Annotated in this window: 52 protein-coding genes (1 of these 52 only partly in view); 22 read left to right on the top strand and 30 right to left on the bottom strand. The window is 64.9% G+C overall.

The window, feature by feature from the left end; all coding sequences use genetic code 11:
• The first annotated feature begins 206 nt into the window (after positions 1-206).
• Genes ACTIFF_RS05220 through ACTIFF_RS05205 form a run of 4 tightly spaced genes read left to right on the top strand, consistent with a single transcriptional unit; the run spans position 207 to position 4,581 of the window.
• Positions 207-1,898 (top strand): ATP-binding domain-containing protein, encoded by a 1,692-nt coding sequence (locus tag ACTIFF_RS05220; protein ID WP_439535880.1) that lies wholly within the window; start codon positions 207-209, stop codon positions 1,896-1,898.
• Between the two features lie 27 nt (positions 1,899-1,925).
• A complete protein-coding gene (locus tag ACTIFF_RS05215) occupies positions 1,926-2,927 on the top strand; it encodes a FecCD family ABC transporter permease (protein ID WP_439535879.1) in 1,002 nt (333 codons plus the stop codon).
• Complete coding sequence (locus ACTIFF_RS05210; RefSeq protein ID WP_439535878.1) at positions 2,924-3,703, top strand: ABC transporter ATP-binding protein; 780 nt, start codon at positions 2,924-2,926, stop codon at positions 3,701-3,703. Before ACTIFF_RS05215 ends, ACTIFF_RS05210 begins: the two co-directional genes overlap by 4 nt.
• Positions 3,700-4,581, top strand: coding sequence for a cobalamin-binding protein (locus ACTIFF_RS05205; RefSeq protein WP_439535877.1), 882 nt, complete (start codon positions 3,700-3,702; stop codon positions 4,579-4,581). The genes ACTIFF_RS05210 and ACTIFF_RS05205 overlap by 4 nt, the downstream gene beginning before the upstream one ends.
• 62 nt (positions 4,582-4,643) lie before the next feature.
• Here the strand turns inward: ACTIFF_RS05205 and ACTIFF_RS05200 are convergent, their stop codons facing one another.
• From ACTIFF_RS05200 to ACTIFF_RS05170, 7 genes are all read right to left on the bottom strand, one after another.
• On the bottom strand, positions 4,644-5,942 hold the full coding sequence (locus tag ACTIFF_RS05200; RefSeq protein ID WP_439536088.1) for an AmpG family muropeptide MFS transporter: 1,299 nt from the start codon (positions 5,940-5,942) through the stop codon (positions 4,644-4,646).
• Positions 5,943-6,105: 163 nt separating this feature from the next.
• Positions 6,106-6,963, bottom strand: a complete 858-nt coding sequence (locus ACTIFF_RS05195) for an HDOD domain-containing protein (protein ID WP_439535876.1) — start codon at positions 6,961-6,963, stop codon at positions 6,106-6,108.
• Positions 6,964-7,074: 111 nt separating this feature from the next.
• Complete coding sequence (locus ACTIFF_RS05190; protein ID WP_439535875.1) at positions 7,075-7,377, bottom strand: YqjK family protein; 303 nt, start codon at positions 7,375-7,377, stop codon at positions 7,075-7,077.
• Positions 7,374-7,754 carry a phage holin family protein gene (locus ACTIFF_RS05185; RefSeq protein WP_306476287.1) on the bottom strand — a complete coding sequence of 127 codons (381 nt, stop codon included), beginning with the start codon at positions 7,752-7,754 and terminating at the stop codon, positions 7,374-7,376. The genes ACTIFF_RS05190 and ACTIFF_RS05185 overlap by 4 nt, the downstream gene beginning before the upstream one ends.
• A gap of 5 nt (positions 7,755-7,759) precedes the next feature.
• Complete coding sequence (locus ACTIFF_RS05180) at positions 7,760-8,080, bottom strand: DUF883 family protein (protein WP_439535874.1); 321 nt, start codon at positions 8,078-8,080, stop codon at positions 7,760-7,762.
• A gap of 51 nt (positions 8,081-8,131) precedes the next feature.
• Entirely contained in the window at positions 8,132-9,166 is a 1,035-nt protein-coding gene (locus ACTIFF_RS05175; RefSeq protein WP_439535873.1) for an SGNH/GDSL hydrolase family protein, read from the bottom strand.
• A 49-nt stretch (positions 9,167-9,215) separates the two neighbouring features.
• A complete protein-coding gene (locus ACTIFF_RS05170; protein WP_439535872.1) occupies positions 9,216-10,010 on the bottom strand; it encodes an exodeoxyribonuclease III in 795 nt (264 codons plus the stop codon).
• A gap of 52 nt (positions 10,011-10,062) precedes the next feature.
• Between ACTIFF_RS05170 and pyrE the strand changes: the two genes are divergently transcribed.
• Together pyrE and ACTIFF_RS05160 are read left to right on the top strand one after the other, a co-directional pair.
• A complete protein-coding gene (gene pyrE / locus ACTIFF_RS05165; RefSeq protein ID WP_439535871.1) occupies positions 10,063-10,683 on the top strand; it encodes an orotate phosphoribosyltransferase in 621 nt (206 codons plus the stop codon).
• Between the two features lie 2 nt (positions 10,684-10,685).
• Positions 10,686-11,306 (top strand): hypothetical protein, encoded by a 621-nt coding sequence (locus tag ACTIFF_RS05160; RefSeq protein WP_439535870.1) that lies wholly within the window; start codon positions 10,686-10,688, stop codon positions 11,304-11,306.
• Positions 11,307-11,333: 27 nt separating this feature from the next.
• Here ACTIFF_RS05160 and ACTIFF_RS05155 read toward each other — a convergent pair whose 3' ends face one another.
• The 3 genes from ACTIFF_RS05155 to ACTIFF_RS05145 form a co-directional block, all read right to left on the bottom strand.
• Positions 11,334-12,845: a YifB family Mg chelatase-like AAA ATPase gene (locus tag ACTIFF_RS05155; RefSeq protein ID WP_439535869.1), complete on the bottom strand. Its 1,512-nt coding sequence runs from the start codon at positions 12,843-12,845 to the stop codon at positions 11,334-11,336.
• A gap of 64 nt (positions 12,846-12,909) precedes the next feature.
• Positions 12,910-13,302, bottom strand: coding sequence for a RidA family protein (locus ACTIFF_RS05150; protein WP_439535868.1), 393 nt, complete (start codon positions 13,300-13,302; stop codon positions 12,910-12,912).
• 28 nt (positions 13,303-13,330) lie between these two features.
• Positions 13,331-13,699 carry a YidH family protein gene (locus ACTIFF_RS05145; RefSeq protein WP_439535867.1) on the bottom strand — a complete coding sequence of 123 codons (369 nt, stop codon included), beginning with the start codon at positions 13,697-13,699 and terminating at the stop codon, positions 13,331-13,333.
• Positions 13,700-13,970: 271 nt separating this feature from the next.
• On the opposite strand from ACTIFF_RS05145, the gene ACTIFF_RS05140 reads away from it, so the two are divergent.
• The gene (locus ACTIFF_RS05140; RefSeq protein ID WP_439535866.1) at positions 13,971-15,098 is read left to right on the top strand and encodes an alanine--glyoxylate aminotransferase family protein; all 1,128 of its coding nucleotides are present in this window, start codon (positions 13,971-13,973) and stop codon (positions 15,096-15,098) included.
• Positions 15,099-15,168: 70 nt separating this feature from the next.
• Here the strand turns inward: ACTIFF_RS05140 and ACTIFF_RS05135 are convergent, their stop codons facing one another.
• The 4 genes from ACTIFF_RS05135 to ACTIFF_RS05120 all read right to left on the bottom strand — a co-directional run bounded on the left by ACTIFF_RS05135 (position 15,169) and on the right by ACTIFF_RS05120 (position 19,542).
• The gene (locus ACTIFF_RS05135) at positions 15,169-17,295 is read right to left on the bottom strand and encodes a TonB-dependent receptor (RefSeq protein ID WP_439535865.1); all 2,127 of its coding nucleotides are present in this window, start codon (positions 17,293-17,295) and stop codon (positions 15,169-15,171) included.
• Between the two features lie 150 nt (positions 17,296-17,445).
• Positions 17,446-17,946, bottom strand: coding sequence for a nickel-responsive transcriptional regulator NikR (gene nikR, locus ACTIFF_RS05130; protein ID WP_439535864.1), 501 nt, complete (start codon positions 17,944-17,946; stop codon positions 17,446-17,448).
• Positions 17,947-18,027: 81 nt separating this feature from the next.
• Positions 18,028-18,531, bottom strand: a complete 504-nt coding sequence (gene hybE / locus ACTIFF_RS05125) for a [NiFe]-hydrogenase assembly chaperone HybE (protein WP_439535863.1) — start codon at positions 18,529-18,531, stop codon at positions 18,028-18,030.
• Between the two features lie 81 nt (positions 18,532-18,612).
• Positions 18,613-19,542, bottom strand: a complete 930-nt coding sequence (locus ACTIFF_RS05120; protein ID WP_439535862.1) for a LysR family transcriptional regulator — start codon at positions 19,540-19,542, stop codon at positions 18,613-18,615.
• A gap of 323 nt (positions 19,543-19,865) precedes the next feature.
• Between ACTIFF_RS05120 and ACTIFF_RS05115 the strand changes: the two genes are divergently transcribed.
• From ACTIFF_RS05115 to ACTIFF_RS05085, 7 genes are all read left to right on the top strand, one after another.
• A complete protein-coding gene (locus tag ACTIFF_RS05115) occupies positions 19,866-21,332 on the top strand; it encodes a form I ribulose bisphosphate carboxylase large subunit (RefSeq protein ID WP_069038877.1) in 1,467 nt (488 codons plus the stop codon).
• Positions 21,333-21,508: 176 nt separating this feature from the next.
• Positions 21,509-21,928 (top strand): ribulose bisphosphate carboxylase small subunit, encoded by a 420-nt coding sequence (locus tag ACTIFF_RS05110; RefSeq protein WP_439535861.1) that lies wholly within the window; start codon positions 21,509-21,511, stop codon positions 21,926-21,928.
• A 14-nt stretch (positions 21,929-21,942) separates the two neighbouring features.
• Positions 21,943-22,845 carry a CbbX protein gene (gene cbbX, locus ACTIFF_RS05105; RefSeq protein ID WP_439535860.1) on the top strand — a complete coding sequence of 301 codons (903 nt, stop codon included), beginning with the start codon at positions 21,943-21,945 and terminating at the stop codon, positions 22,843-22,845.
• Position 22,846: 1 nt separating this feature from the next.
• The gene (gene gph, locus ACTIFF_RS05100; RefSeq protein WP_439535859.1) at positions 22,847-23,542 is read left to right on the top strand and encodes a phosphoglycolate phosphatase; all 696 of its coding nucleotides are present in this window, start codon (positions 22,847-22,849) and stop codon (positions 23,540-23,542) included.
• Between the two features lie 130 nt (positions 23,543-23,672).
• Positions 23,673-24,767 (top strand): class 1 fructose-bisphosphatase, encoded by a 1,095-nt coding sequence (locus ACTIFF_RS05095; RefSeq protein ID WP_439535858.1) that lies wholly within the window; start codon positions 23,673-23,675, stop codon positions 24,765-24,767.
• Between the two features lie 41 nt (positions 24,768-24,808).
• Positions 24,809-25,687: a phosphoribulokinase gene (locus ACTIFF_RS05090; RefSeq protein WP_439535857.1), complete on the top strand. Its 879-nt coding sequence runs from the start codon at positions 24,809-24,811 to the stop codon at positions 25,685-25,687.
• Positions 25,688-25,739: 52 nt separating this feature from the next.
• Positions 25,740-26,579: an aldehyde dehydrogenase gene (locus ACTIFF_RS05085; protein WP_439535856.1), complete on the top strand. Its 840-nt coding sequence runs from the start codon at positions 25,740-25,742 to the stop codon at positions 26,577-26,579.
• Between the two features lie 50 nt (positions 26,580-26,629).
• Here ACTIFF_RS05085 and ACTIFF_RS05080 read toward each other — a convergent pair whose 3' ends face one another.
• From ACTIFF_RS05080 to ACTIFF_RS05060, 5 genes are all read right to left on the bottom strand, one after another.
• Positions 26,630-27,397: an AraC family transcriptional regulator gene (locus tag ACTIFF_RS05080; RefSeq protein WP_439535855.1), complete on the bottom strand. Its 768-nt coding sequence runs from the start codon at positions 27,395-27,397 to the stop codon at positions 26,630-26,632.
• 10 nt (positions 27,398-27,407) lie between these two features.
• Positions 27,408-28,268 carry a DMT family transporter gene (locus ACTIFF_RS05075; protein WP_439535854.1) on the bottom strand — a complete coding sequence of 287 codons (861 nt, stop codon included), beginning with the start codon at positions 28,266-28,268 and terminating at the stop codon, positions 27,408-27,410.
• Positions 28,269-28,591: 323 nt separating this feature from the next.
• Entirely contained in the window at positions 28,592-30,079 is a 1,488-nt protein-coding gene (locus ACTIFF_RS05070) for an acetamidase/formamidase family protein (protein WP_439535853.1), read from the bottom strand.
• Between the two features lie 222 nt (positions 30,080-30,301).
• On the bottom strand, positions 30,302-31,336 hold the full coding sequence (locus ACTIFF_RS05065) for an NADP-dependent oxidoreductase (protein ID WP_439535852.1): 1,035 nt from the start codon (positions 31,334-31,336) through the stop codon (positions 30,302-30,304).
• Positions 31,337-31,364: 28 nt separating this feature from the next.
• Positions 31,365-32,942 (bottom strand): oleate hydratase, encoded by a 1,578-nt coding sequence (locus ACTIFF_RS05060; protein ID WP_439535851.1) that lies wholly within the window; start codon positions 32,940-32,942, stop codon positions 31,365-31,367.
• 251 nt (positions 32,943-33,193) lie between these two features.
• Here ACTIFF_RS05060 and ACTIFF_RS05055 point away from each other — a divergent pair, with 251 nt between their 5' ends.
• The 3 genes from ACTIFF_RS05055 to ACTIFF_RS05045 are packed head-to-tail and all read left to right on the top strand — an operon-like array spanning position 33,194 to position 36,499.
• Positions 33,194-34,576, top strand: coding sequence for an NAD-dependent succinate-semialdehyde dehydrogenase (locus ACTIFF_RS05055; protein WP_439535850.1), 1,383 nt, complete (start codon positions 33,194-33,196; stop codon positions 34,574-34,576).
• Positions 34,577-34,601: 25 nt separating this feature from the next.
• On the top strand, positions 34,602-35,471 hold the full coding sequence (locus ACTIFF_RS05050) for an oxidoreductase (RefSeq protein ID WP_439535849.1): 870 nt from the start codon (positions 34,602-34,604) through the stop codon (positions 35,469-35,471).
• Entirely contained in the window at positions 35,468-36,499 is a 1,032-nt protein-coding gene (locus ACTIFF_RS05045; protein WP_439535848.1) for a zinc-dependent alcohol dehydrogenase, read from the top strand. The genes ACTIFF_RS05050 and ACTIFF_RS05045 overlap by 4 nt, the downstream gene beginning before the upstream one ends.
• 125 nt (positions 36,500-36,624) lie before the next feature.
• Here the strand turns inward: ACTIFF_RS05045 and ACTIFF_RS05040 are convergent, their stop codons facing one another.
• The 11 genes from ACTIFF_RS05040 to dnaA all read right to left on the bottom strand — a co-directional run bounded on the left by ACTIFF_RS05040 (position 36,625) and on the right by dnaA (position 53,139).
• Positions 36,625-36,852 (bottom strand): helix-turn-helix domain-containing protein, encoded by a 228-nt coding sequence (locus ACTIFF_RS05040; protein ID WP_439536087.1) that lies wholly within the window; start codon positions 36,850-36,852, stop codon positions 36,625-36,627.
• Positions 36,853-36,946: 94 nt separating this feature from the next.
• Positions 36,947-37,948, bottom strand: a complete 1,002-nt coding sequence (locus tag ACTIFF_RS05035; protein WP_439535847.1) for a virulence RhuM family protein — start codon at positions 37,946-37,948, stop codon at positions 36,947-36,949.
• A gap of 262 nt (positions 37,949-38,210) precedes the next feature.
• Positions 38,211-39,008, bottom strand: a complete 798-nt coding sequence (locus tag ACTIFF_RS05030; RefSeq protein WP_439535846.1) for a Fic family protein — start codon at positions 39,006-39,008, stop codon at positions 38,211-38,213.
• Entirely contained in the window at positions 39,001-42,207 is a 3,207-nt protein-coding gene (locus ACTIFF_RS05025; RefSeq protein ID WP_439535845.1) for a type I restriction endonuclease subunit R, read from the bottom strand. Before ACTIFF_RS05025 ends, ACTIFF_RS05030 begins: the two co-directional genes overlap by 8 nt.
• Before the next feature lie 122 nt (positions 42,208-42,329).
• Positions 42,330-43,997 carry an RNA-binding domain-containing protein gene (locus ACTIFF_RS05020; protein WP_439535844.1) on the bottom strand — a complete coding sequence of 556 codons (1,668 nt, stop codon included), beginning with the start codon at positions 43,995-43,997 and terminating at the stop codon, positions 42,330-42,332.
• Positions 43,994-44,686, bottom strand: coding sequence for an abortive infection family protein (locus tag ACTIFF_RS05015; RefSeq protein WP_439535843.1), 693 nt, complete (start codon positions 44,684-44,686; stop codon positions 43,994-43,996). The genes ACTIFF_RS05020 and ACTIFF_RS05015 overlap by 4 nt, the downstream gene beginning before the upstream one ends.
• Positions 44,686-45,969, bottom strand: a complete 1,284-nt coding sequence (locus tag ACTIFF_RS05010) for a restriction endonuclease subunit S (RefSeq protein WP_439535842.1) — start codon at positions 45,967-45,969, stop codon at positions 44,686-44,688. Before ACTIFF_RS05010 ends, ACTIFF_RS05015 begins: the two co-directional genes overlap by 1 nt.
• Complete coding sequence (locus ACTIFF_RS05005) at positions 45,966-47,510, bottom strand: N-6 DNA methylase (protein ID WP_439535841.1); 1,545 nt, start codon at positions 47,508-47,510, stop codon at positions 45,966-45,968. Before ACTIFF_RS05005 ends, ACTIFF_RS05010 begins: the two co-directional genes overlap by 4 nt.
• 197 nt (positions 47,511-47,707) lie before the next feature.
• Positions 47,708-50,212 (bottom strand): DNA topoisomerase (ATP-hydrolyzing) subunit B, encoded by a 2,505-nt coding sequence (gyrB, locus tag ACTIFF_RS05000; RefSeq protein WP_439535840.1) that lies wholly within the window; start codon positions 50,210-50,212, stop codon positions 47,708-47,710.
• A gap of 93 nt (positions 50,213-50,305) precedes the next feature.
• Positions 50,306-51,406: a DNA polymerase III subunit beta gene (gene dnaN, locus ACTIFF_RS04995; protein ID WP_257097263.1), complete on the bottom strand. Its 1,101-nt coding sequence runs from the start codon at positions 51,404-51,406 to the stop codon at positions 50,306-50,308.
• A gap of 263 nt (positions 51,407-51,669) precedes the next feature.
• Complete coding sequence (gene dnaA, locus ACTIFF_RS04990) at positions 51,670-53,139, bottom strand: chromosomal replication initiator protein DnaA (RefSeq protein ID WP_439535839.1); 1,470 nt, start codon at positions 53,137-53,139, stop codon at positions 51,670-51,672.
• 287 nt (positions 53,140-53,426) lie between these two features.
• Between dnaA and rpmH the strand changes: the two genes are divergently transcribed.
• The 5 genes from rpmH to mnmE form a co-directional block, all read left to right on the top strand.
• Complete coding sequence (rpmH, locus tag ACTIFF_RS04985; protein WP_083223994.1) at positions 53,427-53,561, top strand: 50S ribosomal protein L34; 135 nt, start codon at positions 53,427-53,429, stop codon at positions 53,559-53,561.
• 94 nt (positions 53,562-53,655) lie between these two features.
• Complete coding sequence (gene rnpA / locus ACTIFF_RS04980; RefSeq protein ID WP_439535838.1) at positions 53,656-54,123, top strand: ribonuclease P protein component; 468 nt, start codon at positions 53,656-53,658, stop codon at positions 54,121-54,123.
• Positions 54,120-54,329, top strand: a complete 210-nt coding sequence (yidD, locus tag ACTIFF_RS04975) for a membrane protein insertion efficiency factor YidD (RefSeq protein WP_069038899.1) — start codon at positions 54,120-54,122, stop codon at positions 54,327-54,329. The genes rnpA and yidD overlap by 4 nt, the downstream gene beginning before the upstream one ends.
• A gap of 70 nt (positions 54,330-54,399) precedes the next feature.
• Positions 54,400-56,040, top strand: a complete 1,641-nt coding sequence (gene yidC / locus ACTIFF_RS04970) for a membrane protein insertase YidC (protein ID WP_439535837.1) — start codon at positions 54,400-54,402, stop codon at positions 56,038-56,040.
• Between the two features lie 103 nt (positions 56,041-56,143).
• Positions 56,144-56,721 carry the 5' end (the start) of a tRNA uridine-5-carboxymethylaminomethyl(34) synthesis GTPase MnmE gene (mnmE, locus tag ACTIFF_RS04965; protein ID WP_439535836.1) on the top strand. 787 nt of this gene lie beyond the right edge of the window, so 578 of the gene's 1,365 nt are visible here — the first part of the coding sequence; the start codon lies at positions 56,144-56,146; its stop codon lies beyond the right edge, outside the window.

Below are 56,721 nucleotides of genomic sequence, written 5' to 3'. Positions count from 1 at the left end.
CGGCGCGAGCGGCCGCATCAATTGTCCGCACTCTGCCTCATTAATGAGCAACCCTATTGACACCGTTGCGGCGTGCGGCGCTCCGGCCGGTGTTACCGCGTGATGACGCATCTTGTCCACAGATACTGTGGATAACCGGCGTGTGCCGCACGGTGATCGGCGCACGCCGTGTAAGCTCGCACCGATCTGACGACAGGACGCAACTCGTGGCAAAGGTGGTACCCGATGGCTGGCGCGAAATGGATGGCGGCAACGACGCCGGCGACGCCATCCGTCCGGGCGCCGCAGCAGAGCGCGAACGCGCCACGCTGGCGCTGCTCGAACGCGCACTGCCGGCGGCCTACACCGTCTATCACGGCGTGCACTGGACGCGTCTCGATCAGGGTTTCTCGATCTATGGCGACATCGACTTCGTGATCGTCAATGCCGCCGGCAACCTGCTCGCCATCGAACAGCGCAGCGGCTATCTGGAGGAAGGTCCGCACGGCCTGCTGACCCGTCACCGCGGACGAGACCGCAACGTCGCGGTCGGCATCGCGCGCTCGCGCCACGCCCTGCACACCCGTCTGGCATCCCGTCTGGGCGGCACCGATGCCGCACTGCCCAGTCTCGAATACCTGCTGTACTGCCCCGATCACTTCGTGCGTCAGGCACATACCGCCGGCATCGAGCCCGAACGCATTGTCGATGCGGCGCTGCGCGACACGCTGGCGGCGCGCATCCAGTCGATTCTTCCGCCGGGCGAACACGGCGCACGCGCGGCCGAAGTGCATCGTTTCCTGCGCGACGAAATCAAGCTCGAAGCCGACGTCAGCGCGCGCATGGGCATCGCGCGCGAGCGCGTGACCCGGGTTGCCGGCGGCCTGTCGCAGTGGGCGCGCGCGCTCGACTTCACACCCTACCGGCTGCGCGTCGTCGGCACAGCCGGCTCCGGCAAGACGCAACTTGCGCTCGCCGAGTACCGGGCGGCTGTCGAAACCGGCCTGCGCCCGCTGTATGTCTGCTTCAACCGGCCGCTGGCCGATCACCTCGCGCGCATCGCGCCCGAAGGCGGGCTGGCGTGCACCTTCCACCACCTGTGCGAGCGCGTACTGGCCGAGCACGGCGAGCGGCCCGACTACGCACGCCCCGACGCATTCGACGCGCTGATCGCGCGCGCCGGCGAACTCGACGTGCCGGACGCGCTGCGCTTCGACACGGTCATCGTCGACGAAGGTCAGGACTTTTCCGCCGACTGGGCGACCCGGCTGTGGCGCCATGCCGCCGACGAGGCACGCCTGATCTGGCTGGAAGATCCGATGCAGAACCTGTATGGCCGTACGCCGATCGATCTTCCCGGCTGGGTGACGCTGCGCGCGCGCAGCAATTTCCGCAGCCCGCGTCCGGTCGTGCACATGCTGCAGACGCTGCTGCAGGACGTGCTGCCCGAGGCCGCGCAGATCGAGGCGGCGTCGCCGTTCGATGCCGACGACGTCGAGCGGCTGGTGTATGACGCCGGGCATCCGCTGACCCAGCGCGTCAAGGAGGCGATCCGCCTGTGCTTCGCTGCCGGCTTTCGCGCCGAAGATGTCGCCATCGTCAGCTGGCGTGGCCGCGAACAGTCGGAACTGCTGCGCCACGACCGGCTCGGCGCCAACGCGCTGCGCAGCTTCACCGGCCAGTTCGACCTGCTCGGCCAGCCGGAGTATTCAGAAGGTGATGTGCTGATCGAATCGGTCTACCGGTTCAAGGGTCAGTCGGCGCCGGCGGTCATCCTCGCCGAAGTCGACTTCGATGCGCTGGACGAGCGCACGCTGCGCAAGCTGTTCGTCGGCGCCACACGCGCCATGATGAAGCTGGTACTGGTGGTCAGCGAACGTGCCGGGCGCACGCTCGACGAACGCCTTGGGCGGGGCTAGCGACACATGTCGATCCCTGCTGACGCCATGCAGCCCCCCGCGTCCGTGCGCACCCGCGCGCCGCGCCGCCGCACCCTGGCGCTGCCGCTGCTCGCCGTCGGCCTGTTGCTGTCAATCGCGCTGTCGCTGTCGCTCGGCAGCGTGCCGGTCAGCCTTGCGCAGCTGTGGCAGATCGCGACCGGCGGCGATGCCGGGGTGGCCGGCGACGTGGTGCTCGGCCTGCGACTGCCACGCGTGCTGGCGGCGGCCGCCTGCGGCGGACTGCTCGCGATGGCCGGCGCGCTGATGCAGGTGCTGCTGCGCAATCCGCTGGCCGACCCTTACGTGCTCGGCATTTCCGGCGGCGCCTCGGTCGGTGCGCTGCTGGCCATGACGGCCGGGCTGGCCGGTGCGCTGTTCGAACTGTCCGCCTTTGCCGGCGCGCTGGCTGCGATGGCGCTGGTGTTCGGGCTGGCCCATGGCGAGGGCGGGCGCACGCCGACCCGGCTCCTGCTGACCGGCGTCATCGTGTCGGCGGGTTGCGGCGCGGCGGTGTCCTTCATGCTCACCGTGGCGAACGAGCAGTCGCTGCGCGGCATGCTGTTCTGGCTGATGGGCGACGCCGGTGTGGCCGCGCCGCCCGCGGCTGCGCTGTGGGTGCTGGCCATCGGCGTGCTGGTGTGCCTGCCGCTGGCGCGTGACCTGAACCTGCTGGCACGCGGCGACCTCACCGCGCAGACGCTCGGCGTACCGGTGCTGCGCCTGCGCCTGGCGATCTATCTGATCGCGTCGGCGCTGACCGCCGTCGCGGTGACCACGGTCGGCGCGGTCGGCTTTGTCGGTCTGGTCGTGCCGCACCTGATGCGGCTGGCGCTCGGCAACGACCAGCGCCTGCTGCTGCCGACCAGTGCGCTGGCTGGCGCCCTGCTGCTGCTGCTGGCCGATACCGCGGCGCGCACCCTCATCGCGCCGGCGCAACTGCCGGTCGGCGTGCTGACGGCGCTGCTCGGCGTGCCGGTGTTCCTGTTCCTGCTGCATCGCCGTCAATGAGCACCGCCCCGCCCCTGCTCGTCGCGCGCGGTGTCAGCGTCGGCATCGACGGACGCACCTTGTGCGCCGCGCTTGACCTCGACATCCGGCCGGGTGAAATGCTCGCCGTCATCGGCCGCAACGGCATCGGCAAGTCCACCGTGCTGAGCACGCTGGCCGGGCTGCGCGCACCGCTTGCCGGCACGCTGACGCTCGACGGCGTACCGATCGCGTCGATGGCGCCGCGCGCGCTGGCGTGCCGGCGCGCGCTGCTGCCGCAGTCGCACGAAGACGCCTTCGCGTCGACCGTGCTCGACACCGTGCTGGTCGGCCGTCACCCGCACATCGGCCGCTGGTCGGACGACAGCGCCCACGACGTGCAGGTCGCGTTCGACGCGATGGGCCGCGTATCGCTCACCGGCTTCGAGGCACGCGATGTGCGCACGCTGTCCGGCGGCGAACGACAGCGTGTGGCCATCGCCGCACTGCTGGCGCAGGACGCGCCGCTGTGCCTGCTCGACGAGCCGGTCACCCATCTCGACCTCGACTACCAGATGGACACGCTGTCGCTGTTCGCCGGCATGGCGCACGACGAAGGACGCGCCGTGGTGGCCGTGCTGCACGATCTCAATCAGGTGCTGCGTTTCTGCGACCGCGTGCTGCTGCTGACCGGCGGCGGCGAGTGGGTGTGCGGAGCGGTCGACGCGGTGCTGCAGCCGGATACGCTGTCCCGCGCGTTCTGCCACCCGCTGCGCGAGCTGCGCGACGGTGAGCGTCGCTATTTCGTGCCGGCATGATGCGTCCGGCCTGGCTGCTGATCGGACTGATGCTTGCCGCAACGCCGGCACGCGCCGCCGTCAGCGTCACCGACGACGCCGGACGCCGCGTCGTGCTGCCGGCCCCCGCGCAGCGCATCGTCAGTCTCGCGCCGCACGTGACCGAACTGCTGTACGCCGCCGGCGCAGGTGCGAAGCTGGTCGGCGCGGTGGAGTACAGCGATTTTCCGCCGGCGGCGCAGGCGCTGCCACGGGTCGGCAGTTCCAGCGCCGTCGACATCGAGGCGGTCGCCGCGCTGAAGCCCGATCTGGTCATCGCCTGGCAGAGCAGCACCCGCGCCGCGCAATACGGTCAGCTCGACCGGCTGGGCATTCCGGTTTTCGTCAGCGAACCGCGCTCGCTGGATGACATCCCGCGCACGCTCGAACTGCTCGGCCGGCTCGCCGGTACGTCGCAGGTCGCGGAGGCCGCGGCGCTCGACTTCCGCACACGACGCGACAGGCTGGCCGCCCGCTACGCGTCCCGCCCGCCGGTCGGCGTGTTCTACCAGATCTGGGACCGGCCGCCGATGACGGTCAATGGCGAGCATCTGATCAGCGCCGTGATGGCGCTGTGCGGCGGACGCAATGTGTTTGCCGATCTGGCCATCCTCGCGCCAACGGTGACCGAAGAGGCGGTGCTGGCCGCCGCACCCGAGGTCATCGTCGCCAGCGGCATGGCCGATGGGCGCCCCGAGTGGCTGGACGCGTGGCGGCGCTGGCGCAGCCTGCCGGCCGTTGCCCGGGACAATCTGTATTTCATTCCGCCGGAACGGCTGCAGCGCAATACGCCGCGCGTTCTCGACGGCGCGGCGCAACTGTGCGAACAGCTGGAACAGGCGCGCGCGAAGCGACGCTGAACATCCGCAAGCGATCGCGCAAAGCGTCGGGCACCCGGAAACAGGCGCCGCCTTGACCCTTGCTACCTGCCCCGTTCCGCCCGCGCCGCCAGCCAGACCAGCGCCAGCACCGGCACGCCGAGCAGCGCGGTGCCGGTGAAGAAGAACTCGTAACCGCGCGCGTCCACCACCACGCCGGAAAAGCCGGCGATGAATTTGGGCAGCAGCAGCATCAGCGAACTGAACAACGCGTACTGCGTGGCCGAGTACGCCACATTGGTCAGCCCTGACAGATAGGCCACGAAGGCGGACGACGCAATGCCGGCCGACAGGTTGTCGGCCGAGATCGCGAAGATGAGGCCGCTCACGTCATGGCCGCGACCGGCCAGCCAGACGAACAGCAGATTGGTGACCGACGACAGCAGCGCACCCAGAAACAGCGTCTTCATGACGCCGATGCGGGCAGTCAGCACACCGCCGATCACCGCACCGGCGATGGTCATGCCCACGCCGTACACCTTGGCGACCGTCGCCACCTCATCCTTCGTGTAGCCCATGTCGACATAGAAAGCGTTGGCCATGATGCCCATGACCACGTCGGAAATGCGGTAGGTGCCGATCAGGGCCAGCAGCAGCACGGCCTGCCAGCGGTAGCGGCGGATGAAGTCGAGCAGTGGCGACAGCGCGGCGCCGTGCAGCCAAGCCGCCAGCCGCAGCAGCGGGCCGTGCAGGCCTTCGCGCACCAGCCAGTCGCGGGCGCGCGCCTCGCGCTGCACGGTTTCGGCCGACACCACCACCTCGGGCTCGCGGATCAGCAGCGTGGTCACCACGCCGACCGACATGCTGGCCGCCATCACCAGGTAGGCAAAGCGCCAGGGCGCGTGCTCATAGACCAGCTCGGTGGCATCGACCGAGGCCGCCAGCCACAGCACACCGGCGGAGGCGACGATCATCGCGATGCGGTAGCCGCCCTGGTAGGTCGCTGCCATCGCGCCCTGCAGCCGCTGCTCGACCGCCTCGATGCGGTAGGCATCGAGCGCGATGTCCTGCGTCGCCGACGCAAACGCAACGGCCAGCGCGCAGTACGCCATGCGGCTCAGGTTTTCCGCCGGATCGGTTGCCGCCATGCCGAGCAACGCCAGCGCAATGGTGAGCTGCGACGCCAGCAGCCAACTGCGACGACGACCGAGCAGACCGGTCAGCAGCGGCAGCGGCAGGCGGTCGACCAGCGGCGACCACATCCACTTGAAGGCATAGGCGAGGCCGATCCAGCTGAAATAGCCGATGGTCGAGCGATCGATGCCCGCCTCACGCAGCCAGTACGACAACGAGCCGAGCACCAGGATCAGCGGCAGACCGGCGGAAAAGCCGAGAAACAGCATGCCGGCGACGCGTGGGTGGGCATAGACCTTCAGACTGTCGAGCCAGCCGGCATCAGTGGAGTGCGGGGTCACGGGCGAGGCACAGGTGCGGGGCGGGAACAAGGCCGGAAGATACCAGCCCCACCGACCGACCGCGCGACTGCGCCGGTCCAACAGCCGCGGGTCAGGCGTATTCCGGGAAGAACAGGCCCATGACCGCCGCCATCGAACTGCCTGCCTCGGCGCATGCGCCTTCGAAGGCCTGCGGTTCCAGCCGGGTCATGTGCCACGCCTCGGGGACGACGGTGGCCACGATCCGGGCCGAATCGAGCAGTTCGGCGTCCTCACCCACCGCGCGGCGCGCAAAGTGCAGCAGGCAGGCTTCGAATTCATGCGGCGCACCGCGTGCCGGATCGATCTGCGCACCGATCGCCGTCGAAAAGCTGGTCGGCAGTTGCCATGCCCGCAGCAGTTCGGCACCGACGGCGGCGTAGTCGCATCCGATCAGCGCACGTTCAATCTGTTCGGGGGGTACCTCTGCCGCGCGGCTTTCCAGCAGCGCCGCCTCGGCCAGCTGCGGTACGTGCATGTACATCACCATGTGGCCGATGTCGGCCAGCAGACCGCCGACGAACAGACGTTCGGCATCGAGCAGCCCACAGCTCTTGGCGGCCGCGCGCGCCAGCAGCCCGCGCATCGCGGACGCGCGCCAGAAGCGTGCGACATCCATGCGCTCGGGGCGCATGCCGGAGAAGACTGCGGTGACCGTGGTGGCCAGAACGATGTCGTGCACCTGCTGCATGCCAAGGACGCTGACCGCGCGCGACATGGTTTCCACCTTGCCGGGAAAGCCGTAGAACACGCTGTTGACGACGCGCAGCACACGCATCGTGATGCCGGGATCCGCCACCACCACCTTCGCGAGGTCGAGTACCGAGCCTTCCGGGTCGTCGAACACCTGTTTCACGCGGTGGTAGATGGCCGGCAGGGTCACCAGCTCTGTCGTGCGCTGCGCCAGTTCCTGTGCGGTATGGGAGGACATGTCGGATGTCGGAACGATGGCAGTGAGCTGAATTCGGCAATCTTGCCGAAAACTTGAGTTACCGGCGCTGATCCGGGGCCCGCCGGCCGGCAATTCCGATCCGGGCGCGGATCACGATCGCCGGCTGCCGGACCCCAGCCTGTGCTGCACCTGCTGCAGCAGGCGCCAGCCACCCCACAGCCTCAGGCCCCAGCGCCAGACGCGACGCGGCCGCAGCAGGAAGATGCCGACCGCTGCCGCGGCGATGACCTCAGGATGTAGCCGCACCCACTGCACACCATCGCGCACCGAGTCGCCAAAGCGCAATGCCGGTGACAGCGCGGCCGATTGTTCCACCGCAATGCCGCGCAGCAGACGGGAACGCTCGAGCAGCCGCTCGCGCGCCAGAGCAAGGCGCATGCGTTGCGGGTTCATGGGCGCAGGCTGTCGCGGTCGCGTTTCAACTCGTCGAGCGACGACGCAAACAGACGCGTGCCCTCTGCCATGCGCGCCCGCGCGACGACCGCGGCAAGCACACCGAGCGTGATGAACAGTGTGGAAAACAGCGTCAGCGCCAGCAGGCGGTGACTGTCCCACAGAAGAACCGTCAGAAGCACCGCCACAAAGGCGATGCCGAAGGTCAGGAAGGCGATGGCCAGGGCGCCATACACCAGCAATTCGGTCAGACGCAGCGCTTCATCGCGCGCCTCGACCGTGATCAACTCCAGCCTGACATGAACAAGTTCGATCAGGCTGGAGAAGAAGCCCTTCAGCGATACCGCGAGACGCTCGGGCCGTTGCGATTCCGACATCGCGCTCAGCGACGACCGATCAGGAGCCCGATCAGCAAGCCGGCACCCGCCGCAACGCCGATCGCCTTCCACGGATGATCGTGCACGTAGTCATCGGTGACGCGTGCCACTTCGCGCGACTTTTCCTTCAGCGCGGCTTCGGCGTCGGCCAGCTTGTGGCGCGCGGCCGTCAGGTTCTCCTGCATGCGCACACGCAGTTCGCCGACTTTTTCGCCCGCCTGGTTGGCCGTCACCTTGAGCAGTTCTTCGGCGTCGGCGATCACCACCTTCAGGTCCGCGATCAGCTTTTCCTTGGTGACGGTTGATTGATCGATGAGTTCGGACATTGATGTTCTCCTTGTTGAATGGGGTGCCTCGAAAGACACGAAGTTAACCCCTTAAGTTGCCTCATGCAACGCGCCTGTGTGGGCCTGCACCCTTGAAGCACGTAGGCGACCGGCTACGCCGATCAGGCCAAGACCGGCCAGCAGCATGGCCCAGGTCTGCGCCTCGGGCACCGGCGCGAGCGCGGATGCGAAGGCGGACGCGACCTGCTGGTGAGCTGCCGTGGTGATGTGCACACCATCCCAGAACAGATATCCGGCACCGTTGCCGTCGACGCAGGACACGCTTTCGATGCAGGCGTCCGTCGCGTTCGTGAAGCCGAACGCTGCCGGATCGGCATTGGCCGCGGTGGTCAGTGCGAAGGTGTCGGCGGTGAAGAAGTTCGCGTCCGGCAGCGCAGCGTCGAGATCGGCCAGCAGATCGGCCAGTGCGGCATTGTGTCCAAGCGATATCTGCGTGGCCACCAGCGAAATGAAGGGATCGTCATCGGCCAGTTCGGGCACCAGCCCGAGATTGGGCAGGTTCGGGATCAGGAAATTCTTTGCACCTGCGGCATACAGCGTGGTGACCGAGCTGTAGAGATTGCCGATGGCGTTCGTCACGTAGTCCGCGGGATCGACCGAACCCGGTGTCGCTTCGGACAGCATGAAGTAATCGTTCGGGCCGGCCCAGATGAAGTACAAACCGCTCGCACTGGCGGTTCCGCCGCTGCCGCCCAGGTAGCCATTGACCTGCGCCACGACGCCGGTGCCGTTGAAGAAGTTCGGCGGAAACACCGACTCGTCGTCATCGATGAAATTGTCCGAACCGCCGCCGACCGGTGTGCCGGTACGGGCGCCCGCCACGGCAAAGTTCGACAGTCCGGCGCCGAGCGTGTCGGCCAGGTACTCGACCGCCGTGATGCCGTTCGACAACCGCCCCCCGAAGTAGGGAAGGGGCGGATAGAGGTTTCCGGTCAGTGCGTAGAGATTCCCGTCATCCGACAGACTGTCGCCGAAGGCGTAGATGCGGTCGTACGCCGAAGCCGGCAGCGGCAGGGCGAATGGTGCGGTCAGCAGGGCGAACAGCACGACACGGCTTGTCTTCATGAAGCACTCCTGTGATGAACGGAAATCCCGATGGCTCGAGGCAGAAAGGTCAGGGCAGACTGACATCGTAGTCGACAATCAACGGCGCATGATCGCTGAATCTATGGTCCTTGAAGACCCGCGCTGCGCGGGCCTTCGCGGCGATTCCCGGGGTCGCGATCTGGTAGTCGATGCGCCATCCGACATTGTTTGCGCGCGCCTGGCCGCGGTTGCTCCACCAGGTGTAGCAGTCCTCGGTGGCGTCGGGGTGCAGGCTGCGATAGACATCGACCCAGCCGCCCTGCCCGAGCAGGGCACTCATCCACGCCCGCTCCTCGGGCAGGAAGCCTGAATTCTTCAGATTCCCCTTCCAGTTCTTCAGGTCGATTTCCCGGTGCGCGATGTTCCAGTCGCCACAGATGACGATTTCCCGGCCGCTGGCGCGCAGCGCCGCCAGATGCGGCACAAAGGCGTCGAGGAAGCGGAATTTCGCCTCCTGCCGCTCCGGTGCGCTGGAGCCGGACGGCAGATAGAGCGAAATGACCGTCAGATCACCGAAGTCGGCTTCCACGTAGCGGCCTTCGTCGTCGAATTCCTGCACGCCGAAGCCGGTGATCACACGCGAAGGCGCGCGCCGCGAGTAAATCCCCACGCCGCTGTACCCCTTCTTCAGCGCGTAGTGGAAATGGCCGGGCAGACCGCCGAGGGCGGCGGGCGCGCGCATCGCATCGTCGAGATCGGCCGCCTGCGCCTTCAGCTCCTGTACCGCCAGCACGTCCGGCGATTCGCCCGCCAGCCAGGTCCACACACCCTTTGTCGTGGCCGAGCGGATACCGTTGAGGTTGAGCGACACGATACGTAACATGGCCGGTTTATCCGATTCGTTGGGAAATTCCGTGGATTCTAGACGTTCATTCGTGCAGTTCGCCTGTGACACCGGCGTGCTGCGCTTCGGCCGCTTCACCACCAAGGCGGGCCGCCAGTCACCGTATTTTTTCAACGCCGGATTGTTCAACAGCGGCGCGTCGGTGCTAAAGCTTTCCGAGTTCTATGCCGAAACCATCCTGAACCGTGCGCCTGCGTTCGACATGCTGTTCGGCCCGGCCTACAAGGGCATCGTGCTGGCCGCCGGCGCGGCGATGCAGATGGCGCAGCGGGGTCGCGACGTGCCATTCGCGTTCAATCGCAAGGAAGCGAAGGACCATGGCGAGGGCGGCACGTTGATCGGCGCGCCACTCAAGGGTCGCGTGCTGATCATCGATGACGTGATCAGCGCCGGCACGTCGGTGCGCGAGTCGGTCGAACTGATCCGTGCCGCCGGCGCGACCCCGGCCGGCGTGGCCATCGCGCTCGACCGCATGGAGCGCGGCAGCGGCGCCTTGTCAGCGGTTCAGGAAGTGGAACGTTTGTATGGCATACCGGTGGTGGCCTGCGCCAGTCTCGATGATCTGGTGGGCTATCTGCAGCTCACCCCCGGCATGGAGAGCAATCTGGCGGCGGTACAGGCGTATCGCACGCAATACGGAGTCGGCACCTGAAGATGATCACCCTGGAACTGCGTCACCTGCTGCCCGGCCTGGCCCTGATCGGCCTGGTGCACGCGCCGCTCGCCGAAGCGCGCGTCTATTGCTGCAAGGACGCGCGTGGACATCAGGTATGCGGCGACGTGCTGCCGGAATCCTGTGCCGACCGCAGTTATCGCGAGCTGAACAAGCAGGGCGCGACCGTGAAGCAGGTCGATGCGCCGATCAGCGCCGAACAGCGCGCAAAGCGCGACGCCGAAGCACTGAAGGCCAGCGAGGACGATCGCGCGCGCCAGGAGCAGCGCCGGCGCGACGCCACGCTGCTCAACACCTATTCCAGCGAGCGCGACATCGACATGGCGCGCAAGCGCCGCGTGACCGACATTGAGGAACTGCTGACGCAGTTGCGCGACCAGGCGCAGACGCTGAAGCAGCGTCACGTCAAGCTGGAAGCCGACGCCGCGCGCTTCGCCGGCAAGCCGGTGCCGCCGGTCATCAAGGACCGGCTCGAAACCAACGCGCAGGACATGCGCCTGCTGGCCGACAACATCGCCTCGAAAGAGCGCGATCTGGTCGAGACGCAGCAGCGCTTCCAGGACGACCTCGTGCGCTTCCGGCAGCTGGGCGGCCAGCACTGAAGCCGCGGCCGCAGGCCTGTCGATACGTCATCGCAGGTCCTGACGTACCGGTGCGTCGAGCGCGCGCCGGTACTGGATGGCTTCGGCCACATGCGCCGGGGCGATGCAATCCATGTCCGCCAGATCGGCGATCGTCCGCGCCACCTTGAGACAACGGTGATAGGCGCGCGCCGACAGGTTGAGCGCCGTCATCGCCTGACCGAGCAGCGCACGCGCCGGATCGGTCAGCGCACAGTGCAGATCGATGTCAGCCGCCTCCAGTGACTGGTTCGGCCGTGCCTGACGCACCCGCTGCCGGCTGCGTGCCGCCAGCACCCGCGCACGCACCACCGACGTCGGCTCGCCCGCACCGGCGCGCAATTCATGCTCGGCCAGCGGTGCAACGGTCACCAGCAGGTCGATACGGTCGAGCAGCGGGCCCGACAGGCGGTGCCGGTAACGCGCCACCTGATCCGGTGTGCAGCGGCAGCGCGCCGACGGATGGCCGAGATAGCCGCACGGGCAGGGGTTCATCGCCGCGACCAGCTGGAAGCGCGCCGGAAACTGTGCCCGGTGGGCCGCGCGCGCAATCGTCACATGGCCGGTTTCCAGCGGCTCGCGCAGCGCTTCGAGCACGCGGCGGTCGAATTCGGGCAGTTCGTCGAGAAACAGCACGCCGTGGTGCGCCAGCGAAATCTCGCCCGGCCGCGGCACGGCACCGCCGCCCACCAGCGCAGCTGCGCTGGCCGAATGGTGCGGCGCACGGAACGGCCGGTGCGTCAGGCGGGCGGCATCGAACAGGCCGGCGCCGGACAGCACGGCCGCTGTTTCCAGCGCCTCGGCTTCTTCAAGATCCGGCAGCAGGCCAGGCAGACGCGCCGCCAGCATCGATTTGCCGGTGCCGGGCGGTCCGCTCAGCAACAGAGAATGACCGCCCGCAGCAGCGATTTCCAGCGCACGGCGGGCCTGCAGCTGGCCTCGCACATCGGCCAGATCCGGCCAGACCGGTGCTGCGCGCTGCGAGGGCGCCTTCGCGCGGGGCAGCGCCTCGCGACCGCACAGGTGGGCGCACACGTCGAGCAGCGAGCGGGCGGCGCGCACATCGATGCCGGCGACCATCACCGCCTCGGCTGCCGATTCCGCCGGCAGCACGAAACAGCGACCGGCGTCGCGCGCGCCCAGGGCCATCGGCAGCGCCCCGCGCACCGGGCGCAGCGCGCCGGTCAAAGACAGCTCGCCGGCAAACTCATGATGGTCGAGCGTGGGCGCGGCGAGCGCACCGGACGCGATCAGAATGCCGAGCGCGATCGGCAGGTCGAATCGACCGGATTCCTTCGGCAGATCGGCCGGTGCCAGATTGACGGTGATGCGCCGGGCCGGAAACTCGAAGCCGGAACTCAGGATGGCTGCGCGCACGCGGTCGCGCGCTTCGCGCACTTCCGCATCGGGCAGGCCGACCAGCGAAAACGCGGGCAAACCGTTGGCGACGTGCACTTCGACCGCGACCTCCGGTGCGTGCAGGCCGGCCAGCGCGCGGCTGCGCAGGATGGCGAGTGACATGTGATCGTCATGGTATGCGATGGGCGCAGTCTAGCGCACACCCTGCCTCACCATGCCATGGGAATCAGTCGGTCGTTGTACTGCGGCGCCGGGCGGTCACTTCGATCTCGATCTTCATGCGCGGGTCGGCCAGGCCGGCGGACAGCATGGTGGCCGCCGGCCGCACGTCGCCGAAGTGCTTGCGCAGCACCGGCCAGCACTGCGGAAACGACGTCGCATCGGGCACGATGTAGGTCACGCGGACGACGTCCGCCAGCGTCGCACCGGCCTGTGCCAGCGCGGCTTCGATATTGCGGAAGCACTGTGCGGTCTGCGCGACGAGATCGTCGGCGATCGTCATGGTCGAATAGTCGAAGCCGGTGGTGCCGGACACGAAGATCCAGTCGCCGTCGACCACGGCGCGCGAGTAGGCCGCCTGCGCCTCGAAGGTGGAACCCGAATCGATCCGTCGACGCATCATGATCTCTCCCGCTCAGGCAGGGCGCTCAGGCCGCCCGGTACAGCATGACCGCCAGCCCGGCCGCCAGTGCCGCCACAACCATATTCACCCAGGCGCCCCAGCGCGCGCCATAGCCGGGTGGAAATTCGGCCGGTGTCAGCGTGCGGAGCAGGCGCAGGTACTGCCGCGACGACCACCCGGCCACCCATGCGCCGAGCACGATGAACGCCAGCCCGAACCACAGCGACGCGCCGGACAGGCCGGCCCCCTGCTGTGCCGGCGACACCAGCCGGATCAGGATGCCGGCGCGTTCGACGACGAAGCCGAAGGCGATCAGCGCCAGACTGGTGCGGTTCCACGCCAGCAGCGTCCGCTCGGCGGCAAACAGCACACGCGGGTCCTTCAGGTCAGACACGATGGTGGGTCCTCACGGGTGGTGACGCGGCATGCGCGCACGGTGCATGCCAGACCGGACGTTAGCAGACCCGACGAACGCTGCCCTGACGGGTTGCGCGGGCCGATCGAGCGAACCGGCGCGCGGTGATTTAGAATCGCGGGCCTTCGAGTACGCACGGCCCGGCCACCCGCCGACCGACGACCCGTCGAATCGTCACAGGCACTGCCCTGCCGCCGCCACGAGCGACGGCGCGGTCCTGTCACACCACCTCATCTATCCGGAGAACACCGTGCCCAGCCTGTTGCCCAATGTCGACCCCCAGGGGCTGCTCGAATATTCGGTCGTGTACACCGACCGCGCGCTGAACCACATGTCGCAGTCCTTCCAGGGCGTCATGAAGGACATTTCGCGCGTGCTCAAGCAGGTCTACAACGCGAAATCGGCGGTCGTCGTGCCGGGCAGCGGTACCTTCGGCATGGAAGCGGTGGCGCGCCAGTTCGCCACCGACAAGAAGGTGATGGTGATCCGCAATGGCTGGTTCAGCTTCCGCTGGACACAGATTTTCGACATGGGCCGCATCCCGTCCGAGTCCGTCGTACTGAAGGCGCGCCAGCCGGTGCCCGGGTCGCAGAAGGCGTTCGCGCCGCCGCCGATCAGTGAAGTGGTCGCCGCCATTCTCGAACACAAACCGGCCGTGGTATTCGCACCGCAGGTCGAAACGTCGGCCGGCCTGCAGCTGCCGGATGACTATCTGCGCGAAGTCGCCGCCGCGGTTCGCGAGGTCGATGGCCTGTTCGTGCTGGACGCCATCGCCGCCGGCACGCTGTGGGTGGACATGGGCGCACTGGGCATCGACGTCGTCGTCAGCGCGCCGCAGAAGGGCTGGAGCGGTTCGCCGTGCGCCGGCCTGGTCATGCTGGGCGAGCGCGCCCGCGCACGCATCGATTCGACCACCAGCACCAGCTACGCCGCCGACCTGAAGAAGTGGCTGCAGATCATGGAAACCTATGAAGGCGGCGGGCATGCCTATCACGCCACGCTGCCGACCGACGGTCTGACGCAGCTGCGCAAGGTCATGCTGGAAACCGAAAGCTTCGGTTTCGACAAGGTGAAAGCCAACCAGATCGAGCTGGGCCGCCAGATCCGTGCACTGATGGAAGCGCGCGGCTTCGAAAGCGTGGCCGCCGAAGGTTTCAAGGCGCCGTGCGTCGTGGTCAGCTACACCAGCGATCCGGATATGCAGAACGGCAAGAAGTTCATGGCGCAGGGTCTGCAGATCGCCGCCGGCGTGCCGCTGCAGGTCGATGAACCGGCCGACTTCCGCAGCTTCCGCATCGGCCTGTTCGGTCTGGACAAGCTGCAGAACGTCGAACGCACGGTGCAGAACTTCAAGGCGGCGCTGGACAGGATCGAGTAGTTCCCGCCGACTCGTCCGTCGGACACCGCTTCGGTTCGCCGTCCGACGGGTCGGCCAGTCACGCACTCCGTCAGAAGCGGGCGCTCAACGTGAGGCGCAGGCTGCGCGGCTCGACCGGATGGAAGTGGCGGTCGTCGACACCGCCAGCCGCCTCGCCGCGCAGGCGCGAGGTGTAGAAGTACTCGATGTCGTTGTCGCCGCTGTCGAACAGGTTGAACACGTCGAGCATCAGCCGCAGGTCGCGGCTGAGGCGGTGACCGACGCGTAGGTACGCCAGCGTGGTCGAGCCCGAACGGACCGAATTGTCTTCGACCAGCGGACGCGGGCCGACGTGGCGAAGTTGCAGGTGACCGAACCAGCCGCGGACCAGCGGGTTGTCGTCGGTCAGGCTGAGGCCGGCGGCGACCACGCGGTCGACCGCGCCCGGCACATGATTGCCGGCTGGATCGTCCTCCGTGAAGCGGGCGCGCGACGCGGCGATGTCGAGGTCGAACAGCAGCCACGGACGCATCGTCCAGCGGTTGTTCCATTCGATGCCGCTGCGCCGGCTGGCGCGGTTGGGCTCGGTTTCCCCGGCGTCGCCGACGAACAGCAGTTCCGAATCCAGCTTCAGCGTCCACACGGCCAGCGAGCTCTGCAGGCCGGGCACGAACTCGGTGCGCACGCCGACTTCGCTGCCTTTGCTACGCACCAGCGCGTCCACCGGATCGGCCGGCAGCCCGCCCCGGGCGGTGACGCGTGCCGTGGTGCCGCGGGCGTCGTTGCTGTGGAAGCCATGGCCGTAGTTCACGAAGTACTCGGTGCGCGCCCACGGCCCGAAGATGAACGACAGCTTGGGCGAGGCGATGTGGTCGTTCGCGTCGCCGCTGTTGGCGGCGATCGAACTTGCGACGTCGAAGTCGTGGTGGTCGAGCCGCAGCCCGGCCAGGCTGCGCAGCCAGGGCGTCCATTGCACGCTGTTTTCGCCGTACAGGCCGACACTGGTCTGGCGTACGTCGCTCTGCTGGGTGACGCCGGTGGTGCGGCGGGCGACCGTGGTGTAGAGCCCGACCGGGCTCAGGCGGTCGTGCCGCATCTGCACGCCCAGCGTGTGGGTCATCGGCCGGCCGGCGAGCTGGCCGTCCCAGCTGCGGCTCATCGCCATGCCGAGCACGGTTCGCCGTTCGGACTGACGGAACTGGTCGCCGTCAGCCGGGTTGTCGAGGAAGTAGGTGAAGTTGGACCACAGGTCCAGTTCGGACTGGATGGCGTAGGCGTTGAAGCGGAAGGCGCCGTCGTCCCAGGCGCGCTGGTGGTCGACCGACAGGCTGTAGCGCTGGGTCTTGCCGCCGTCGGTCGGGTCCACCGTGCCGTAGCGGCCGATCCGGCCGGACTGCACGGCGCGCAGCGGAATCTGGTCGGTCGAGTCCCAGCGCGCGGTGTACGCCATCGCGGTGACCGAGGTGCGGTCCGCGCCCTCGCCCAGCGTGTAGCGCAGCACGCCGTTGATGCGGCGGAAGTCTTCCGGATTGTCCCAGGGGCCGTCGCTGCGCGAGGTCTCCAGCGCGTAGAGCAGCGTGCCGGCGCCGAGCGCGTGCGAGTTCATCAGCAGACCGCGCCGGTGACCATCCTGGCCGATCGTCACTTCGGCGGTGCCGTAATCGAGGCGATCGACCAGCCGCAGCCGTGCCGAACCGGCCGACGCGAAGTCGCCCTCTTCGGCGTAGTACGGGCCCTTGCGGTAGTCGATGCGGCCGACCAGCTCCGGGATCAGCCAGTTCAGATCGGTGTAGCCGTGGCCGTGCGCGTGCGTCGGCATGTTGGCGGGCATGCCATCGATATAGGTGGCAAAGTCGGTACCGTGGTCGAGGTTGAAGCCGCGCAGGAAGTACTGGTTCGCCTTGCCGCCACCGCTATGCTGCGTGACGATGACGCCGGGCACGAATTCCAGCACCTCGGCCGGACGCAGCGTCGGCCGGTTCTCGATCAGCCGCGCGGTGACGCGGCCTTGGCTGGCCGCGTCCGAAGTGCCGACCGCATTGTCGTAGTGGCCCTCGACCGTCACCGTGTCGAGGTGGTGAGCGGACGGCGCCGCTTCGTGCGCCAGCGCGGTGCCCCATGCCCCGATGACGGGCACGCACAGCAGCGGCAGAAATCCCTGCACGGTCGCCGACGGCGCCCGCAACACCTTCCCGGAGAAGTCTTTTTTCCCGTTCATCTTTTTGTATGAAGATTTTGAGCAGTCTTCATACGCGAGAAACGTGCCAGTCACGGCATCGCGCCTGGCCAGCGTTTCACCGAGACAGCCGGAGGCGGAGCGGGTCAGTGCGCTGCCATTCCGATCGATGCGGCGGCAGCGGTGCTTGCGTCAGGTGCTGGGCTTGATGTGCACGTGGCCCTGCCCGCCGCGTTCGTGCCGCCGTGTGTAGCGGTGCCCGCCCGGCCCCGTGTGGTGGTGGCCGGCATCCAGTTCGACGCTGATCAGGTTGATCTTGCCGTGATGCACGCCGCGCTCTGCGCACACCGCGTCGGCGAACTGCCGCACCGCGGCGATCTCGCCCTTCAGGATGACGGTTTCAAGGCAGTAGTCGTGGTCGAGGTGGGCGTGCATCGACGACACCGTGAGGTCGTGGTGCGCATGCTGCAGGCTGATGATGCGTTCAGCCAGATCGCGTTCGTGGTGGTTGAACACGTACGACAGGCAGGCCACACAGTGCGTCGCGCTGCCGGTCTGCTGCGCCGTGCGGTCGAGTTCGGCACGAAACAGGTCGCGCACCGCCTCCGAGCGGTTGCCGTAGCCGCGCTGCGCGATCCAGTCGTCGAACTGGGCCGCCAGCTGGTCGTCGAGGGATATGGTGAAGCGCTGCATGTCATGACTCCGCTGACTTCATGTTGATCGATCCGCCCTGCCCGGCCGGGCGCGCGACCCGCTGAACGCCGCTGCGCGACATCACGGCGTGCCGCGCCGTCCGAACAGGAAGCCACGGCGCGCCGGGCGGGCCGGCAGTTCCGTCGGCCCCCTGGCCACTTCGGGCACGGGCTCCCGCAGCCTCGCCAGCACCGCCTCTGCCGTGGCAACGGCCGTCTCGTGGGAGGTGAACTCGAACATCAACGAAAACAGTGGACAGGTGTCGAAGGTCCCGATGGCGGCCTCGTGCGCGCCGGAGAAATCGAACTGCTCGCGCCCGAGCGCCAGCCGGCGGGTGAGGCCGACGCGGCCTGGATTGTCCTCGCGCGCCAGCGGCATACGCACCAGGTTCATGCACCATGGCGTCACCAGCACGCCGCTGGCCGCGGCCGGCAGATCAAGCTCCGGGGGGCACAGCTCGAACCCGACCGCCTCGACGCGCAACGCCGCGTTCGCCATCGGCGACCCGGCCATGCGGCCGTCGGCGATCTGTCGAAACAGCACCGCAAGGGCGCCAATACGGTAGACAAGCATCGGGTCGGTCATGTCATCAGGCTCAAGTCCCGCGCGCTGACCACGGGTTGTCCAGGCGGCCGAAGTGCGCCGACCGCCACGTGGCGATCCGCGTCAGACCGGCGCGCGCAGCAGCTGGTCCTGCACGTGCTTCTGGCCGTGTTCGATCAGGAACTGTTCGAAGGCAGCGGCCACCGGTGCGAGCGTGCGTGCGGCCAGATGGATGACGAACCACTCGCGCTCGATTGGGTTGCGTTCGACCGGCAGCAGCGCCAGTTCGCCCGATGCCAGTTCGTGCCGGCAAATGTGCTGCGACATGAAGGCGAGACCGAACCCGGCGGCGCACATCTGCTTGATCGCCTCGTTGCTCGACAGCTCGGAACCGACGCGCAGATTCAGCTCGGCGTCGCGGAACAGCTGTTCCAGCGTGGTGCGCGTACCCGAACCGCGTTCGCGCACCAGCAGGTCTTCCTGCGCCAGATCGCGCAGCAGCAGCGGGCCGCGCGACATCAGAGGATGCGACGGCGCGGCGATGAAGGCCATCGTGTGGCGCGCAAACGGCGTGGCCTGGGTTTTCAGCTCCTTGGGCGCGCGGCCCATGATGACCAGATCGACCTCGTGGCTCGACAGCAGGCGCACGATTTCATCGCGGTTGCCCACCTTGAGCTTCACTTCGACGTTCGGATTGTCGCGCGCGAACACGACCAGCATGCGCGGCACCAGATATTCGGCGGTGGTCACCACGCCGATGCGCAGCCGGCGCGACACGACGCCGCGGTGCGCAGCCATTTCGTCGCCCACCTCGCGCCACAGTTCGAGGATGCGTCCGGCGTAGTCGGCCATCACCTCGCCGGCCGTCGTCAGCCGGATGCCGCGTCCTTCGCGTTCGATCAGCGGCGTGCCGGCCGACTCCTCAAGCAGCTTGAGCTGGATCGACACCGCCGGTTGCGTCAGATTGATTTCACTGGCCGCACGCGACACGCTGCCCAGTCGGGCGACTGCGTGCAGTGCGGAAAGCTGGCGAAGCGTGGCGTTCTTGAGCATGTACACACTCCCGGACAGGGGATCACAGACACCCGACCTTCACAGGCAGCGCGGCACCGACCGGCGGATACGTCGCGCTGCAGCACTTTGCCAGAATTCCATCAAATCAAGACCTCTTGCACAGCACGCCGGCCTCAGCGCCGATGAACTGCTGCGCTGCGACATTCTGCTGCACCTTCGGTCCATAAGCGTAACTTAATATCAAAAGGAAAAAAACAAACTTTTCTTATCCATAAGTTCTCCTTATCGTCGGCGCCTCGGATCGAGCTTGCAGCACACAAACGACCGGCAGGGCGCCGGAACGAATCATCAGGGAGGAAGACATGGGCGACATGAACACCCCGACGCAGATCACCGACGCGAAGAAGCGTTATTCGGCCGGCGTCCTGAAATACGCACAGATGGGGTACTGGGACAGCGACTACGAGCCGAAGGCGACCGACATCCTCGCGCTGTTCCGCATCACGCCGCAGGACGGCGTCGATCCGATCGAAGCCGCCGCCGCGGTGGCAGGCGAATCGAGCACCGCGACCTGGACCGTCGTGTGGACCGACCGCCTGACCGCCTGCGACATGTACCGCGCCAAGGCCTATCGCGTCGATCCGGTACCCAACACGCCGGGTCAGTTCTTCGCCTACGTCGCCTACGACCTGAGCCTGTTCGAGGAAGGTTCGATCACCAACGTCGCCGCATCGATCATCGGCAACGTGTTCAGCTTCAAGCCGCTGAAGGCGGCGCGGCTGGAAGACATGAAGTTTCCGGTCGCCTACGTGAAAACCTTCGCCGGCCCGCCGACCGGCATCATCGTGGAGCGCGAGCGGCTGGACAAATTCGGCCGCCCGCTGCTCGGCGCGACCACCAAGCCCAAGCTCGGCCTGAGTGGCCGCAACTACGGCCGCGTGGTGTATGAGGGCCTGAAGGGCGGGCTGGATTTCATGAAGGACGACGAGAACATCAACTCGCAGCCCTTCATGCACTGGCGCGACCGCTTCCTGTTCGTCATGGACGCGGTCAACAAGGCCAGCGCCGCGACCGGCGAGGTCAAGGGCAGCTACCTGAACGTCACCGCCGGCACGATGGAAGAAATGTACCGGCGCGCCGACTTCGCGAAGGATCTGGGCTCGGTCATCGTCATGGTCGATCTGGTGGTCGGCTACACCGCGATCCAGTCGCTGTCGCACTGGTGCCGGCAGAACGACATGATCCTGCACCTGCACCGCGCCGGCCACGGCACCTACACGCGGCAGAAGAACCACGGCGTGAGCTTCCGCGTCATCGCCAAGTGGATGCGCATGGCCGGGGTCGACCACATCCACGCCGGCACCGCGGTGGGCAAGCTGGAAGGCGACCCGATGACGGTGCAGGGCTATTACAACGTGTGCCGCGACACGCACACCGAAGTCGACCTGCAGCGCGGCATCTACTTCGACCAGGACTGGGGCGCACTGAAGAAGGTGATGCCGGTCGCGTCCGGCGGCATCCATGCGGGCCAGATGCACCAGCTGATCGACCTGTTCGGCGACGACGTGGTGCTGCAGTTCGGCGGCGGCACCATCGGCCACCCGCAGGGCATCCAGGCCGGTGCCACGGCCAATCGCGTGGCGCTGGAAGCCATGGTGCTGGCGCGCAACGAAGGCCGGAACATCGCCGAAGAAGGCCCGCAGATCCTGCGCGACGCCGCGAAGTGGTGTTCGCCCCTGGCCGCCGCTCTCGATACCTGGGGCGACATCACCTTCAACTATGCGTCGACCGACACCTCGGACTACGCGCCGACGCCGTCGGTGGCGTGACGCCCGTAGGAGCGGGCCCTGCCCGCGATCCGGTCTCCATCGACGCGCCGGCGGTCATTCGAGGCCGCCATCGCGGGCACGGCCCGCTCCTACGAAGAACGTCGCGATCGACGCGCTTCTCCCCTCTCCCGCATCAGCGGGAGAGGGAATGATGAAACCGTATCAAGGAGAACACCATGCGCATCACCCAGGGCACCTTTTCCTACCTGCCGGACCTGACCGATTCCCAGATTGCGGCGCAGATCGACTACTGCCTGGACCAGGGCTGGGCGGTCGGCATCGAGTACACCGATGACCCGCACCCGCGCAACACCTTCTGGGAAATGTATGGCAACCCGATGTTCGACATCCGCGACTCGGCCGCCATCCTGATCGAGGTGAACGCCTGCCGCGCCACCTTTCCGCAGTACTACATCCGGGTCACCGCGTTCGACTCGACGCACGGCACCGAATCGGTCGTGCTGTCCTTCATCGTGAACCGGCCCGATGCCGAACCCGGCTTCCGCCTGATCCGCACCGAAGAGCCGGGCCGCACCGTGCGCTACAGCATCGAAAGCTATGCCGTGCAGGCGCGTCCGGAAGGCGCGCGTTACTGAAGGAGGTTTGCCTCATGGACGCCGTCACCGCCCCCCCGACCGGCATCGCATCGCCGCGTTCGATGTTTGCATCGTCAGGCGTGCAGGCGCTGCTCGACCAGCTCGATGACGAGCTGATCGGTCTCGCGCCGGTCAAGAGCCGCATCCGCGACATCGCGGCGCTGCTGCTGATCGACCGGCTGCGCGCCGAACAGGGCCTGCAGTCGAAGCCGCCATCGCTGCACATGTGCTTCACCGGCAACCCGGGCACCGGCAAGACCACGGTCGCGCTGCGCATGGCCGAGGTGCTGAAGCAGCTCGGCTATGTGCGCAAGGGCCACATGGTGGCGGTGACGCGCGACGATCTGGTCGGCCAGTTCATCGGCCACACCGCGCCCAAGACGAAGGAAATCATCAAGAAGGCGATGGGCGGCGTGCTGTTCATCGACGAGGCCTACTACCTGTACCGGCCGGAGAACGAACGCGATTACGGGCAGGAAGCGATCGAAATCCTGCTGCAGGTGATGGAGAACCACCGCGACGACCTGGTGGTGATCCTGGCCGGCTACCGCGACCGCATGGACACCTTCTTTTCCAGCAACCCCGGCATGGCGTCGCGCATCGCGCACCACATCGATTTCCCGGACTACGACCAGGACGAATTGATGCGCATCGCCCAGCTGATGCTGCGCAACCTGAACTACCGCTTCGACGACACCGCCGAATCGGCGTTCGAACGCTACCTGGGCCTGCGCCGCCAGCAGCCGCACTTCGCCAACGCGCGCTCGGTGCGCAACGCGCTCGACCGCATCCGGCTGCGCCACGCCACCCGGCTGTTCGCCACCGACACGGCGCCGACGCGCGATGCGCTGTGCACGCTGTACGCCGAAGACGTGCTGGCCAGTCGCGTGTTTTCGATGAACCGACAAGACAGCTGACATGAACCCCGACACCCTGAACCACATCCGCGCGATCGCCTTCGACCTCGACGGCACGCTGGTCGACAGCGCACCCGACATCTGCGCCGCGCTCAATGCCGGCCTGACCCAGGCCGGCCTGGCGAGCGCCGATCTCGACACCGCACGGGGCTGGATCGGCGGCGGCCCGGATCTGCTGATCCGCCGTGCGCTGGCGCATTTCGGCATCGCCGACAGTGACGGCGCACTGCAGGCGCAGCTGCGCCAGTCCTTCGACGACGCCACGCTGGCCGCACCGCTCAAGTACGGCCATGTGTATGACGGCATCGCCGACATGGTCGAAGGGCTGTACGGCGTGTTTCCGCTCGCCGTGGTCACCAACAAGCCGACCCTGCTGGCGCGCGCTGTGCTCGGGGCGGCCGGCCTGCTGCCTTTCATGGCGTCGGTGCATGGCGGTGACCGGGCGGAAGAGCTGAAGCCGTCGCCGGCGCCGCTGCTGGCCGCGGCGCAGCGGTTGCACGTTGCGCCGCACGAGCTGCTGATGGTGGGCGACAGTTCGGCCGATCTGCTGGCGGCGCGCGCCGCCGGCTGCCCGGTGGTGCTGGTGGGCTGGGGCTATGGCGCACATTCGCTGCCCGAAGGCATCGAGCCCTGGCATGTCGCATCGCCCGCGCAACTGCTGCAGGAAATGGTGTCGCGCTGCGCCGAACCGCGTTAGCGCGACCGGGATGGAGAGGGAAGAGCAGGCAGCACCCCGGCCGGACCGCGCCCGCAGAGGCGCGGCCGGACAACCGGGCATAAAAATGACCTGTGCAACGACCTGAGCAATGATCTGAGGGGAGACCGAAATGCCGACAGGCGGACGCAGCACGTTGATCCAGTTCCTGATCGAGGAGCGGCGCCGGCACCCGGGCGCCACCGGCGACCTGAACGGCCTGATTGCCGACGTCGCGCTCGCCTGCAAGGCGATCTCGCGCAAGGTGGCGTTCGGCGGTCTGGCCGACGTGCTGGGCGACCACGACAAGAGCGGCTCGGGTCGCGCGATCAACGTACAGGGCGAAACGCAGAAGACGCTCGACGTGCTGAGCAACAACATCTTCCTGCGCGCCAACGAATGGGGCGGCCATGTCGCCGCCATGGCGTCGGAAGAGCTGGACGACATCCACCTGCTGCCGGGCCACTATCCGCGCGGCAAGTACCTGCTGGCATTCGACCCGCTCGATGGCTCGTCGAACATCGACGTGAACGTGTCGGTCGGCAGCATCTTTTCGATCACCCGTGCCGTGCGACCGGGCGAAGACGCGACCGGCGCCGACTTCCTGCAGCCGGGCACGCAGCAGGTGTGCGCCGGTTACGCCATCTACGGCCCGTCCACCATGCTCGTGCTGACGCTGGGCAACGGCACGCACGCCTTCACGCTCGACCCGGTGCTCGGCGAATGGGTGCTCAGCCACGCCAATCTGAAGGTGCCGCGCAGCACACGCGAATTCGCCATCAACGCGTCGAACAGCCGCTTCTGGGAACCCGCGGTGCGCCGCTATGTCGATGAGTGTCTGGCTGGAAAAACAGGTCCGCGCGGCGAGGATTTCAACATGCGCTGGATCGCCTCGCTGGTGGCCGAAACGCATCGCATCCTGATGCGCGGCGGCGTGTTCATGTATCCGCGCGACACCAAAGACCCGTCGAAACCGGGCCGGCTGCGCCTGCTGTACGAGGCGAATCCGGTGTCCTTCCTGATCGAGCAGGCGGGTGGCATGGCGAGCACCGGGCACAGCAGGCTGATGGAGGTGCAGCCGACGTCGCTGCACCAGCGCATTGCGTTCGTCTTCGGCTCGGCCGAGGAAGTGACCCGAATCGAGGCGTATCACCGCGAGCCGCAACCGGACACCTATGAGTCGCCGCTGTTCGGGCGGCGCGGCCTGTTCGCCGGTCAGAACGGCTGAGCGGTACGCACGGAACAGAATCCAGTCATCACGAGGTTGCCATGTCAGTCAGACACCCCATCGTTGCGATCACCGGCTCGTCCGGCGCCGGCACCACATCGGTCACCCGAACTTTCGAGAGCATCTTCCGCCGCGAAGGCGTGGCCGCGGCCGTGATCGAGGGCGACAGCTTCCACCGCTACGACCGCGCCGAAATGAAGCGTGCCGCCGCCGAAATCGATCCGAAGGAAAAACCGCACTTCAGCCATTTCGGCGAAGAAGCCAATCTGTTCGACGAGCTCGAAACGCTGTTCCGCACCTATTCGGAAACCGGTACCGGACGCAGCCGCAAATACCTGCACAACGACGAAGAGGCCGCCCCCTGGGACCAGCCGGCCGGCACCTTCACGCCCTGGGCGGACCTGCCGCCGAGCGAACTGCTGTTCTACGAAGGCCTGCACGGCGGCGTGAAGACCGACACCATCGACGTGTCGCGCTACCCCGACCTGCTGATCGGCGTGGTGCCGGTCATCAATCTGGAATGGATACAGAAGATTCACCGCGACCGCAGCACGCGCGGCTACTCGACCGCCGCGGTGACCGACGTCATCCTCGGCCGCATGCACGACTACGTGCATTACATCTGCCCGCAGTTCACGCGCACCCACATCAACTTCCAGCGCGTGCCGGTGGTCGACACCAGCGACCCCTTCATCGCGCGCACCATTCCGACCGCCGACGAAAGCCTGGTGGTGATCCGCTTCTCCAATCCGCGCGGCTTCGATTTTCCCTACCTGCTGAGCATGCTGCATGACTCCTTCATGTCGCGTGCCAACACGCTGGTGGTGCCGGGCGGCAAGATGGAACTGGCGATGCAGCTCATCTTCACGCCGATGATCCTGCGCCTGCTGGAACGGCGCAGGCAGCAGCGGGCGGCATGAACGGCATGGTGACCCACCCGAACAGGCGGCGACGAATGCCGCCGCAGCGGACATGGTGAGGCGGATCGCCATCGACGGCTGCGGAGGCACCGCGCGCAACGCGCGCGCGGCGATCGGCGCGCACGCGGCTTTCTGCGCCAACGGCGGGCTGGAACTGGTCAGCGTGGCGGCACGCGACGATGCCCCCGGCGATGCCACGCCGGCCTGGGGCAAACATGGTGTCGACATCGTGCTCGATTGTTCGGGCGGCGATCCGCGGCGGCACCTCGCGGCGGGCGCGACCAAGGTGCTGTGCGGCGCACCCGCCGGCGGCTTCGCCTTCGACGGCATGGTGGTGTTCGGCGTGAACCACATGCGGATCGACGGCTCGCACCGCCTGCTGCACGGCGCGTCCAGCGCCACCCACGGCATCGCGCCGGTGGCGCGCCTGCTGCATTACGCGCTGGGCATCGAGCACGCGGTCATCACGCCGATGCTCGACGTGCAGCACTGCGCCGGTGTCGCCTGCGAGCGCGAAGGCAATGTGGCCGCGCAGCTGCAGCAGGTGCTGCCCCGCCTGCCGGGCGCGCTCGACGAAACACCGCCGGTGCATGTGCCGGACTGCGATCTGGTGCTGCTCGGCATGGTGTTCGTCGCCTCGCGCGACACCAGCGTGGAAGAGGTGAATGCGCTGATCCAGTGCGCCAGCTTCGGCGCCTACGGCGAACTGCTGCGGTACTGCGACGGCCCGGACGCCGGCACAGCGGCCGCGAACGACATGCACTCCTGCCTGTTCCAGGCGGCGCTGACCCAGGTGTCGGGCCGCGTCGTCAAGGTATGCGCGGGCTACCGCAGCGAACTGGGCTACGCGTGCCGGCTGGTCGACACACTGGAAGTGATGGCGCGCGTGTGACCCTGCCCGGCTCGCGGCGCAGGCCGTGTTCGGCCCGGTGCCGGATGTGCTCAGCAACCCGTGCGTGCGCAGGCCACCCGTCGCCAATGACCGGGCGGCAGGCCGAAGCGCTGCGTGAAGCGGCGAGTGAACGTGCTCTGGTCGGCGAAACCGGTGTCGAGCGCGATGTCGCCGAGCGCACGTGACCTGTCGTCGAGCAGGGCGAGCGCGGCGTCCAGACGCAAGCGGGTCAGGTAACGATGCGGAGCTTCGCCGAAGGCATCGACGAAAAGATCGTGAAAGCGGCGCGGACCGTAGCCGAAGCGGGCCGCCAGATCCTTCAGCGGCGGTGCGTCGCCGGCGTGGCGGCGCAACCAGGCGTCGACGCGTGCGACCGGAAAACGGGGCGCGTCGTCGTTCGCCGGGGCGACGTGCAGGCAGTGCGCCAGGTCATCGGCAAAGCGGGTGGCCAGCAGCCAGTGACGCGGCCGCGATACGCGCTCGCCGGCCAGGCCGAGCAGCGGCTGCACGCGCCGGCGCAGGGGCGCGTCGATGACGAAGGCGCGCGGACGCCGGAACAGCGAGGCGGGCAAGGCGACCGACGCCGCCGGCAGGTCGACCACCAGCTGGCGGTTTGCGGCGTCCAGCCCGCGGTAGTCGTGCCGGGTGCCGGCCGGGATCAGCAGGCCGGCGCCGGCATCGACCCGGTGCAGATGGCTCTCGAGCTCCAGTTCGGTACCGCCGTCGCCGCCCAGCACGACCTGGTGGAAATCGTGCGCGTGTCCGGCCGGTTCGGCCGCGTAGCAGCGGGTATCGACGTTGGGATCGGTGGCATGCATGACAAGGCCTTCAGCGACGCCGGCACAGTAGCACGCCACCCAGTGCCAGCGCGAAACCCGCCATCTGCAGGGGCGCCAGCCGCTCGCCGAACAGCAGGGCGGCCTGCACCGCGGCCAGCGGCGGGGCCAGCAGCACCAGCACGCTTACCTTTGCGGCCGAACCCCGGCGCACCATCCACACCAGCAGCGTGCTGCCGATGGCCGACAGGCCGAACACTGCCCACGCCAGTGCCGCCCACAGTGCCGGGCCCGGCACCCACAACGACTCGCCGAGCGCCAGCGCGACGGTCAGACAGACCAGCGCGCCACCGGCATTCTGGATCGCACTTGAACTGAACAGGTCGGCGGCGGCGATCGAGCTTTTCTGCACCAGCGTGCCGGCGGTGATGCCGGCCACGGCGACCAGCGCCACACCGACCACCAGCGGCGACAACGCCTCCGGGCCCACGCTGGCCAGCCGCGGCGCCAGCACCAGCACGACCCCCAGCGCGCCGGCCAGCAGACCGGCCCAGAAATGGCGGCCCGGCGGTTCGTTGAACAGGCGCTGCGCGATCAGGGCGGTGAACATCGGCTGCAGCGTGGCCAGCAGCGCCATCACCGCCGGCGACAGCCCGTGCGCCACCGCCCAGTAGCCGCCACCCATATAGACGCCCTGCAGCAGCGCACCGGCCAGCAGGTGCTTGGGCCACTGGCTGCGCGCCGGCCAGGCGACACGCAGCGCGCCGGCGATGGCGGCGTACATCAGCGTGGTCAAGGTGAAACGGGCGAGCAGGAACAGCGCCGGATCGGCCACGCCGTCGATCGCCCGCGCAACGATGAAGCCGGTGGACCAGACGACTACGAACAGGGCAGGGGCGACGACGGCGAGCACGACACGGGACCTGGAATGAAGGGGCTGCCAGTCTGCACGGCCACTGCAGCGAAGTCTTGTCGAAAACTGCAATCGCTGCCTGCGGCTTGCGCGTCACCCGACAGCGTCTGGGTGTCTGCGCCGGGCACGGTGAGAGGGGGAGGGGCGGATGGGGGTGCTTGAACTTTGGAGCTGGACCTGTGGGAGCGGCGGCCCCGCCGCGATCAGTGCCGCGATGGTCGCATTGCAGAGTGCGTATCGCGGCGAGGCCGCCGCTCCCACAGAACCGCCGCCGCTCCCGCAAGGGGCACCCGCGGGGGCCGATCGCGGCAGGCGGCGGTACGCTACAGGCTGCCGCCGGAGAACAGCGCCTTCCTGATCACCGCGTGTACGCCCCAGTTGCCATCCACCACCTGGGTTACGGCGAAGTCGACGCCGACCGACAGCAGCGAAATCGCTTCGTCCTCGGTGAGCTTCTGCGTGTCCATCAGGAAGGCGCGGCTCTTGCGGAAGGCGTCCTTCAGTGCGAGGTCGACCGACGATTTGGCGTAGATGTCGCTCTGCGCCTTGTCGCCCAGTTCGGCCAGGTAGTTGGCGAAGCTGAAGCCGTGGATCACCCATTCGTCAGGTGTTTCGAGCAGCGGGTAGGCGAGCTTTTCGAGTGCGGTGCCGGCGAGGTCGGCCTTCTTGTGCAGGATGAACTGGAAGGTGCCGGTCAGCGAACATTCGATGGCCGTGCCGCACAGTTCGGAGTCGCCCTGGCCCGCATGCGGGTCGCCGACCGAAAACAATGCGCCCTTGACCGCGACCGGGTAGTACATCGTTGCGCCCTTGCCGATGCGCCAGTTGTCGATGTTGCCGCCGGTATAGCTGGGCGGGATGGAATCGACCATGTCGGCTTCCTTCGGCGCCACGCCGGTCACGCCGAAGTGCGGCCGCGTCGGCACGCGCACGTTCTTCAGCACGCCGTGATTTTCCTTGACCGTCGAGTGGTCGACGATCACGCCCGGGTAGTCGATCGTCTTGTGCACCACGCCGAACGGGTCGGTCTGCGGCGTCCACTGGAAGTTGTACACCGCCTGCGCCCAGTTCTTCTCGCTGCTGGCGTCGATCTCGTAGATCGTGATGACTTCGCGTTCCTTCGGCTCGGTGATCAGTTCCTTGAAGTGGAAGCCCCACCAGGCCGCGGCATTGACGCCGAAGCTCTTGCCCTTGTACTTCGGGTTGGCGCTCGGCCGGGGCGTGACGTCGACGATGCGCACCTCAAGCACGTCACCCTCTTCCGCGCCCTTCACGCACACCGGACCGGTGCATATATGTACACCGAGACCTTCGCCGGCGCCGCGCCCGAACAGGCTGGCGTCCATCGGCCCGGCACCGCGGCGGATGACGCCCTTCTTTTTCTTGTCCCAGTAGAAAACGCTTTCCGCGCCCGGGTCACCCTTGATCATGCGGTCAAAATCGTCGCCCGCGTGGTGGGTCAGCGTTTCGATGGTGACGAAATCACCCGGCTCGACCGTCACCTGCGGCTTCAGCGACTTGCTGAAGTAGCCCCAGTGCACCGTGTCGGCGCTGGCCGCGATGTAATAGTGATTGACCGCCTTCATCGTGCCGGTGGCCGCGTCCTTGGCCATCGCCGAGCCGACCCAGCCGGCGCTCAGCGTGCCGAAGCCGGCCGCCAGCGAACCCTTCAGCAAGCCGCGCCGCGACGGATCCGGCGGCGCCGGCGTATCGAGCGCCGCCTCGCCGTTGCCGTCGACCTGTACCGTCAGGCGACCTTTTGCATCACAGAAACTGCAGTGCTGATGTGCGGGATGAGTACAGCTCGACATGCGGACGCTCCTTCTTGACAGTGGGGGATGTGCAGCACCGCGTGTTGCAGTGCATCAACCGTGCCAGAGGGAAAATCCTTATGAATCAATGGGTACGTGTGTGAAATTTGCCCGCTTGCGGTGCGTTGCGCACTGCAACAGGGCTCGCTGCGGCGAGCATCGACCCGAAGCCTTCGATCCGGCGGTCGATGCCACGAACGTCATCGGCCCTGGCCGCAGCGCTCAGTCGTCGGCCAGCCGTATGACCAGCTTGCCGAAATTCCTGCCTTCGAGCTGGCCGATGAACGCCGCGGGGGCGTTCTCCAGACCGACGACGATGTCTTCGCGCGCCTTGATCCGGCCCTCGTTCACCCACGCGCCCATCGCGTCCGCGAACTCGTTCCAGCGTGGCCCGTAGTCGTCGAAGATGATGAATCCCTGCATGCGGATGCGCTTGCGCAGCAGGGTGCCCATCAGCAGTCCGAGCCGGTCGGGGCCGGGCGGCAGGCCGGTGGCGTTGTACGCCGAAATGAGCCCGCACACCGGAATGCGCGCCCTGGTGTTGAGCAGCGGCAGCACGGCATCGAACACCGGCCCGCCCACGCTTTCGAAGTACACGTCGATGCCTTTCGGGCAGGCGGCGGCGAGGCGACCGGGCAGGTCGTCGGCGCGGTGATCGAGGCAGACGTCGAAGCCCAGTTCGTCGACCACGTAGCGGCACTTGTCCTCGCCGCCGGCGATGCCCACCACGGTGCACCCCTTGATCTTCGCGATCTGTCCGACGACCGAGCCGACGGCCCCGCTGGCCGCGGCGACGACGACCGTTTCCCGGGGGACCGGGCGACCGATGTCGAGCAGCCCCATGTAGGCGGTGAAGCCGGGCATGCCGAGCACGCCCAGGGCGCGCGACGGATGCGTCTCGTCGGCGGGCAGCGGTGTCAGGCCCTGGCCATCCGACAGCGCGTAGTCCTGCCAGCCGCTGGCGCCCAGCACCCACGCGCCGGGCTTGAAATCGTCGTGACGCGACGCCTCGACGCGCGAAACGGTGGCACCGACCATGACGTCGCCGATCGCCAAAGGTGGCGCGTACGACGGTCCGTCGCTCATCCGGCCACGCATATAGGGGTCGAGCGACAGGAATACGGTGCGCAACAGCAGCTGGCCCGCTTCGGGCGTCGGCAGCGGACCGCTTTCGAGCCGGAAGTCTTCGGCGGTCGGTGTGCCGCGCGGCCGGGCGTTCAGAACGATGCGTCGATTGACGGTCTTGCCTTGCGACATGGCGCGTGTCCTTTCGGGGTTGATCGGCTTACTTCAGCGCCTTGACCAGTGCGTTGAACTGCACGTGGAGCGATTTGTCATGCGGCGTCACCGGCGGAATCGGCTTCACGATGTCGAGCAACTGGTACACCACCATCTGCGCTACCCGCACCGAAAACTCCACCGTGAACACGGTATCCAGCGGGATGTCCACGAACTGGCTGATGAAGGCGAAATTCTTCGTGTCGGGCGGCACCGGCAGCGGGCGGTCGCCGGGCGCGCGCGGCATGAACATGCTGGTGATGTAGGGCATGCGGCAGGGGATGCAGTTGGCGGTGTCCATCGTTTCCAGGTCGAAGCGCAGATGGCCGCACAGCTCCTGCAGCAGCTCGGCGCCGGTGCAGTCGGCCATCGCCTTGGCGACGAAGTTGCCGATGCGGTCGGGGAACAGCCCGTAGCCCCAGAACACCTGCACGTCGGCCGGCTGGTTGGCGAAGTGCGGCTGGTGCGCCAGCACGATGGACATCAGCCAGTTCGAATCCTTGAACGTCACCAGACCGCCGGTGCCGGCCTCGTTGCCGCTGAAGCGCTGCATCAGGTCGAAGAAGGCCGGGTCTTTCAGCGTGACGGTGAACGACGCCCAGTCGGATTGCGCGACGCAGCTGTTGAACGCCGCCGGGTTGCCGAACGACGGCCGCTCTTGGGCGAGCGTTTCCCACAAGGTCCAGCTGCCGTTGCGCGCCTTCTTCAGTTTGGCCGGTGCCGCACGCATCGAGCCCAGGCTGGAGGCATCGGTCATCGAACCGTTCTGCAAGAAGGTCAGATCGCCGTCGTCAAGCGAAAGGGTCTGTGCCTCTCCCTTCACGGTGCACTGAATTGCGCTCGCTTCGAACGGGCCGTCGGGTGTCCGCTGTTCGAGCCCGGTGACGGTGCAGTCATTGATCAGGCGCACGCCCTGCGCTTCGAGCCAGCGCTGCAGCGGCACCACCAGCGAGTCGTACTGGTTCAGCACGGTGCGCTTGACGCCGGCCAGCGTTTCGATGCGCGAGAACTCCAACATGAAGCGGTGCAGGTAGCGCCTGAACTCGACCGCGCTGTGCCAGGGCTGGAAGGCGAAGGTGGTGACCCACATGAACCAGAACTCGGTCTCGAAGAAGGCGGGTGACAGGTGGTCGGTGATGCAGCTCGAGCCGAGCGACGCTTCGTCGGCATTGGCGAGCTTGAGCAGTTCCACCCGGTCGTGCATCGAAAAGCCCATGGAGGCCACCGGCACCCGGGCGCGGCGGCTGTCGACCAGGCGCGCCATCGCGTTGGATACGTGCTCTTCGTTGAATTCCAGCGTTTCCTCGAACACGCTGAGACCGGGTCGTGCGAGCGACGGAATGGACTTGAACAGCGCCCAGGTGCACTCGTAGTTGTCGGTGGTGAGCATGCGGCCGCCGCGCATCGAATAGCCGCGATCGGCATCGCCCGCGCCGTCGAGGCTGCCACCCATCACCGGGCCGGCTTCGAGGATGGAAATCTGGCTGCCGGGCATGCCGCCGTCACGGATCAGGAAAGCGGCGGCGGCCAGCGAGCCGATGCCGCCACCGACGAAGAAGGCCTTGCGTGTCGACGTCGTGGTCATGGATTTCTCATAGTCCGTCGGTTGCCTAGATGGCCGGGCTTTGACGTTATGCGACACGCCTATCGGGGTCTGTACGGTGGGCAACATGCCGGCGCGCCGAAGCATTGCGTACGCCATCGAACAGACCCGGAAAGCGGGGCCGTTCAGCCTGCGAGGTCCATCCCGCCCTCCGGCTGCCGAGGCGTGTCGCGCGCGACACGACGATCCCGCTCCGGCGTCCCGATCCACGCACCCCGAAGGACACCCTCCCCATGGCCTACCAAAGCATCAACCCCAATGACGGCAAGCTGCTCAAGAGCTTCGAGCACATGAGCAGCGGGCAACTCGACACCGCACTGGCGACGGCAGAATCCTGCTTCCAGGTGTGGAAGCACACCGGCTTTGCCGAGCGTGCAGCCATCGTGAACAAGGCGGCGACGCTGCTGCGCGCCCATGTCGATGACTTCGCGCGGCTGGCCACGCTGGAGATGGGCAAGCGCATCGATGAAGCGCGCGGCGAGGTCAGATTCAGCGGTGACATCCTGGCCTACTACGCCGAGCACGCGGAATCCTTCCTGGCGCCGGTCACGCTGCACCCGAAGGTGGGTGAAGCGCACATGGAAAACTCGCCGATCGGTGTGCTGTTCTGCGTGGAGCCGTGGAACTTCCCGTTCTACCAGCTCGCCCGCGTGGCCGGTGCGCAGTTGATGGCCGGCAATGTGCTGGTCGTGAAACATGCCGGCAGCGTGCCGCAATGCGCCATCGCGTTCGAGAAGCTGCTGCTCGACGCCGGCGCACCGGTCGGCGCCTACACGAATCTGCTCATTTCCTACGAACAGTCCGACCGCGTGATCGACGACCCGCGCATCAAGGGTGTGGCACTGACCGGCAGCGTGCCGGCGGGGCGCGCCGTGGCCGCCCGCGCCGGCAAGAACCTGAAGAAATCGACCATGGAGCTGGGCGGCAGCGACCCCTTCATCGTGCTCGACGATGCCAACCTGGACCACACCATTCAGTGGGCCGTCTGGGGCCGCATGTACAACACCGGCCAGACCTGCTGCGCCGCCAAGCGCTTCATCGTGCAGGAGGCCGTCGCCGACCGCTTCATGGCCGGATTCAAAGCGGCACTGGAAGTCCTCAGGCCGGGCGACCCGATGGACGAGCGCACGACGCTCGGTCCGCTGTCCTCGGAAGCGGCGCTGGTGCAACTGCTGGCGCAGGTCGATGCCGCCGTCAAGGACGGCGCCACGCTGCTGCTGGGCGGCGCGCGTCTGGACCGCCCCGGCGCGTTCATGCAGCCCACGATCCTGACCGACATCGCGCCCGGCAACCGGGCGTTCCGGGACGAGTTCTTCGGCCCGGTGGTGTCGTTCTACCGCGTGAAGGATGAAGACGACGCCATCGCGCTGGCCAACGATTCCGACTTCGGCCTCGGCGGCTCGGTGTGGACGCGGGACGAAGCCCGCGGCCGACGTGTGGCCAGCCGCGTCGACACCGGCATGATGTTCATCAACAACCTCGACTGGAGCGATGCCGAACTGCCGTTCGGCGGCATCAAGCACTCGGGCTATGGCCGCGAACTCGGCGACCTGGGCATCCAGGAATTCGTCAACAAGAAGCTGGTGCGCAGCGGGCACACCGCCGCGCCCGTCTGATCACGCCCGCCGGAAAGTGACCACCATGCACACGCCCGCCCCCCGCCTGCTGTCCGACGAAGCGCCCGTCTGGTTCATCACCGGCTGCTCCACCGGCTTCGGTCAGGAACTGGCCAGGCAGGCCATCGCGCTGGGCTACCGCACGGTGGTGACCGCCCGCGACCCCGCCAAACTGGACGACTTGGAAGACAGCGACAAGGTGCTCGTGCTGAAGCTCGACGTCACCCGGCCGGATCAGGTCGCGGCCGCCATCGAGGCGGCCGAGGCCTGCTTCGGCGGCGTCGACGTGCTGGTGAACAATGCCGGCATCGGCTATTTCGCCGCGATCGAGGAGGGCGAGGCCGCGGAAGTGCTCAGGATGTTCGAGGTGAACGTGTTCGGTCTGACCGCCATGATCCAGGCGGCGCTGCCGGGCATGCGCAAGCGCCGCAGCGGCTGCATCGTCAATCTGTCGTCGCTGGCGGGCCTGCGCGGCATGCCTGCCCTGGGGCAGTACAACGCCACCAAGTTCGCGGTCGAAGGCTTGTCGGAAGCACTGCGCCGCGAGGTCGAGCCGCTGGGCATCCAGGTGATGGTGGTCGAACCCAGCGGGTTCCGCACCGACTGGGCCGGACGCTCGGCCAATGAAAGCGCGCTGCAGATCGATGACTATCAGGCCACCGCAGGCGCGGTGCGCAGTGCCATACGCGAGTCGTCCGGCAAGCAGCCGGGCGACCCGGTGCGTGCGGTCAAGGCCATCATCGAAGCGGTCAGTTCAGGTCAGCCGCCGCATCACCTGCTGCTCGGCAACGACGCCTTCGAAGGTGCCATGGCCAAGGTGGACGAACTGCGCGAGGCCTTCACCGCGGGCGAAAAAGTGGCGCGCGCGGCCGACTTCCCGGCGACAACGGCATGACGCCCACGATGCGGGTGGCACAGGTCGAGCAGTTCGGCAGACCGCTGATGCTCAAGGACATCGACATCCCGACGCCCGGAGCGGGCCAGATCCTCGTCAGGACCGAAGCCTGCGGCGTCTGCCACACCGACCTGCACGCCGCGGCCGGCGACTGGCCACTGAAACCCGCGCTGCCGTTCACACCCGGGCACGAGGGCATCGGCATCGTCACGGCACTGGGAGCCGGCGTCACCGGCGTGAAGGAAGGCGACCGGGTCGGTGTGCCCTGGCTCTACTCGGCCTGCGGCCACTGCGAATTCTGTCTGGCGGCACAGGAACCGGTGTGCGCCGGTGCGCAGTTCGGCGGGTACACGAAGAACGGAGGCTTTGCCGAATACATCGTCGCCGACCCGAACTACGTTGCCCACATCCCGGCGGGCCTTGCCGCCCGCGATGCGGCGCCCTTGATCTGCGCCGGCATCACGTCATACAAAGGCCTGAAGGAAACGCAGGCCCGCCCGGGACAATGGGTGGTCGTGTCGGGCATCGGCGGCCTGGGGCACCTGGCGGTGCAGTACGCCAAGGCCATGGGCCTGCACGTGTGCGCGGTGGATATCGATGACGGCAAGCTCGACCACGCAAAACGCCTGGGCGCCGATGCCGTGGTGAATGCCCGGGCCGGTGACCCGGCAGCAGCGGTCAGGCACATCACGGAGGGCGGTGCGCATGGCGTGTTGATCACGGCGCCTTCGCTGCCGGCGTTCAAACAGGGCATCGCCATGACGCGCAAGCACGGCACCTGTGTGCTGGTGGGCATACCACCCGGGGAATTTCCGACGCCGCTGTTCGATGTGGTGGCCAACTGCATCACCATTCGCGGTTCCTTCGTCGGCAATCGGCAGGACATGGCCGAAGCACTGGCATTCGCTGCCGACGGCAAGGTGAAGGCAGATATCGAAGTGCAGGCCCTGTCGGCGATCAACGCGGTTTTCGAGCGTCTGGCCAAAGGCGAGGTGCCATCGCGGGTGGTGCTGGACTTCACGGCTTAAGCCGTCGATCCGGCAGTCGATGTCCTGATCGCCTTCGATCAGGCGGATGTTCTTCACCTTGGTGTCCAACATCACGTGCCGAGCAGAGCACACACGCGTCTTACACCACCGAAAAGCGGGTCATTTCAATAGCCCATATTCAGTTCTTGTGCCTGGGCCGTCAGTTCCTCCAATGCCTTCAATCGTTCCGTATCGACGTGGTTCTTGTAATTCACCAGATCCTGGTAATACACGCGCCGATGGGTACCCACCTTGTGGAAGGGAATGCCCCCACCATCCAGCAACTTGACCAGATACGGACGGGAGACATTGAGCATGTCGGCCGCCTCTTGTGTTGTCAGCTCCGCGCGCACCGGGATCAGGCTCACCGATCAGGCGTTGCAACAGGCTCACGTTTCACTGAGACCCGTCGAGCGGATCGACGCCTTCGTTTCCGGTCTTGTTCGATCATGGTTTCGGCCGATTCTTCAGGGTGTTTTCCAATGCCTGCAATTCGGCTTCGTCCTGCTCGTCGGCTTGGCGCGCCTCGTCCTGTTTGCGGCGCTGGTCGTAGTCGTCGTAAAGCGCGCTCGTGGTGCGCTCCATCTGCGCGTGGCTCACCTTGCCCGCATGCGTGAGCACCGGAAAGCCGTTGCCGGCGATGATCTGATCCACATTCTGGCGCCAGAAGCTCATCCGGATTTCCTCGCGACGCTTGGTGCGCAGTTCGGCGGTTTCCAGAAAGATCACCACCAGGCGGTTCAGCGTGTCGATCTCGTCTTCGGTCAGGTAGTTCTTGGCGACCAGGATGTCCTGCTTGCGCACCCGGGCGCCCTGCCAGTTCAACAGGCCGAAGTGTCGATCGTCGGGGTTGGCGCGCGCCGTGATCAGCTCGGCTGCGGTCTGCTGCGTGACGGCGTACAGCAACAGGTGCTGTACGGTAGCGAAGAAAATCTGCGTCGCCTGGTCGCTCTTGTCGTAGTCGCTGCTCAAGGCAAACAGGTCGCGCACCTTCTGGTAGAAGCGCTTCTCCGAGGCACGGATGTCCCGGATGCGCGCCAGCATTTCATCGAAGTGGTCCGGGCGGCCATCCGGGTTCTTCAGACGCTCGTCGTCCAGCACGAAGCCCTTGAGCAGATACTCCTTGAGCACCGTGGACGCCCAGCGGCGGAACTGCACCCCGCGCGGCGAGCGCACGCGGTAGCCGACGGCCAGGATGGCGTCGAGGTTGTAAAGCTGCGTCCGATAGCGTTTGCCGTCCGCGGCAGTTGTCAAGGATTCCTTGACAACTGAATCCTCGCTCAGCTCCCCGTCTTTAAAAACGTTCTTCAGATGCAGCGAAATGTTCTGCTTGGTCGCGTCGAACAGCTCGGCCATTTCCAGCTGTGTCAGCCAGACCGTCTGCTGATCGGCCCGCAGCCTGATCTGGCTGAGGCCGTCTTCGGTGGTGTACAGAATCAGCTCGCTCATGGCTTACCCGGCTCAGATGCAATTCAGTTTTCGAACATGCATATATATATGGCGTAATCGACGGCTGACCCGTCGTGGCGAGAATGCGCTCGACCACAGTGCGCAGAATGGGCAGCGGGCGATCCTACGGCACGCGTTGCTCCAGGCTCACGTTTTACCGAAACCTGTCGAGCGGATCGACACATTCGAAAATCGTGTTCAAAAACCAGTCAAAAATCGACACGTTTTACGGACATGTCGATTGCGTCGACGCGTTCCGCGCTCAACCTGCCAGTTCGTTGAACAGGGCTTCGTTGATGTAGTACTTCTCCCGGCCATGCTTTTGTTCGCGCAGGATGCCCAGCCCGGCGAGGTGCTGCAGGTAGGTTGAGGCGGTCTGCCGCTTGGCGATGCCCGCGTCGACGACGCACTGAATCTTCTTGTACGGGTGCCGGAAGATGACCTCGATCAGATCCTTGCTGTAGATCGCCGGCGCTTCGGTCTGCACCCGTGCGCGCACGCTTTCCATCAGGGCGCGAATCCGCTGCACCTGGTCATGGGTCTGCTGCGCCGTCGATTCGATGGCGCGCAGCATGAACAGAATCCAGTTCTCCCAGTCCTGCGCTTCGGTGACGCGGCGCAAACCTTCGTAGTAGGCAGCGCGGTTGGCGATGATGTAGCGCGACAGGAACAGGACCGGGATGTCGAGCAGCCCCTTCTCGACCAGATAGAGCAGATTCATGATGCGCCCGGTACGGCCATTGCCATCCGCGAACGGATGGATCGCCTCGAACTGGTAATGCATCACCGCCATCTTCACCAGCGGGTCGATGCCGTCGTCGGCATGGATGAACTGTTCGAGATTGCCCAGCTTGTCGCGAATCACCGCTTCGCCCACCGGCGGCGTGTACACCACCTCGCCGGCCTCGTTCTTCAGCGCCGTACCCGGAATCGCCCGGACGTCGAGTTCGGTCTGCTTGATCAGACGGACGATTTCGATGAACAGATTGGTCGTCAGCGGCCGAGCCTTCAGCGCCTGAAAGCCGTGATAGAGCGCTTCCCGGTAGCGCAGGTCAGCCAAGAGCCAGTTCAGCAGCCATCATTTCAGCCTGCTTGAGCACGGTTTCTGTAGCCAACAACTGCATGTCTGGTGGGTAGCCAAACTGCCGCAACGTGCGTTTGACGATCACCTTGAGCTTGGCCTTCACGTTTTCCTTGATCGTCCAATCGATGGATGCGTTCTCCCGAACGCGCTGGGTCAGTACCACAGCCAACTCCCGCAGTTGATCCTGTTGCATCAACTCCTTCGCACTGTCGTTGTTGGCCACCGCCGTGTAGAACGCGTATTCGAAGTCGGTCAGCCCCAAGCTCTTCGCTTCGTTGTCTGAGGCCACGATTTCTTTGCTCACCTTGATGAGCTCGTCCATCACTTCTGCTGCCGTCAAGATCTTGGCGTGGTACTTCCGGATGGCAGCTTCCAGCATGTCCATCAGCGAACGAGCCTGCACCAAGTTGCGCTTGGCCCTTGCCTTGAGCTCGTCGTTCAACAACTTCTTGAGTACCTCCAGCGCGACGTTCTTGTGTTCGTAGCCCTTCAGTTCCGCAAGGAAGTCATCTGACAAGATCGAGATGTCTGGCTTCTTGATGCCGGCCGCATCGAACACATCGATAACCTGTTCTGAGACCAACGCCTGATCAATGACCTGGCGGATGGTCGTCTCAAGTTCTTCGGTGCTGCGCCCGCCAACCGGGCTGTCGAACTTCACCAGCCGCGCCTTCACCGCCTGGAAGAAGCCCACCTCGTCTTTCGCATCAAGAGCCTGTTCGTGCGGCACAGCGATAGCAAAGGCTTGCGACAGTGAAGTGACCTCGTCGAGATAGCGTTTGCGCCCTTCATCCAATCCGAGGATGTGCTCCTCCGCAGCCAAGATCAGGGAAAGCTTCTGTGCCGTATCGGCATCGAAGTAGTGCTCGTAGGCGAAGCCATGGAAGAGCGATGAGACCACCTCAATCTTTTCCAGGATCAGGGCTACCGCTTGCTCTTGTGCCAAGGTTGGATCGCCCTTGCCCCCTGCGTCCGAATAGAACGACAAGGCCATCTTCAGATCGGCCGCAATACCCAGATAATCCACCACCAAGCCACCCGGCTTGTCCTTGTAGACCCGGTTTACCCGCGCGATAGCCTGCATCAGGTTGTGGCCCTTCATGGGCTTGTCGATGTAGAGGGTGTGCATGCTGGGCGCGTCGAAACCCGTCAGCCACATGTCGCGCACGATCACCAGCTTGAGCGGGTCGGCATCATCCTTCATACGCTCGGCCAATAGCTTGCGCTGCTCTTTGGTTGTGTGATGCTGGGCCAGGGTGGGGCCGTCGCTGGATGCGGACGTCATCACCACCTTGATCGCCCCCTTCGTCAGATCGGTATCGTGCCAGTCGGGGCGCAGCTTCACGATTTCCGCATAAAGCTCTGCCGCAATGCGGCGCGACATGCTCACCACCATGCCCTTGCCGGTGAACACCTCCTGCCGCGCCTCGAAATGCGCCACGATGTCCTGGGCGATGTTGCGCACGCGGGCCTCGCTGCCAATCAGCGCTTCCATCTTGGTCCACTTGGCCTTGGCCTTCTGCGTCTCGGTCAGCTCATCCTGTTCCAACTCTTCGTCCAGCTCGGCCACCATTTGCCGGCCTTCTTCGCTCAAGCGGACCTTGGCCAAACGGCTCTCGTAGTAGATGCGTACTGTGGCGCCATCTTCCACAGCCTGGGCAATGTCGTAGATGTCCACGTAGTGGCCAAACACCGCGGGGGTGTTCACATCGGCCTTTTCGATCGGTGTCCCCGTGAAGCCCAGATAGGTGGCTTGAGGCAAGGCATCGCGCAGGTATTTGGCAAAGCCATAGACCACTTTCTTGCCCACCACCTCGCCAGCTACATTCGTCTCATCCACCGTCTTGGCGGCAAAGCCGTACTGTGTGCGGTGGGCTTCGTCGGCAATCACCACGATGTTGCGACGGGGCGAAAGCTCATCGTGGATGTTCCCGCTTTCAGGTTGAAACTTCTGGATGGTCGAAAACACCACCCCCCCGGCCGCCACCTTCAGCAAGGCCTTCAAGTGGTCGCGGTTCTCGGCTTGTACTGGGTCTTGCCGCAGCAATTGCCTGGATGCGGAGAAGGTGTCGAAGAGCTGATCGTCCAGATCGTTGCGATCGGTTATCACCAGCACTGTGGGGTTGTCCATCACCTGCACGATCTTGCCGGTGTAGAACACCATGGAAAGCGATTTGCCAGAACCCTGGGTGTGCCACACCACGCCGGCCTTCATGTCACCTTTGGGCTGGCTTTTCACACCCGGCACACCATAGCTGGCTGGGTTCTCTCGCACAGCGGGCGGTGTGCTGAGGTCGGCGGCGCGCAAAGTAGAAACGACCGCTGCGTTCACCGCGTAGTACTGGTGATAGGCCGCCAGCTTCTTGACCGTGCCGATGCTGATCTGGCCGGTTTCAGGGTCTTCCTTGCGCGCCTTCTCGAACACGATGAAGTACCGCAACAAGTCCAGCAAGGTGGCGGGGTTCAACATGCCCACGATCAAGGTTTCCAGCTGACTCACCAGGTGTGAAGCCTCGGCCTTTCCGTCGGCGCTCTTCCAGGCCATGAAGCGAGACAAGCCCGCCGAGATCGAACCGGCCTTGGCTTCCAATCCATCCGAGATCACCACCCACGCGTTGGGGCCGAACAGGGCCGGAATCGTGTGTTTGTAGGTCTCGATCTGCTGATGGGCCGTCTTGAGCGTGGCCTGTTCATCAGTGGCGTTCTTCAGCTCGATCACCACTAGCGGCATGCCGTTCACGAACAGCACCAGGTCCAGCCGCTTCTTTTGCTGGTTCTCCACCACCGTGAACTGGTTGACCACCAAGAACTCGTTGTTCTCTGGCCGGGCAAAGTCGATCAGCCACACGCGTTCACCACGCTCGTCGCCATCCTGTTGCCGACTTACCGGCACACCCTCGGTCAGCAGTCGATGGAAGGCCTCATTGCTGGCCAGCAGTTCAGGTGAGCCGGTCCTCCGCGCATCTTTCACCGCCACATCCACCAAGTCAGCGGGCAAGCGGTGGTTGATGCGTCTGGCAGCCTGCGTCAGGCGCCCGCAGAGCAACACTTCGCCATAGTGGCCGCGCTCTGCACGCTCGTTGTCCGGTGCCAGTTCCGGGCCATGCACGTAGCTATAACCCTGGCGCTCCAGCAGCTTGATGGCGAAGGCTTCGATGGCTGATTCGGTAAGCATGTGGGCTCTCTCGTGCGACAGCTCTCTTCAATTCAGGCGGGTGCACGCCCGCAAAGAGATTCTAAGTCATTGATTTTTATTGGACTGGTGAGAGGCGTCTCTCATCGTGCTCTCATTCGCTCTCATCGAATGTCGTGGCGAACGAGAGCCCAAGACGGGCGGGTGTCGCTGCCCTGGTTGACGATGCGTTGCTTTCTTCTCAACTCCGCGATCAGGTTCCCCACCTTGATCTTGCGCTGCTTCTCATCCATCCACTCCGGCAGCTTGTTCCAGAGCAGTTCATCGATGTCCTTGCGCGCCAGTGAGCCATGCTCTTTCACAGCCTTGCAGATCAGGTCGAGGTAGTACTGCTTGTCGAAAGCCAGGTTCTTGCTGTAGCTGGCCTTCTGGCCTGTCTGCTGCGCCAGCGACTTGGCAATGAAGTAATTGGGCTTGCGTCCCTCGATCAGGCCACCACTCTTCAACCGACGCTCTTCGTCAGCAGTCAAGGCTTGACGTTTCTGCACCTTGTCCAACGCCATGATGTCCGGCAAGGCCAAGCCGCCATCGCGGGCCAATATGCGGGCGTAGTCTATGTCCAGCACCTTGCCGGTCAGCGTAAGCTGCACGCGGTTGCCCGACAAGTCGTAATCCGGCATCGGAAAAAATCGCTGCCGCTGAAACATAAACAGCTTGCGAATGCCACCGCCGGCCGTGTCGACCATCTTCAGGTTGAACATGGCCGTGGCCAGGAAGCGGTTGCGGTAATACTCCTCGGGCGCGTCTTCCATCACCACGCGCTGAACGTCGCCCGGCACAAAGCTTCCCTTGTTGGTGAAACTCAGGCTCTCTTCACGCTCCACCACATTGATGCGGCTGGCCAGCGTGTAGTCCTGGTGTGCGATGCAGTTGTTCAGCGCCTCGCGAATCGCATAGGGCTCGTACTGGTCGATCTCTTCCGGAAACAGCGTACCTTCACGGATGTACCGGTATTTGAGATTGCGGATCTTGGCGTAGACCTTGTCCACCGCCAGCAACATCGGCATGCCGAACAAGGCGTAGTCCCGGTCATTGCCCGCATGGTCCTTGAGCAGCCAGCGGATCTTGGCCTCGGCGGGCAGCAAGAAATGTTCAGCCTCTTCACGGCCCAGCAGCAGCAATGAAGCTCGCGTCTGCTTGCCCTTGATCGTCAGCTTGGCCTTGTTCAAGAAGGTCTGGTCGTCCCACCCATCGACCTCTGCGGCCTTGTCGGGGAACTTGGCTCTGTAGTTGCGGCGGGCCACGGCCAAAGCTTCTTCGTCCAGATCAGCTAGGCTGGCCTCTGGCACGACGACGGCACTCCAGTCATCCACGGTGGATTGGGCACGGATGCGCTCGATCTCTTCCAGATTCAGCGGGCCCAGCTCTTCCCCATCGCGCCCGTGATAGTGCCCCTCGAAAGCCACCGGCAGACCTCGAGGCGCGGCGGGGATTTCCAGCATCACGACGCGGCCCTCGGGCCTCACCACTTCATGGATCTCGACGAAGGTGATGTGGTTCGTCGTCTTGTTGGCGATCTCGCCCTTCAGGTGGTCCAAGTCCTTGCGTGCAAGCCGAAAGTTCGAGCCCACTACCTGCCGCCGGTCGTTCACACCCAACACCAGCCAGGCTGCAGACACGCCCTTCAAGTTCGCTTCATTACACAGCGCCGAGAAGTACTTGCCCAGCTTGGTGAAGTCGTAGCTGTTCTTGGCCTCTTTGAACTCGACCACCTCGTTCTCGGCAGTCAGCGCCAATAGGCTGCTCAGCTTGGCATTGATGTCCAGGCTCATGCGGTGTCTCCCATGGCTTCTCCGGCAGACTCGTCTCCCAACTCCTTGAAGGCTTTGCACTCCACCGCATAGGCCTGCGAATCCAGTGCGAACAGAACTTCGCTAGCGGTGAAGTTGTAGTCGCCCATCCCAAACTCACCAAAGGACTCGTCCCAGAAGTTGTTGAAGTCTTCGTTGTCGTCGTAGCTTGGCCCATCGTCGACTAGCGGCTGGGTTGCCGGCAACGGCATCGCCACCGCTTGGCGCTCTTCAAACGCACGAATCAGGAACACCGCCACCACCAGGGTGCTGTCGATCAGGAACTCGCGGGTCAGCAGATCAACTTTGTTGTTACGGTCCCGCAATTCATCAAGCGGTTTCCCGTGTGAGGTAGGGCTGATCTGGTTGCGCAGCTCGCCCACGTTCTGGCCGATAGTAGCCAGTGCGGTGGATACCTGCCGCACCATGTCGTCTCCGGGGTAGCCCAGGGCCGCAAATGCCTTTTTTAGCACGCCTTGTATCGGGCTGCTGGGCTCCAGCGCCACCGCCTTGGCACTGCAAATCTCTTTGCCAATGCTTTCCAGCAGCGCCTTGGCGTTTTCCAGGGCAGTGCTGAAGTCGGCTTCGAGATGCGCCTCCATCCGGTCCACATAATCGCCCAGCGTGTCCCAGCGGCTGTACTGCACCAAGGTGTCGCGGATCTTTTGCATCAGCAGACCACCCGCACTTCACCGCTCATCAGCTTGGGCAACAGGGTGTCGCGCAGCTTTTCCAGCGCGTGCACTTGGTCGATGTTCGCAAACTGCTTATTGAGCAGGGGGGCCACCAACTTTGAAAACTCTTCCGCCAATCCAATCGACGGCAAAGATGTCTTGATGTTGAGGATGTCTTCTGGACGTACTCGCTGGTGGCTGCCGCTCGTCCCTGATGCCGCCATGGTGAGGGCATCCCTGGCGTCACGTGAATTGAGCAAACAGTAGAGATAGCTGAAAAGATCCCTTGATCTCGGCCTCAGCACTTGAAACTCTGTCGAACAAACGGCTTTGTCGCCCGGCCCAATCTCCGCAACAGGCCATATGCGTGGCACTCGCGGGTTTAGCTTGGAAATGAGCACAACCCATGATTCAACCTTGAACTTATTGCTGAGAATTAGGCTACCAATCTCACGCGCTGGTCGCTTCCCCTTGTCGAATGCAGGAAGGCTGTAGTGCGAATAAAACGCCTCTGGTTCACTCGCCGGATTGATCGGAGTCCTCAAATGATCTACAAATTGATCGACAGAGAATTCAGTCCAGTCCTCCTCCGCCTGCTCCACAAACCACTGCCGGAACAGTGTCTCAGCCATGGATTCAAGCGTCTGGTTCTGACGATGTAGCAGGTCAATTTTGTCGTCAAGACTTTCCAACACGTCAGCAATGGCGTTCTGCTCGTTGACGCATCCCGGCAGCACGACCGGTAACTCGCGCTGTGCCGTAATGCCGACATAGGCGCGTGTCGATCCACTATCACCATGATTCCGAAGGACGTCCTGAAAGATTGGCGATTCGAAAAAATACCGTAGATACCGATTGCTTAACTTTTGCGGATTGACCACTCGGTAATAAGTGACCTGGGGTGTGAGCATGATGTACGGGGTCTCTAGTGACCCGACGATCGCCACCCTGCCGAGAGTTGCTTTGTGCGTCAATAAAACATCGCCGGAAACTGAAAATCCTTTACTCAAACTATCAGCTTGCACCTTCGAAATGAACTTGCAATTGACTAGATCAATCTTCCCATTGCTGATGTCGGTAGCCATGACAAACGGGATGCCATTCGCAACAAAATCATCTCCCTTGGGATGAATTCCCCCGTGATTGCCGTCTAGGGGCTTCGCAATCACCCCTCCTTCGACCAATTCCCCAACGGTTTGAACGTTCCAGGTAGACGGCAGTGCTCCGAACTCGGCCTCATCCCAAGTTCGCGATGCAGGCTCAGTTAGGAGATCTTTCACTGCAGCACCTTTGCGAGGTTATCTGCAATGGCAATATTGAGTTGCGCTTCTTCCAGCAACTGTTCTTCAAACTCCGTTTTGAGCGCTGTAAAGCGCTCAGCGAAGTCGAAGTCGTCCTCTTCATCACGCAAGCCAACATAACGGCCCGGCGTCAGCACGTAATCCAGCTCCGCCACGCGCGCCAAAGGCACGCTCGCGCAAAACCCCTTCTTGTCCTCGTAGTCGCCCTCACCGGTGCGCCACGCGTGGTAAATCTTCGCGATGTCTTCGATATCCTGCGGGCTGAGTTCGCGCGTGCGCCGGTTGATCAGATGCCCCATGTTGCGAGCATCTATGAACAGAATCTCGCCCTTGCGCGGGTGGCCGTTGTTGCGTATGCGGTTCATGAACCACAGGCCCGCTGGAATCTGCGTGTTCAAGAATAGCTTGGCAGGTAGGTTGACGATGCAGTCGATCAAATTGCCATCAGCCACCAAGGCTTTGCGAATCTCGCCTTCGCCGCTGCTCTTGCTGGTCAGCGCGCCTTTGGCCAGCACCACGCCAGCCCGGCCATTGGGGGCCAGATGGTGGATGAAATGCTGAAGCCAGGCGAAGTTGGCATTGCCCGCCGGGGGCACACCAAACTTCCAGCGGCCATCGCCGCGCAGTAATTCGCCGCTCCAGTCGCTCACATTGAAGGGCGGGTTGGCGATGATGAAGTCGGCCTTCAGATCTTTGTGGGCGTCGTTGAGAAACGAACCCTCGTTGTTCCATTTCACCTGAGCTGAGTTGATCCCACGGATGGCCAGGTTCATCTGCGCCAGGCGCCAAGTGGTCTGGTTGCTTTCCTGGCCGTAGATGGAGATGTCGTCGACGCGGCCTTGGTGCTCGGCCACGAATTTCTCTGACTGCACGAACATGCCGCCCGAGCCGCAGCAAGGGTCGAACACCCGGCCCTTGTAGGGTTCCAGCATGGCCACCAGCAATTCGACAATGGAGCGTGGCGTGTAGAACTGGCCGCCCTGTTTGCCTTCGGCCAGCGCAAATTCGCCCAAGAAATACTCGAACACGTGGCCCAGCACATCGGCACTGCGGGCCTTGGCATCCCCGAGGGCGATGTCGCCCACCAATTTGATCAGGCCACCCAGGCTGATCGGGTCCAGGCTTTGGCGCGCAAACACCTTGGGCAGCACACCCTTGAGCGAAGGGTTCTCCTTTTCAATGGCGTCCATCGCGTCATCGATGTGACTGCCGATATCGGGCTGCGTGGCCTTGGCCAGCAGGTAAGGCCAGCGGGCTTCCTGCGGCACAAAGAACGCCCTCTCGGCCGCGTACTCATCTTTGTCTTCGGGGTCAGCGCCGGCATATTCACCTTCGCCCGCATTGAGTTTGGCGAACACTTCCTCGAATGAATCCGAGATGTATTTCAGGAAAATCAGCCCCAGCACCACATGCTTGTACTCGGCTGCATCGATGTTCTTGCGCAGCTTGTCAGCGGCTTTCCACAGTTGCCGCTCCAAGGGTTCTTCTTTGTTTGCGGACGATGATTTTTCTGATGCCATGGGGAATTCTCCGTGCATTTGTACTGTTTGAGCCGACTGTAACCGCAGCATTCAACTGATTGGCAAGTTCATGGCAGATATGAAAAACGCCCAGCAAGGCTGGGCGTCGGCACGTTTCTTCTCAATGTCTTCGTCAGCAGCTTTTCACTTTCCTGAGGAAGTTTTCACCTTCGTTTTCATTCTGTCATCCGACACGATCACACATCAATATTCCGCGCATTCAGCGCATTGTTCTCGATAAACGCCCGACGCGGCTCAACGTTGTCGCCCATCAGCGTGGTGAAGATTTCGTCGGCGGCGATGGCGTCGTCGATCTGCACCTTCAGCAGGCGGCGCACGGTCGGGTCCATCGTGGTTTCCCACAGCTGTTCCGGGTTCATTTCGCCCAGGCCCTTGTAGCGCTGCTTGCCGAGGTTGCGTTCGACTTCGTTCAGCAGCCAGCGCGTGGCTTCGGTGAAGCTGGCGACTTCCTGCTGCTTGTCGCCGCGCTTGACGATGGCGCCGGGGCCGACCAGGCCGGCGATCAGTTCGGCGGCGTGGCGGATGCGCTGGTAGTCGCCTGACAGCAGGAATTCGCTGTCGACGCGGCCGACCTTGCGGTTGCCGTGGTGCATGCGCTCGATGCGCAGCTGCCAGGCTTCGGTCTTGTCGTTGTATTCGGCCAGCAGCGTGACATTCGGCGGGAGCTTGGCCGCGAGCCGGGCGGCGCTGTCGCGGGCGGCGGCTTCGTCGTCCAGGCTGAGCGAGATGTTGTGTTCGAGCAGCGTGCGCAGCAGTTCGCCGTCGGCGTACTCGGCCAGACGTTCGACGATGGCTTCGGCCAGCAGGTATTCGCGCGCCATTTCTTCGAAGGCGCTGCCGGACAACGGCTCGGCGCCCTCGCGCGGCACCAGGCTGGATTCGTCGAACGCCAGCTTGAGCAGGTACTGGTTCAGTTCGTGGTCGTCCTTCACGTACAACTCGGTGCGGCCGTGCTTGATCTTGTACAGCGGCGGCTGCGCGATGTAGATGTGGCCGCCTTCGACCAGCTCGGGCATCTGGCGGTAGAAGAAGGTGAGCAGCAGGGTGCGGATGTGGGCGCCGTCGACGTCGGCGTCGGTCATGATGATGATGCGGTGGTAGCGCAGCTTTTCCGGCTTGTATTCGTCCTTGCCGATTCCGGTGCCCAGGGTCTGGATCAGGGTGACGATTTCCTGGCTGGAAATGAGCTTGTCGAAGCGCGCCTTTTCGACGTTCAGGATCTTGCCCTTCAGCGGCAGGATGGCCTGGAACTTCCGGTCGCGGCCCTGCTTGGCGGAGCCGCCGGCGGAGTCGCCCTCGACCAGGTAGAGCTCGGCGTTGGCCGGGTCCTTCTCCTGGCAGTCGGCCAGCTTGCCGGACAGGCCGAAGGAATCGAGTATGCCCTTGCGACGCGTCATGTCGCGTGCCTTGCGGGCGGCGTCGCGCGCACGGGCGGCTTCGACGATCTTGCCGCAGATGGTCTTGGCGTCGTTCGGGCGTTCCTGCAGGAAGTCGGTGAGCTTCTGCGCCACCACTTCCTCGACTGCCGGCCGCGCTTCGGATGACACCAGCTTCATCTTGGTCTGCGATGCGAACTTCGGGTCGGGCATCTTCACCGACAGCACGCAGGCCAGGCCTTCGCGCATGTCGTCGCCGGTGATTTCGACCTTGGCCTTCTTGGCGATTTCGTGTTCTTCGATGTACTTGTTGATGATGCGGGTCATCGCCGCGCGCAGCCCGGTCAGGTGGGTGCCGCCGTCGGTCTGCGGAATGTTGTTGGTGAAGCACAGCACCTGTTCGGCGTAGCTGTCGTTCCACTGCATCGCGACTTCGACGTCGATCTGCACATTGCCCTGCATCGACGCGCCGGCGCTGCAGAACACATTCGGGTGCAGCGCCGTCTTGTTGCGGTTGATGTATTCGACGAAACCGCGTGCGCCGCCGAGGAAGGCGAAATCCTCTTCCTTGTTGTTGCGCTGGTCGATCAGTTTGATCTTGACGCCGTTGTTCAGGAAAGACAGTTCGCGCAGCCGCTTGGCCAGGATGTCGTAGTGGAATTCGATGTTGTCGAAGATGGTTTCGTCGGCCAGGAAGTGCACTTCTGTGCCGCGCTTTTCGGTCGTGCCGAGCACCTTCAGCGGCGATACCTCGACGCCGTTCTGAATTTCGAGCCGGCGCTCGACCGGCACACCGCGCTCGAATTCCATGAAGTGCTTCTTGCCGTCGCGGCGCACCGTCAGGCGCAGCCACTTCGACAGGGCGTTCACGCAGCTCACGCCCACGCCGTGCAGTCCGCCTGAAACCTTGTACGAGTTCTGGTTGAACTTGCCGCCAGCGTGCAGTTCGGTCAGCGCGATTTCGGCCGCCGAGCGCTTCGGTTCGTGCTTGTCGTCGAACTTGATGCCGGTCGGAATGCCGCGGCCGTTGTCGGTGACCGAGATCGAGCTGTCGGTGTGGATGGTGATCACGATGTCGTCGCAGTGGCCGGCCAGCGCCTCGTCGATCGAGTTGTCGACCACCTCGAACACCAGGTGGTGCAGACCGGTGCCGTCGGACGTGTCGCCGATGTACATGCCGGGGCGCTTGCGCACGGCTTCCAGCCCCTCGAGGATCTGGATGCTGCCTTCGCCGTAAGCGTCGGCGTTGGGCGCACCGGGGACCATCGGCGTTTCGGGGGCGTTCGGTGTGAGCTCGTCAGACATGGCGTATTCCGGTGCTGCGCACGAGGTGCGCGGGGTCCATCAAAAAACACGAAGCCCGGCGCGAAGGCCGGGCGGTGGTACAGGCGGCGCGGCTTACACGCGCATCGGCATCACGACGTACTTGAAGCCGTCGGTGCCGGGCAGCGTGATCAGCGCGCTGCTGTTGCCGTCATTCAGGCGCAGGCTCAGGGTGTCGCCGGCCACGTTGCCGAGCACGTCGAGCAGGTAGCTCACGTTGAATCCGATGTCGAGGGCGTCGCCGGTGTAATCGACCTCCAGCTCTTCCTGCGCCTCTTCCTGCTCGGCATTGCTCGAAATGAGCTTGAGCAGACCGGACGACAGCACGACGCGCACACCCTTGAACTTTTCGTTGGTCAGGATGGCGGCACGCTGCAGTGCCGGCAGGAAGGACGCGCGCTGCAGCATGATTTCCTTCGGGTGGTCCTTCGGAATCACGCGTTCGTAGTCGGGAAACTTGCCGTCGATCAGCTTCGAAATGAGCTCGACCGAGCCGAAGCGCAGGCGCGCCTGGTTGCCGCCCAGTTCGATGTCGACCGGGTCGTCGGTGTCGGCCAGCTGGCGCGACAGTTCGAGCACGGTCTTGCGCGGCAGGATCACGTCGAGCTTGTCGGTCACGCCGGGCAGCGCTTCGGACACGTAGGCCAGACGGTGGCCGTCGGTCGCGACCAGCCGCAGTTCCTCGCTGCCGACCGCCAACAGCAGGCCGTTGAGGTAGTAGCGGATGTCCTGCTGGGCCATCGAGTACTGCACCAGCGACAGCAGCCGCTTGAGCTTGCGCTGGGTCAGGCTGAGCTTGACGGTTTCACCCTCGGCGACCTGCATGCGCGGATAGTCCTGCGCCGGCAGCGTCTGCAGCGTGAAGCGGCTCTTGCCGCAGCGCACCGTGAGCTTGCGGTCGTCGGCGTCGAGGCTCACCTCCTGCCCTTCCGGCAGGGCACGCAGGATGTCCTGCAGCTTGCGGGCGGCGACCGTCAGCGCGGCCGGCTGGGCGGCGCTGATGTTGCCGGTGGACCGGGTACGGATCTGGATTTCGATGTCGGTGGCCAGCAGCGTGAGCGCATCGCCCTCGGTTTCGATCAGGACGTTGGACAGGATCGGCAGGGTGTGGCGCTTCTCGACGATGCCGCTGACCGACTGCAGCGGACGCAGCAGCTGTTCGCGTTCTATCTTCATTAAGAGCATTTTATAAACCTCTGTAAACCGTTAACGTCGACCATTTTCTGTGGAGAACACCTTAATTCTTATTATTTTCAGTTGCTTGCAGTATGTATCGTTGTCTGTACAACTGCCATTTCTGCGCTTGAACAAATGTGGATGAAAGTGTGACCCGCTGAAAAGACCCCGCTTATCCACAGCGGCCATACAGGGAATCACACCTGTTTATCCGTACAGCTTCGATACCGCTTCATCCACACCCTTCCTGCGGTGTTTTCCGGCTATTTGCGCAAGGTCTGCACGAGCACGTGCAGGTCATGATTGAGCACTTCGTCCTTCAGCCTCAGGTCGGCGATGGTGCGGCAGGCATGCAGCACGGTCGTGTGGTCGCGCCCGCCGAACGCTTCGCCGATCGCCGGATAGCTCTCCGGTGTCAGTTCCTTGGCCAGCCACATGGCGACCTGACGCGGTCGCGCGATGGCACGCGTGCGCTTCTTCGAATACATCTCCGACACCTTGATCTTGAAATAGTCGGCGACGGTCTTCTGGATGAACTCAAGCGTGATCTGCCGGTTGTGTGCGCCCAGCAGGTCCTTCAGCGCCTCGCGCGCCACTTCGAGCGTGATCGGCACGGTGTGGAAGTGGGCGAAGGCGATGATCTTCTTCAGCGCACCTTCGAGTTCGCGCACATTGCTGCGGATGTTCTTGGCGACCAGGAAGGCGACGTCGTCACCCACCTTCACCCGCTCCATTTCGGCCTTCTTCTTCAGGATGGCGACCCGCATTTCGAGTTCGGGCGGCTCGATCTGAACCGTGAGTCCCCAGCCGAAGCGCGTCGTCAGGCGTTCTTCGACGCCCTGGATGTTCTTCGGGTAGGTGTCACAGGTGATGACGATCTGCTTCTTGCCGTCGGTCAGCGCGTTGAACGCGTAGAAAAACTCTTCCTGCGTGCGCGTCTTGTTGTTGAAGAACTGGATGTCGTCGATCAGCAGCACGTCGAGCGACCGGTAGTAGCGCTTGAAGGCGTCGAAGCTCTTCTGCTGGTAGGCGCGCACCACGTCGGCGTAGTAGTCGTCGGCGTGCACGTAGCGGATGACCGCGTCCGGGTTGTGCCGCATCACCTCGTTGCCCAGCGCATGCACCATGTGCGTCTTGCCCAGCCCCACACCCCCGTAGATGAAGATGGGGTTGTAGGACATGCCCGGGTTCTGCGCGACCTGTATGGCGGCTGCGCGCGCCAGTTCGTTGGCACGGCCGGTGACCAGATTGTCGAAGGTGAAACCCGGGTTCAGGCGCGAGCGGTCGCGTTCGTCGGGCCGGCCACGGTTGCGTTCGTTGCGGTCGGACTGTGCGTCGCCATTCGACTTGATGATGGCCGGCGGCGTGACGCGGGTGGTTTCTTCGCCGTCGGCACGCAGATGCGTCTGGCGCACGCGCGGCGCGTCTGACGACGACGACGGCACCAGTATGGGCGCGTCGGCGGCGTCATTCGCCTGGCTGCCTGCCTGGGGCAGACTCAGGCGCACCGATACCGGTTGCGAAAAATACTCGAGACCGAGCGCTTCGATGCGCGACACATAGCGCTCGCGCACCCATTGCAGAACGAAACGGTTTGGGGCGACCAGCGCCAGTGATTCGGTTTCGGCATCGGCGCACGGATCGATGCGCAAGCCATTGATCCAGGTGTGAAATTGTTGCGCGGGAAGTTCCTGCTCGAAGCGGCTGAGGCAGACTGCCCAAAACTGTTGCATCATGGTCTGCGAGGTCGCCGGGTCGATTTCTAGGGGGTATGGCACAGCCTTGTGACCTGACCCGGAACAGTCGATCCGTGATGAAGGATCGTCTCTTTGCGGTGTTCCGGGCACTGCGGTGACCGGTGGCCCGGGTCCGCTTTTGCCAGCTGTTTTGAGTGACGGATTCTAGCGCTTTCGGCCCTGCTTATCCACACCGGCCAAACCCGCGCCGCTGCGGGGCGATTGACAAGGCGCTGATGTTGCGATGTAATCGCGGGCTTTTCCGTATACATAGTGAGCAGGCCATGAAACGCACTTACCAGCCGTCATCTGTCCGCCGTGCCCGCACCCACGGTTTCCTCGAACGCATGCGCACCCGCGGAGGTCGCGCCGTGATCCGCGCACGTCGCGCCAAGGGCCGCGTCCGGCTCGCGGTCTAAAGCAGGCAGACCTTTCCAGCCGCCGCCTGTGCCGCCATGTCCGTGATCGTCCGGTCGTCTGCCATCAGGCAGCAAGCCGGAGGTTGAGCGTACAGTGAGCGAAGCAGGCACGGCCGATTCATCGGAAACGCCAGCGCGAGGAACGTACAGTTTCCGCCCGGTCTTCCGGCTCAGAAAAACGGATGAGTTTTCATCCGTTTTTGCTTTACGGCGCACGCAGCGCAGTCGTCATTTCGTGATCCATCACGGTCCGGTCAAATCGTCCGGCCCGGATGCCGAGACTGGAGCACGGCTGGGTGTCGTGGTTGCGAAGCGACACCTGAAGCGCGCGCATGACCGCAATCTGGTCAAGCGGCTGGCGCGGGAAGCGTTCCGCCACGCGCGCTCGGGATTGCGGCCGCTCGACATGGTGCTGCGCCTGAATTCGCGGCCCGAAGGTCTGGACCGCAAGGCGCTGCGGGCGGAACTTGATCAGCTTTTTGGCCGGATGCGCCCGCCGGCCGTAGCGCCCGATGCCGGGCCGTCCAGCGGGAAGCCGCCTGTTTCGGAGCCAGCCAGTTGAAAAGTCTTCTGCTGTCCGTACTTGCCGTGTATCGCTACGCCATCAGCCCCATGCTGGGCGCGAATTGCCGTTTTCTGCCCAGCTGTTCCGAATACGCCACCGAAGCGATCCGCCGCCATGGCAGCCTGCGTGGCGGCTGGCTGTCGCTCAGGCGCATTGCGCGCTGCCATCCGTGGAATCCCGGGGGACATGATCCGGTGCCGTGAGCACCGAACCTCCCGCGCCGCATCCACGATCGCTTTCCACTCAACGACGCATTTTTAGACGATTCCCCAGATGGATACCCAACGCTCCGCCCTGTTGATCGTTTTCCTGTTTTCGCTGTTCATGCTGTGGGACGGCTGGCAGCGCCAGTCGCTCCCTCCTGTCGCCGTGGCACCCGCTGCCGATGCCGTGGCGCAGTCTCCCGGTGCCCAGGCACCGGTGCCGACCGTGAGCACGCCGGCCGGTGCAGCCGATGTGCCGGCCGTACCGGTGGTGGCGCAGAAGACCGCGACCCGGGTGGTGACCGATCTGTTCATTGCCGATGTGTCGGCTGAGGGCGGTTCGATCATCCGGCTCGAGCTGCTGCTGCACAAGGCAGGCCCCGAGGCGACCGGCAACTTCGTGCTGCTCGACAACGGAGGTGCCCACCTCTATCACGCGCAGAGCGGCCTGATCGGTGAAGGGCTGCCGACCCACAAAACCGTTTTCCAGTTGCCGGAAGGTGAACTGGCGCTGGCCGATGGCCAGGACAAGGTCGAACTGCGCATGACGGCACCCGGTGGCGAAGGCGTCACCGTGACCAAGGTACTGACGTTTACCCGCGGCAGTTATCAGATCGGCACCCGCTATGAAGTAGCGAATGCCTCGCAGGCACCGGTCAGCGCGCATGCTTACTTCCAGCTGCTGCGCGACGGCAAGCCGACCGCGGGCGGCAACGCAATGCTGAGCACCTTTACCGGTCCGGCCTTCTATACCGATCAGGGCAAGTACCAGAAGATCGACTTTTCGGACATCGCCGACAATTCGGCCAAGTTCGTCAGCAAGGCGCCGGATGGCTGGGTGGCGCTGGTGCAGCACTATTTCGTCAGTGCCTTCGTGCCGCCGAAGGGCGCCGATCGCGAGTTCTTCGCGCGCAAGGTCGGCAATGACTTGTACACCGCGGGCGTCGTCGTGCCGCTTGCTGCGGCAGCACCGGGTGCCACTTCGTCGATCGAGGTCCCGCTCTATGCCGGCCCGCAGATCCAGGAGGATCTGGTCTCGCTCGCACCAGGCCTCGATCTGGTGGTCGATTACGGCTTCCTGACCATCATCGCGTCGCCGATGCACTGGGTGCTGGAGAAGCTGCATGACATGGTCGGCAACTGGGGCTGGGCCATCATCCTGCTCACCGTACTGATCAAGGCCATCTTCTTCCCGCTGTCGGCTGCAAGTTACCGCTCGATGGCCAAGCTGCGTCTGGTCACGCCGCGCATGCAGCAGATCAAGGAACGCCATGGCGGCGACCGCATGCGCATGCAGCAGGAAATGATGGAGCTGTACAAGACGGAAAAGATCAATCCGCTCGGCGGGTGTCTGCCCATCGTCGTGCAGATCCCGGTGTTCATCGCGCTGTACTGGGTGCTGCTGGGTAGCGTCGAAATGCGCAACGCGCCGTGGATCGGCTGGATTACCGACCTGTCGATCAAGGATCCCTACTTCGTTCTGCCCATCATCATGGGTATCACGATGTTCGTGCAGACCAAACTGAACCCGACGCCGCCGGACCCGATCCAGGCCAAGGTGATGCTGTTCCTGCCGATCGTGTTCACCGGCATGTTCCTGTTCTTCCCGTCCGGCCTGGTGCTGTACTGGGTGGTGAACAACGTGCTGTCGATCGCCCAGCAGTGGCAGATCACCCGCATGATAGAAAGTGGCAAGACCGCCAAGACCTGAACCGACGGCCCCCTGTTCCGGCGTCGAAGGCGCCGCGACTGCAATCACCCGCGACGGGTTGTATTGTGGGCGCGGCGCCTTCTTCGTTACCGGACTCCCGACCATGCATCCAGCCAGGCATCCCACCGACACGATCGCAGCCGTCGCCACGGCGACCGGCCGCGGCGGTATCGGCGTCGTCCGCGTGTCCGGCAGCCGGGCGGCCGATGTCGCACACGGTGTGCTCGGCCGGCTGCCGCCGGCGCGTACGGCCTCTTTCCTGAAGTTTCTGGCGGCCGACGGGGCCGTGCTGGATCACGGCATTGCGCTGTGGTTTGTGGCCCCGGCGTCGTACACTGGAGAAGACGTGCTTGAGTTGCACGGCCACGGTGGCAGCGCGGTGCTGCAGGCGGTGCTTGCACGGTGCTTCGAGCTCGGCGCCCGCCCTGCCCGTCCGGGCGAATTCACCGAACGTGCATTCCTGAACGACCGCATCGATCTGGCCCAGGCCGAAGCGGTGGCCGACCTCATTGACGCGAGTACGTCATCGGCGGCCCGCGCTGCGATGCGCTCGCTGGACGGTGAGTTCTCGCGCCATGTCCATCAACTGGAGGACGCGCTGGTCAATCTCCGGCTGTTCGTCGAAGCGACGCTGGACTTCCCCGAGGAAGACGTCGAGTTGATCGAACAGGCGGGGGCTCG

The organism is Methyloversatilis sp., assembly GCF_051861465.1.
Lineage (GTDB): Bacteria > Pseudomonadota > Gammaproteobacteria > Burkholderiales > Rhodocyclaceae > Methyloversatilis.
This window is presented reverse-complemented; position numbering and strand designations above follow the sequence as displayed.

What these genes read in the sequence shown, in the direction of transcription:
- ACTIFF_RS05160 (WP_439535870.1), top strand. Translation starts at nt 10,686, where the DNA reads ATGATCACCCTGGAACTGCGTCACCTGCTGCCCGGCCTGGCCCTGATC.
- ACTIFF_RS05035 (WP_439535847.1), bottom strand. Translation starts at nt 37,948, where the DNA reads ATGAGCGAGCTGATTCTGTACACCACCGAAGACGGCCTCAGCCAGATC.
- ACTIFF_RS05095 (WP_439535858.1), top strand. Translation starts at nt 23,673, where the DNA reads ATGCCGACAGGCGGACGCAGCACGTTGATCCAGTTCCTGATCGAGGAG.
- cbbX (WP_439535860.1), top strand. Translation starts at nt 21,943, where the DNA reads ATGGACGCCGTCACCGCCCCCCCGACCGGCATCGCATCGCCGCGTTCG.
- ACTIFF_RS05015 (WP_439535843.1), bottom strand. Translation starts at nt 44,686, where the DNA reads ATGCAAAAGATCCGCGACACCTTGGTGCAGTACAGCCGCTGGGACACG.
- ACTIFF_RS05210 (WP_439535878.1), top strand. Translation starts at nt 2,924, where the DNA reads ATGAGCACCGCCCCGCCCCTGCTCGTCGCGCGCGGTGTCAGCGTCGGC.
- gyrB (WP_439535840.1), bottom strand. Translation starts at nt 50,212, where the DNA reads ATGTCTGACGAGCTCACACCGAACGCCCCCGAAACGCCGATGGTCCCC.
- ACTIFF_RS05195 (WP_439535876.1), bottom strand. Translation starts at nt 6,963, where the DNA reads ATGTCCTCCCATACCGCACAGGAACTGGCGCAGCGCACGACAGAGCTG.
- ACTIFF_RS05110 (WP_439535861.1), top strand. Translation starts at nt 21,509, where the DNA reads ATGCGCATCACCCAGGGCACCTTTTCCTACCTGCCGGACCTGACCGAT.
- ACTIFF_RS05150 (WP_439535868.1), bottom strand. Translation starts at nt 13,302, where the DNA reads ATGCGTCGACGGATCGATTCGGGTTCCACCTTCGAGGCGCAGGCGGCC.
- ACTIFF_RS05175 (WP_439535873.1), bottom strand. Translation starts at nt 9,166, where the DNA reads ATGAAGACAAGCCGTGTCGTGCTGTTCGCCCTGCTGACCGCACCATTC.
- ACTIFF_RS05120 (WP_439535862.1), bottom strand. Translation starts at nt 19,542, where the DNA reads ATGCTCAAGAACGCCACGCTTCGCCAGCTTTCCGCACTGCACGCAGTC.
- ACTIFF_RS05215 (WP_439535879.1), top strand. Translation starts at nt 1,926, where the DNA reads ATGCAGCCCCCCGCGTCCGTGCGCACCCGCGCGCCGCGCCGCCGCACC.
- ACTIFF_RS05085 (WP_439535856.1), top strand. Translation starts at nt 25,740, where the DNA reads ATGGTGAGGCGGATCGCCATCGACGGCTGCGGAGGCACCGCGCGCAAC.
- ACTIFF_RS05065 (WP_439535852.1), bottom strand. Translation starts at nt 31,336, where the DNA reads ATGTCGCAAGGCAAGACCGTCAATCGACGCATCGTTCTGAACGCCCGG.
- ACTIFF_RS05090 (WP_439535857.1), top strand. Translation starts at nt 24,809, where the DNA reads ATGTCAGTCAGACACCCCATCGTTGCGATCACCGGCTCGTCCGGCGCC.
- ACTIFF_RS05070 (WP_439535853.1), bottom strand. Translation starts at nt 30,079, where the DNA reads ATGTCGAGCTGTACTCATCCCGCACATCAGCACTGCAGTTTCTGTGAT.
- ACTIFF_RS05190 (WP_439535875.1), bottom strand. Translation starts at nt 7,377, where the DNA reads ATGAACCCGCAACGCATGCGCCTTGCTCTGGCGCGCGAGCGGCTGCTC.
- ACTIFF_RS05045 (WP_439535848.1), top strand. Translation starts at nt 35,468, where the DNA reads ATGACGCCCACGATGCGGGTGGCACAGGTCGAGCAGTTCGGCAGACCG.
- ACTIFF_RS05080 (WP_439535855.1), bottom strand. Translation starts at nt 27,397, where the DNA reads ATGCATGCCACCGATCCCAACGTCGATACCCGCTGCTACGCGGCCGAA.
- ACTIFF_RS05200 (WP_439536088.1), bottom strand. Translation starts at nt 5,942, where the DNA reads ATGCTGTTTCTCGGCTTTTCCGCCGGTCTGCCGCTGATCCTGGTGCTC.
- ACTIFF_RS05135 (WP_439535865.1), bottom strand. Translation starts at nt 17,295, where the DNA reads ATGAACGGGAAAAAAGACTTCTCCGGGAAGGTGTTGCGGGCGCCGTCG.
- ACTIFF_RS05155 (WP_439535869.1), bottom strand. Translation starts at nt 12,845, where the DNA reads ATGTCACTCGCCATCCTGCGCAGCCGCGCGCTGGCCGGCCTGCACGCA.
- gph (WP_439535859.1), top strand. Translation starts at nt 22,847, where the DNA reads ATGAACCCCGACACCCTGAACCACATCCGCGCGATCGCCTTCGACCTC.
- ACTIFF_RS05115 (WP_069038877.1), top strand. Translation starts at nt 19,866, where the DNA reads ATGGGCGACATGAACACCCCGACGCAGATCACCGACGCGAAGAAGCGT.
- hybE (WP_439535863.1), bottom strand. Translation starts at nt 18,531, where the DNA reads ATGACCGACCCGATGCTTGTCTACCGTATTGGCGCCCTTGCGGTGCTG.
- rpmH (WP_083223994.1), top strand. Translation starts at nt 53,427, where the DNA reads ATGAAACGCACTTACCAGCCGTCATCTGTCCGCCGTGCCCGCACCCAC.
- dnaA (WP_439535839.1), bottom strand. Translation starts at nt 53,139, where the DNA reads ATGCAACAGTTTTGGGCAGTCTGCCTCAGCCGCTTCGAGCAGGAACTT.
- ACTIFF_RS05170 (WP_439535872.1), bottom strand. Translation starts at nt 10,010, where the DNA reads ATGTTACGTATCGTGTCGCTCAACCTCAACGGTATCCGCTCGGCCACG.
- nikR (WP_439535864.1), bottom strand. Translation starts at nt 17,946, where the DNA reads ATGCAGCGCTTCACCATATCCCTCGACGACCAGCTGGCGGCCCAGTTC.
- ACTIFF_RS05060 (WP_439535851.1), bottom strand. Translation starts at nt 32,942, where the DNA reads ATGACCACGACGTCGACACGCAAGGCCTTCTTCGTCGGTGGCGGCATC.
- ACTIFF_RS05005 (WP_439535841.1), bottom strand. Translation starts at nt 47,510, where the DNA reads ATGGCATCAGAAAAATCATCGTCCGCAAACAAAGAAGAACCCTTGGAG.
- ACTIFF_RS05020 (WP_439535844.1), bottom strand. Translation starts at nt 43,997, where the DNA reads ATGAGCCTGGACATCAATGCCAAGCTGAGCAGCCTATTGGCGCTGACT.
- ACTIFF_RS05050 (WP_439535849.1), top strand. Translation starts at nt 34,602, where the DNA reads ATGCACACGCCCGCCCCCCGCCTGCTGTCCGACGAAGCGCCCGTCTGG.
- ACTIFF_RS05055 (WP_439535850.1), top strand. Translation starts at nt 33,194, where the DNA reads ATGGCCTACCAAAGCATCAACCCCAATGACGGCAAGCTGCTCAAGAGC.
- ACTIFF_RS05025 (WP_439535845.1), bottom strand. Translation starts at nt 42,207, where the DNA reads ATGCTTACCGAATCAGCCATCGAAGCCTTCGCCATCAAGCTGCTGGAG.
- ACTIFF_RS05185 (WP_306476287.1), bottom strand. Translation starts at nt 7,754, where the DNA reads ATGTCGGAATCGCAACGGCCCGAGCGTCTCGCGGTATCGCTGAAGGGC.
- dnaN (WP_257097263.1), bottom strand. Translation starts at nt 51,406, where the DNA reads ATGAAGATAGAACGCGAACAGCTGCTGCGTCCGCTGCAGTCGGTCAGC.
- yidC (WP_439535837.1), top strand. Translation starts at nt 54,400, where the DNA reads ATGGATACCCAACGCTCCGCCCTGTTGATCGTTTTCCTGTTTTCGCTG.
- ACTIFF_RS05205 (WP_439535877.1), top strand. Translation starts at nt 3,700, where the DNA reads ATGATGCGTCCGGCCTGGCTGCTGATCGGACTGATGCTTGCCGCAACG.
- ACTIFF_RS05180 (WP_439535874.1), bottom strand. Translation starts at nt 8,080, where the DNA reads ATGTCCGAACTCATCGATCAATCAACCGTCACCAAGGAAAAGCTGATC.